Below are 57,671 nucleotides of genomic sequence, written 5' to 3'. Positions count from 1 at the left end.
GGCGACCGCGGGGGCGCGGAACACGCTGGTGCTCACCGAGGGCCTGCTGCCGTACCTGCGTCCCGCCGACGTGGCGACCCTGCGCGACGCGCTGCGCCGGCCCGACGTTCGCTGGTGGGCCATAGATCACTGGTCGCCCGGCATGCTGCGCATGGTCAATCTGACCCTGGGCCGCAAACTCGCGTCCGCCCGTTGGCAATTCGCCGCGCCCCTGGACTTCTTCCGGGGCTGGACCGTGGACTCGGCGGCGTCGGTCTTCCGGGCGGCCGCGCTGGCCAAGCGGTCGCAGCCGGTGCTGCGCGGTTCGGCCTGGACGCCGGAGCACGCGATCGGGCCGCTGGAGAAGTCGCTGCTGTGGTGCGGCGCCGTGCGTTTCACCCACGCGGACGTGCGGGGGACCGAGTGAATCGAAGGGGCGGACAGATCCGATGAACTCACTCTCGAGCGAACCCGTCGCCATCGTCGGCATGTCGGGCCGCTTTCCCGGGGCCGCGGACATCGACGCGCTGTGGGAACTGCTGACCGCGCGGGGTACGGCCATCAGGCCGGTACCGGCGGAGCGCTGGGACGCGCAGGCCCCGCTGGACCGCGACCGGCGGATCCAGGCGGTCGGCGGGTTCCTCGAGGGTGTGGACCGGTTCGACGCGGCGTTCTTCGGCATCTCCCCGCGCGAGGCCGCCGACATCGACCCGCAGCAGCGGCTGATGCTCGAAATGGCTTGGCGGGCACTCGAAGACGGGCGCGTGCCCGCCGAATCGCTGCGCGGGACGCGCGGCGGGGTCTACATCGGCGCGTCCTGGCACGACTACGAGACGTTGCGCAAGGAACGTGGGCTGGGCGCGAGCCAGCACAGTGCGGTCGGCTCCGCGCTGGATGTCATCGCGGCGCGTGTGTCGTACTTCCTCGGACTGACCGGCCCGAGTCTGACCGTCGAGACCGGATGCTCCTCGGCGCTGGTCGGGCTCGACCTGGCGGTCCGGGCCATTCGCTCGGGAGACATCGACTCGGCCCTGGTCGGCGGCGTGAATCTGATTCTCGCGCCCGATGTTTCGATCGGACTGACGCATTTCGGCGGACTGTCCGAGCGCGGCCGATGCGCGGCGTTCGGGGCGGAGGCGGACGGCTTCGTGCGCGGTGAGGGCGTGGTCGCGATCTATCTCAAACCGCTGTCCGCCGCGGTGCGCGCCGGTGACCGGATCCGGGCCGTCATCGAGCGCACCGTGGTGAACAACGACGGCGGCGGCCCGAGCCTGGTGACGCCCAGCCTCGACGGTCAGCGCGATCTGCTGCGCCGGGCCTACCCGCCCGGCGAACTCGACCTCGGCGGCATCGCCTACCTCGAAGCGCACGGAACCGGCACGCGCCGTGGCGATCCCATCGAAGCGCAGGCCCTCGGCGAGATCCTGGGCGCACGCCGCGACCCCGCCGCCGGTCCCCTCCCGATCGGCTCTATCAAGACCAATATCGGCCACCTCGAAGCGGCCGCGGGCATAGCCGGCCTGGTGAAGGCCGTCCTCTGCCTGGAACACGGCCGCATCCCACCCACCCTGCACGCCGAGACCCCCAACCCCGACATCCCGTTCGACGCCCTGAACCTGCGAATCGCCCAGGAACACAGCGGCTTCGAGACCGGTCCGAACGCCTACGTCGGCGTGAACTCCTTCGGCTGGGGCGGCACCAACGCACACGTGGTGCTGCGCGGCGCGGAGACCACCGCCCGCTCCGCCGCGGTACCCGTGGTTGCGGCCCCGGATACGTCGCCCGCCGGTTTCGGGGCTCGCGCCGTGGACGATGTCGCACGGTCGGATGCCGGGGCCGGCACCGTCTCGGCCGTCCGGGGATTCGTGCCGGTGTCGGGTCACTCGGCGGAGGCACTGCGACAGCGCTGCCGGGATATCGCGGACCTGCTGGACTCCGCAGCGAACGGACTGCCCGCGATCGCGGCCGCGCTGGGTCGGCGCGCTCCGGCCCTGCCGCTGCGTGTGGGCGTGCTCGGGACCGAGCCGGGTGAGGTCGCCGCGGCGCTGCGCGAGTACGCCGACGACCCGGGGGCCGAGACCCCGCCGGTGGTGAGCGGGCGGGCGCGGGAGCTCGGGCGCACGGCGTTCGTCTTTCCCGGGCAGGGGAGTCAATGGCACGGGCTGAGTGCCGCGCTGTACGGGCGGGACGCGGCGTTCACCACGACGCTCGACGCGTGCGCGGCAGCGCTGCAGCCACACGTGGACTGGGATCCGGTCGCGGTGCTCTCCGGTGCCGCGGGACCGGGCTGGCTCGATCGGGTCGACCAGGTGCAGCCGGTGTTGTGGGCGCTGTCCCTGGGCATCGCGGCCATGTGGCGGCGGGCGGGGATCGAGCCCGACGTGGTGATCGGGCACTCTCAGGGTGAGATCGCGGCGGCCGCCGTGGCGGGCCTGCTCGATCTCGACGACGCCGCCCGGATCGTGGCCCGGCGCAGCGCGCTGCTGCGGTCGGTAGCGGGCAAAGGGCGCATGCTGGCCGTGGAGCTCGCGGCCGACGAGATCCCGGACGCGATAGCGGGTTTCGAGGATGACGTGGCGCTGGCGGTGCACAACGGGCCGACCTCGTGCGTGCTGTCCGGTGACGCCGACGCCATCGAGGCGCTGAGCGAGATACTCGGCGCGGACGGCATCTTCTGCCGGTTGGTGAACGTGGACTATGCCTCGCACAGCCCGCGGATGGGGGAGTTGCGCGCGCCGCTGCTTGCCGAACTCGCCGATGTCTCGCCTATGCCGGGTTCGGTCGAGATGATGTCGACGGTGCTGGTGCGACCGATGGCGGCGAGCGAACCGGGTGCCGAGTACTGGGTCGAGAACCTGTGCCGTCCGGTACTTTTCGCGGATTCGATGAACGCGTTGTTCGACGCCGGCGTGACCCATGTGATCGAGATCAGCCCGCATCCGGTGCTGCTCCCCGCCGTGGAGCAGCTCGCCGCCGCGCGCGCGGTGCCGCCCGTCGTACTGCCGTCGTGCTACCGCGACCGCGATCCGGGCGCGGAGATGGCACGCAGCCTCGCCCGGGCCTTCGTCGCCGGTCTGCGCCCCGGTGCGGACGAGGTGTCCGGCGCGAATGTCGAGCTGCCGCCGTATCCGCTGACGCCGCAGTCGCATTGGCTCCCCGAGGGCGCCGCGGCGCCCGTGGCGACCGCCGATCCATTGCGAGTTCCGGTGTTGCCCAGCTCCATCGACTCCACGGCATGGCAGGCGACGGCGCCGATCGACCCGAACGCCCAGGCGTGGCTGACCGATCACCGCGTCGGTGACGCGGTGGTGGTACCCGGGGCGATGATGGCCGCCCTCGCCCTCGCGACGGTGGGCACCCACCTCGGTGCGCGCCCGGCGGCGCTGTCGGGGCTGCGATTCATCGAGAAGCTGGTGCTGGGAGTCTCCCCGGCGCTTGCCGAAGTGACGATGCGCCAGGACTTCTCGGACGGCGTGAGCTTCGAGATCGCCTCGCTGTCGGCCGACACCGGGGGCTGGACCGTGCACGCTCGCGGTCGCGCAATGCACACCCTCGACCACCCGGCCGCGCCCCGGCCCTACCCGGAGGCCGATCTCCCGCACGCACAGATCATCGAGCCCGCCGACTTCTACGCGGCCTGCGCCCGGCGCGGGCTCGCCTACGGCCCCGACTTCCGAGGCGTGCGCGCACTTCGACACTGGCGGAACGGCTCCGAACGTGCGGCCCTGGCGGAGATCGCCCTCAGCGACCGTGCCCGCGCGCAGGCACATCCGGGCGAACTCCACCCCACCCTGCTGGACTGCGCGATGCAGATCGCACTGCCGCTGTTCGACGGCGAGCACACCGTGCTGCCCGCCGGCATCGCCGAACTGATCCTGGACGCCGACCCGGCCGGATTCGTGGACACCGCCTGGGCATACGCGATCCGCCGCTCGGCCACGACCGCCGACATCCACCTCTACAACACGGGCCGCGCCCCCCTGGCCCGCCTGCTCGGCCTCGAACTCGTCGCGATCGACCCCGGCCCCGCCGCCACCCGCCGCTATGACCGCGAGTTCGTCCTGAACCTGCGCCCGTCCCCGCGCGTCCCGAACGCGAGCGGCAAGACGGAGTCGTTCGCGATCATCGGCCCGGTGCCCCACACCACCGAACTGGTTGCGGCCCTGCGCCGTCACGGCGCGCAGGCAACCGCCCTCGACTCCGCCACTGCTCTCGACTCTGCGACGACCCTGGACTCTGCGACGACTTCCGGCTCCGCGCCAGTGCTCGGCTCCGCGATGGTGCCGGACTCTGCCACGGCCCTCGACGCTGCTGAGGCGTCCGGCTCCACGACGGTCCCGGATTCGCCCGCCCTCGGAGCCGTCGGGACTTCTGGTTCGGCGACAGTTGTCGGTTCGGCCACGGCGGCGGACTCCACCGTGGAGTTTGACCCCGTCGAAGCGGTTGGTCGTACAGAAGCCCCCGGTTCTTCCGGGTTCGCGGATGTCGCCGCCGTCATCGAAGCGGCCGGCACCGTGGTGTACCTCGCACCCGCCGAGCAGCAGGGCCTGCACCCGCAGCGCGGGGGACTGGCCGAACTCGCCGACCTCGTACGGACGTGCGCCCGAACGACTTCCACCCCGCCGCGCCTGGTCGTGGTGACCAGCCAGGCGCAGGCCGTCGACGCCACCGAGCGTCCCGACCCCGGCGGCGCGCTGTACTGGGGTTTCACTCGCGTGCTGCGTCGCGAGCATCCCGAACTGTCGGCCGAGATCATCGATCTCGGCGCGCCCGGGGACAGCACCGCCCCGGAGCGGGACGGCCGGTTCGCGGACTGCGCCGACGAACTGCTCGCGCGCACCAGCGCAGACCAGGTGGTGCTGCGGGCGGGACAGCGCTACACGGGCCGACTCGAACGGGGTGAGCGCCCGGAGCCGTCCGTCCCGCCGCGACCGTGGCGTACCCCCGCCCAGCCTTTCCGGCTCGCCCGAACCCCCGGACGCTTCTGGGACGGGCTGCGCTACCGGCCGCTCGAGGTGCGCGGGCCCGGCGTGGGCGAGGTGCTGATCGAAACAGACGCGGCGGCACTGAATTTCATCGACGCGATGAAGGCCGCGGGCACCTACCCCGACGATTCGGCCGCACCCGACCTGCTCGGTCTCGAATGCGCGGGCGTGATCCGCGCGGTCGGTCCCGCCGTGGCCGGCCGCGCCGTGGGGGATCGGGTGGTGGGCTGCGGATTCGGCGCCATGGCATCGCATCTCACCGTGCGCGCCGATCACACACAGCCGATCCCGGCGGGCATGACCTTCGAAGTCGCCGCCGCGCTGCCCATGGTGACCACCACGGCCTGGTACGCACTGGCCGTCCTGGCTCGGCTCGCGCCGGGAGAGACGGTCCTGATCCATTCCGGGACAGGCGGATTGGGCCTGGCGGCCATCGGCGTCGCCCGGAGTCTCGGGGCCAGGATCATCGCGACCGCGGGCACCGCGGAGCGCCGGGAGTACCTGCGCCGCGAACAGCGCATCGAGCACGTCTTCGACTCGCGCGGCCTGACCTGGGCCGACGAGATCCGGAAAGTGACCGGCGGTCACGGGGTCGACGTGCTGCTCAACTCCCTTGGCGGCGTCGCCATCGACCTGGGCATGCGGGTGCTCGCCGAGGACGGGCGCTTCATCGAGGTGGGCAAGAAGGACATCTACGCCGATCGCCGAATCGGCCTGCACCACTTCGCGAAGGGCATAAGCTTCGCCGCGGTCGATCTCACGGGGTTGATGGCGCGCCGGCCCGACCGCTTCGCGGCCGTCTTCGCCGCGGCCTGGTCGCGAATCCGCGCCGGTGAACTCGCGCCGCTGCCGATCACCGCGCACCATTTCGCCGCCGTCGCCCCCGCGCTGCAGCGCATGACCCGGGGCGACCACATCGGCAAGCTGGTGCTCACCGATCCGGAAACGGTCACCGAAATCACCCCGGAGCCGCTGCCGGACGGTCGTTTCCGCGCACACGGCACCTACGTGATCACCGGCGGCCACGGCGCGCTGGGCCGCAGCCTGGCCGCACATCTACTCGACGCCGGCGCGGGTGCGGTGGCCCTGATCGGCCGCAGCGCGCCGGGCCCGGTGGGACACCCCGCGATGCACAGCTACCGGGCCGACGTCGCGGACGCGGAATCGCTCGCTGCCGCACTGGATTCGATTCGTGCCGAACTGCCTCCCGTGCGGGGGGTCTTCCACGCGGCGGGCATCCTGGACGACGCCACCATCCTCGGCCTGAACGCGGAACAGCTCGACCGCGTGCTCCGCCCCAAGATCGACGGAGCCCGCCACCTCGACGCGCTCACCGCCGCGGACCCCTTGGACCTGTTCGTCCTGTTCTCCTCGGCCGCGGCGCTGGTCGGCAACCCGGGGCAGGCCGCGTACGCCGCGGCCAACTCGTACCTCGACGCGCTGGCCCTGGCCCGGCGGCATGCGGGCCGGCCCGGACTGAGCGTGCAGTGGGGGCCCTTCGCGGACGTGGGCCTGGCTGCCGCACAGGAGAACCGGGGCGCGCGGCTGGCAGAGCAGGGGATGAGCAGCTTCGGCACGCAGGACGCCTGGGCCGCGCTCACCGCCTTCCTCTGCGAGGATCGCGCCGTGGTCGGCTACCTGTCCTTCGACCAGCGTCAATGGTTCGACGCCTACCCCGACGCCGCCGCCCAGGAGAGCTGGCAGGGACTGCGCGCGAGTGCCTCGGACGCTCGAACCGGCGGAACCGGTGGCGAATTCCACGCCGCCTGGGCCGCCGCGACCACCGATGATCGCCAGATCCTGGTGCGGGACAAGATTGTCGAGGTGGCCGCGCGCGTATTGCGCATGCCCCCCGCCGAACTCGACACGAGCACGCCGTTCAAGGCGCTCGGACTCGACTCGCTCATGAGCCTGGAAATGCGCAATCGCCTGGAATCGGCGTTCGCGCTGCGGCTTTCACCCACGCTGCTGTGGACCTACGGAACCACCGAGACCCTGGCGGGCGCGATCGGCGAGCGACTCGTCCGCACGCCCGCCGGGGTCGAGGCGGCGACTGCCTGACGGCACCGGATATCAGGAGAACTGTCATGGACAACCCGAGCCCGCGCGCGGACGAAGGCACGGCGCTGCGCCGTGCCACCCGGACCATCAAGCAATTACGCGCCCAGCTGGCGCAGCAGGACGCGAGCGGGCCGATCGCGGTCGTCGGCGCCGGGCTGCGGCTCGGCGACGGAGTGGGCGATCTCGACGCCTACTGGAGCGCGCTTGTCGAGGGGCGAAACCTCATCTCGGACATGCCGTTCCATCGGCGCTGGCCCTTCGAGGACGAGTGGGACATGCTGCCCTCGCGCGGCAGCTTCATCGGCGACGCGCTCGACTTCGATCCGGAGTTCTTCGGCATCAGCCCGCGTGCGGCGCAGGCCATCGACCCGCAGCACCGGCTGCTGCTGGAGGTGTCCTGGGAGGCGCTGGCGCACGCGGGCATCGATCCCGCCGTGGCGCGGGCGGAGATCGTGTCGGTGTTCGTGGGGATCACCGGCCGCCACGACTACGCCGACTGGGCCCGGCAGCAGACCGACGCGCACTGGGCACTGGGCAACGGCCACAGCTTCGCCGCCGGGCGCATCGCCTACACCTTCGGATTCACCGGTCCCGCCGTGGCATTCGACAGCGCCTGCTCCTCGTCGCTGGTGGCGATTCACCACGCGGTCGGATCGCTGCGGCGCGGCGAATCCGATATCGCGCTGGCGGGCGGGGTCAATCTCGTGCTGTCCCCGGGCTCGACCCGGGCGATCAACCACACCGGATCCCTTGCGCCCGATGGGCTCTGCAAGACCTTCGACGCGCGGGCCAACGGCTACGTGCGCGGTGAGGGCTGCGCGATGATCGTGCTGAAACGGCTCGCCGACGCCGAACGCGACGGTGACCGGGTGCTGGGCGTGATTCACGGCACCGCGATCAATCAGGACGGCCGCTCCTCCGGCTTCACCGCACCGAACGCCGACGCGCAGCGCCGGGTGATCGAGGCCGCGCTGGCCGATGCCCGCCGCACCGCGGCCGACATCGGACTGCTCGAAGCGCACGGCACCGGGACCGCGCTCGGCGATCCGATCGAGGTGAACGCGATCGTCGCCGCCCTGGGTGCTCGAAACGGCGGCAGGACACTGCACGTGGGTTCGGCCAAGGCCAATCTCGGCCACCTCGAGCCGGCCTCGGGCGTGGTCGGCCTGCTCAAGGCGCTGCTGTGCCTGCGGGAGCGCACGGTCCCGCCGGTGGCGAACTTCCACACCCTGAATCCGCGAATCGAGCTGGAAGGCACGGCCGTCCGGATCTCCGGGAACAGTGCGGCCTGGTCTCTCGACGAGTCGGGCGCCCTGGCCGGGGTGAGCTCCTTCGGCATCATCGGCACCAACGCGCATGCGATAGTGGGCCCGCCCCCCTCCCACACCCCCGCCGTCACCGAGGTGCCACGCCCCGCCTGGAATCGGGTCACCTGCGTCCCTTCGTTCCTCGGCACCGCTCCGCGCGCCACCCCCGCCCTGCGCTGACGCGCCCCGACTCGAAAGGCGCTGCCGCAGTGTCGACTCCACCGGATTTCTCGTCAAGTGCCGAGCTTGCCTCTGCCGCACCGGCCACCGCTTCGAGTGCCGAGTTCGTGCCCGACCCCACGGGCTCCGCTCCACGTGCGGAGGGTGCGCCGGCCCCCGTGGATCCGACCGCGAGCTCGGGACGGGTGCCTGCCCCGCGCACCGCGCGTTCGATACCCGTCGGCCCGAAGCTGTTCCCGCTGTTCATGAGTTCCTACCCGCCCTTCCTGTTTTCCGGTGTGCGCGTGCGCGAGGTGGCCCCCGACTGGACCGCCATCCGCGTCACCCACCGCGTCCGCCCCTGGAACTGCAACGTGAACCGTTCCGCCTTCGGCGGCACCCTCTTCGCCATGACCGACCCCTTCTACGCCGTGATGGCGGGCCGTCAGCTCGGCCCCGGCTACCGAATCTGGAACACCACCGGCTCCATCGACTTCCTGGCGCCCGGCCACGGCACCCTCACCGCGACCATGGTCTTCCCCGCGCGGGAACTCGATGCCATCCGCGCGGTCACCGCCACCGGCGAGAAGTCGGTCACGACCCACACCACCGAAATCCTCTCCGCGACCGGCACTCTCGTGGCCCGCGCTACCCAGTCCCTGTATATCCGCCGCAGCACGCGCTGAGCTGCGGCCTACGCTGTCGAGGTGAAGTTCACCACCGATGTCGAGCGTGGCGCCCGGCTCCTGGCCCGCGCGGGTGAGCACGGTCCGGGAGCGGTCGCCGGCACCGGTTTCGAGGCCTACGCGCGAATCCTGCACCCGGTCGAGGCGACCCGCCTGGACGCCGCCGTCATCGACGAGTGGGGACTGCCCGCGGTTGTGGCGCAGGAGACCTGGCCGTGGGCCGAGGTCGCCGCACGCAACGGCAGGGTCATGCATCCACTGGTGCAGTGGCGCAACCTGACCGACGGCGAATCCGAGGCGGCGATGTCGTTCGCCGACGGTTGGTCGGTGGGCCAGACCGTGGAGGGATGGTTCGACCCGAACCTCCTGGCCGCGCTCACCGTCCATCTCCGCGCGGCCACCGGGACGCCCGGGACGTTGACCGCGGGGGTCTGGAACGGCTTCGGCGACCTGCACGAATCCTCGGCCTTCCTTGTCGCGTCAACCGACGGCGATCCCGGACGCCTCGATCACGAACGCTCGCGCGTGGCCGCCGAACTGACCGCCTCGGTCACGCCGGAAGTCGCACGGGCGGTAACGAAGGGTCCCTTCCTGCGCTGGCCCGGCCGCGACCTCCTGCTGTTCGAAACCAGCCTCACCGAACTCGCCACCCCCGCCTGGGTCCACACGGCGGGCCTGGGCTGGACAGCGGACTTCCCCGGCGTCCTACCCCAACTGCTCTGGCCCGCCGACCACGCCTGGTCCGTCGCGAGCGAGATCGACTTCGACTCCACGATCGTCGCAGGCCCACGCCCCCTGATCGATGCGGTCTTGTCCGACAACCGTTTCGAGGCCTTCGAGGTAGCCGAGGATTCCGACCTGAGCTGGGACGGCGACACGATCAACCCCGCACCCCGGCACCGACTGGCTCGTTGTCCGGGGCCAGCCCGGTCAACACCCGGGAATGTACTCAGTTGAGCGTCTGGCCGATCACCAGCCCGGGCCCCAGGACACGGACTACCGCATCAGCGATAGGCGGGCAGGGATAGCCGCTTTCACCGTGTTTGAAGGCGACCGAGACGAACGTCTGGACCGGATGGACCGGGCCGTTGTCCGGAACCTGGAGCGTATTCGCCGCCAGCGGCCGGGACTGCGGGCGCGCCAGCGCGAAGCAGGTCAGCAGGATATTGGGGTTCTCGCCGCAGAAGTGGTTCAGCATTGCGGGATCACTGAAGTCGAGTTGATCGAAGACAATGGCGATGTCCTCGACCGCGTACGGGGCGTCGGCGAGTGCGGGTGTGATGTCCGTCCAATCGGTACCGGTGGCCAGCACCTTGCCCTTCTCCAAGGCCTGTCCCCACGGTGGCGGCTGGGTCGCTTCCCACTCGGTGCGATGGGCGGTATCGGTGGCCAGCTCGCCACCGACCGAGAGCGAACCGTCTCTGATCCGCCACCGGATGTCGCCGAGGATTCCGGTGTACGGCAATTCGGCGTTGGCGGAGAGGGTTCCGGCGACGAGGGTCCACGGCGGGCGTGCCACCTGAAATTGAAGCATGCTTGTCGCCAATTCGGCGAAGTCCGCCACGTCCGGAAGATACGCCTCGTAAGGGGCGAGAAATTGGTCGGTCCAGATACCCATTTACATACCATGTCAGGTGGGCCGCATACCGCGAGATCCCGCTGCCCGGCTTGGGCTGCAAGCCAGTCCCGTTTTCGCCCAAAAGCATTCACAGGAGTGCGGGGAGCACGGCTATCAGCGCCATCATGACGAACAGGACGAGGACGCCTACCACCAGTGAACTGAAGAAGTGCGCCAGAGTAGGGCGGGCCGTCTGATGGGCGAATGGCCGAGTGCGGCTATTCTTTTCCGTGGAGTCCGTCTTCAAGGCGATGGCCGTCGGCGTGACCAGCAGCGTGGCGAGGATGGCGACGATGATGAAGGCTTCCATCGTGATTTACCACCCCTCGCCGCCGGCGTGCGAGCTTAGCGCGCGCTCGGCCGGGCTGAGTAGCTGGTGAATTCCGGTCTTGCCGGGACCTCGAATTGCCGCTAGGGCAGGGAATTCGGCGTGCTGCGGGGGACCGGCCGAACCGGCGGAGCCCCATCCGTAGAACGGATGGGGCTCCGTGGGAAGCGTTGCTACGCCGGTGATTCGGCGTACCGGCGCATCAGATGACGAGGCACGAGCTGCCGCCGTTGATCCCGGTGCCGACCGTCAGCATGATGGTCTTCGAGTCGCCGTTCTGGGTCACCTGGATGGCGTGGGTGCCCGTGGTCGCCGGAGTCCAGTTCACCACATGGGTTTTCGGCTCCGAGGCGCCCTGGGTGGCGGCGAACAGGACCCCGTTGTCGTAGAAGTCCATGCCCGCGCCGGTGGCTCCGTTCGCGATCACCGAGTAGGTGCAGCCGGTGCCGAAGCCGTTGCTGAACCCGCCGCCGGCGATCACGACCCTCGCGCCGATCTCGGCCGACGCCTGCGGTGCGCCCAGCGCCACACCGGCGGCGGTCAAGGCGATCGCGGCCGACACGGATGTCCGGAGATTGCTCATCGAGTAGTACTCCTCAGATTGCAGCGGATGATCTCGGCAATGCTGCCAACGCGCAATCCCCGGCGGTATCGGACATTTGCCCCTTTTCGAGGGGCTGTCGCCGTCCGGCGTCGGACTGCTACGCGCCGTCGAGCGCCATGGATGTCACGGTGCGCGTGGCGCAGCCATCCGTCACGGGCTGTCCCGCCAGGCGTTCATCGATCCAGCGCAGCGTCGCGGCGGTCCCGGTGATCGCGAGAGCCACGTGCTCGCTCAACTGGTCTCGCACCTGGGTGATCCGCGCACCTGCCGCACACCACTGCGCCACCATGCGGTCGGCCTCGGCGATGGCGACGATCTCGTCGTGCACGGCGTTATAGACGAACATCGGCGGGGTCGCCGACTCCGGTTGGAACTCCCAGCTGTCGATCGAGGTCTGTATCTGGTCCATCACCTGGGAAAAAGGGATCGTCAGGTAGTCGTCCATGTTCAGCATCGCGTTCTGACCCACATTCGCCGTCACGCATTTGCTGTCACCCCGGGCCAGCAGCGCCTGCCCGGCAGGGGTCAAGTGGTTGCCGAAAGCCGTTGCCACCCGCGGATCGCTGCGCATCACACCCGGCAGCAGCGACGGCAGGAAGCCTGCGAACGGCCCGGCGTTCAAACCCTTCAGGTAACTGGCCAGTTGTGCCCTGCCCCCGCCCACGGCCACACCGACCAGCCGGACTTCGGGAGCGTAGGTCGGCTGGACCTGCGCGGCCCAGCCGGTGCCGAATCCCCCGCCGGAGTAGCCCAACGCGGCGACCGGCGTATCGACGCCGGACAGGGCGAGCGGCTCGAACCGCTCGGCCGCGCGCACGCCGTCGAGGATGGCGTAACCCGGTTGCCGCGCACTGAACAGCACGCCCTTCGGGCCCTCCCAATCGGGAACGGAGACGGCATGACCGGTCGACAGCACCTGCTCGATCGTCATGAGATCCAGACTGGAGTCGTACTGGTCCGGCGCCCCCTGTCGCAGCGCGACCGAGGGCGCGCACTGCGGCGCCGAGGCGTCGGTGGCGGCCTGATAACTGACCAGCCCCTTGATCTCCCCGCCCCGCGGCCGCAGCACGGTCGTCACGGTCGCCATGGGCAGCCCGTCGGCGTCGGTCGATCGATACAGCAGCTGCCACGCGTCGGCGTCCAGCGCCTGCGGCCCCATCGAGGCCACCTCGACCGGACGCGAATTCAACACGGTCCCCGGCGCTTTCGAGTCCCACCCCGTCGGCGGGGTGTAGAACGGGTCGCTCTGCAGGGTGACCGGCGAGTCGGCCCCGGCAACCGTCATCGGCGTACCAGCCACACACAACGCGGCCGAAACCCCGATCAAAACCGCGCGCAGCCGCCCCCGCCCCCCGTCCGAACGCGTTGCGCCACAGCCCGATACGACCCGATCCATCATCCGGAATTACCTCCCCTGCCGGGACCGCCGCCCGCGAATCCCCTGAAGCCAGCAGGCTACCCCGCCCCAATCGGTCATTTGTCCGATTTGGCGAAGAAGATCAATCCGCCCACCCCGGAAACGGGCGAAGCCCCACCCGCCGGAGCGGATGGGGCTTCCCGAGATCGTGTGCTACACAGACGATTTAGACGTCGTAGTAGAGCTCGAACTCGTACGGGTGCGGGCGCAGGTTGACCGGGGCGATCTCCTGGTTCCGCTTGATGTCGATCCAGGTCTCGATCAGGTCCTCGGTGAACACGCCACCCTCGGTGAGGTACTCGTGATCTTCCTCGAGCTTGTCGATGACCGACGCCAGCGAGGTGGGGGCCTGCGGGATGTTCTTGGCCTCCTCGGGGGGAAGCTCGTACAGGTCCTTGTCGACCGGAGCGAGGGGCTCGATCTTCTTCTTGATGCCGTCCAGGCCGGCCATCAGCATGGCGGCGAAGGCCAGGTACGGGTTGCCCGAGGAGTCCGGCGCGCGGAACTCGATGCGCTTGGCCTTCGGGTTCGAGCCGGTGATCGGGATACGCACGGCAGCCGAGCGGTTGCGCTGCGAGTACACCAGGTTGATGGGGGCCTCGTAGCCCGGCACCAGACGGTGGTACGAGTTCACGGTCGGGTTGGTGAACGCCAGCAGCGACGGCGCGTGGTGCAGGATGCCGCCGATGTAGTGACGCGCGATGTCCGACAGACCCGCGTAGCCGGCCTCGTCGTGGAACAGCGGCTTGCCGTCCTTCCACAGCGACATGTGGGCGTGCATGCCCGAGCCGTTGTCACCGAAGAGGGGCTTCGGCATGAAGGTGACGGACTTGCCCTGCTGCCACGCGGTGTTCTTCACGATGTACTTGAACAGCTGCAGGTCATCGGCAGCGCCCAGCAGCGAGTTGAACTTGTAGTTGATCTCGGCCTGACCGGCGGTGCCGACCTCGTGGTGGCCGCGCTCCAGCTCGAAGCCCGCGTTCTGCAGGTTGGTCGAGATGTCGTCGCGCAGATCGACGTAGTGGTCGTACGGGGCGACCGGGAAGTAACCACCCTTGTTGCGGACCTTGTAACCACGGTTACGGGTGCCGTCGAGGTTGAATTCCTTGCCGGTGTTCCAGGAACCGGAAACCGAATCGATCTCGTAGAACGAGCCGTTCATGCCCGAGTCGTAGCGAATCGAGTCGAAGATGTAGAACTCGGCCTCGGCACCGATGTAGCAGGTGTCGGCGATGCCGGTCGACTTCAAGTACTCCTCGGCCTTACGCGCGATGTTGCGCGGGTCGCGGGAGTAGGCCTCGCGGGTGAACGGGTCGTGGACGAAGAAGTTCAGGTTGACAGTCTTCGCGGCACGGAACGGATCCAGCCGGGCGGTGCTGAAGTCGGGGAGCAGCAGCATGTCCGACTCGTCGATCGACTGGAAGCCGCGCACGGACGAGCCGTCGAACGCGAGACCCTCTTCAGCCAGATCGGCCGTGAAGGCCTTCGCCGGGATCGAGAAGTGCTGCTGCACACCGGGGAGGTCGGTGAAACGAATATCGACGTACTCGACCTCCTCCTCCTTGATGTACTTGATGACCTCGTCGGCCGTGCTGAACGCCACTTAGTACTCCTTACGGATCGGTTCCCAGCCAGTTGGACTGCATGGGTTCGTCGCGACCAGACGGTATGGACGCGGTGTTTCCCCGCAATCAAGGCTGTGTTTCGCCAGTGTTACACGTACAGCTGGGCGGGTGTTCGGCGGTCTCCCACGGTGTGGAATTCGCCTCGACCGACCGCCGAGTGGCGTTCGACCAGCACCGATATCCTGCCACCGACCTCGGTCGAAGTGCAGGTAAGGGCCCCAAAAGATAGGGGTCTTATCGTGTCGCGCCCGGTCGCCGTGAGAATCCTCACCGCGCGCGGGCGCTCCGGTTACTTTCCGGTCACGCCGATGTACCCCTGTGTTTCGTAGCCTCGCATCGATCGCCGCGTCCCGCATCTCGGGCGACGCGTCCGTGACGCGTCTCTCTCAGTGGGATACCGCACGCCCGCACGGGTACCGGGGGTGCACGAGCGCCTTCGCGGGCCGAATAAGGTGGGGGCATGTCACGCATCACCGGCTCCTGGCTGTCCGGCCCGAACGGCGAACCCCGCGACGAGGCCCCCGGTGATTACCAGGGCAAGGATCTCGGTCTGCCCAAGTCCGGCGTCGGCGCGCTCGCCCCGATGGTCCGGCGCGTGCCCGCGTTCGTGCTCGACTGGTTCATCGCCCTGGGTCTGACCGCCATCATCGTGCGGCCCAACTCCGACGCGCTGATGGCCAAGTTCATCAGCAACTACCCGGATCAGGAGCTCCCCTCGCGCTTCACGCTCATCGCGGGCGAGCTGGTGAACTACAACATCTTCGTCTGGTTCGGCATCGGCCTGATCGGGGTCACACTATTCGGGTTCACGCCCGGCCAGTACTTCCTACGCATCCGCGTATCCCGCGTCGACGCCGACGCGCCGGTGGGTTTCATCCGCGCGCTCGTGCGTCAGCTCATCCTGATCTTCGTGATTCCGGCCCTGTTCACCGATGCCAACGGCCGCGGCATGCACGACCGCGCCACCGGCACCGGTCTGGTCTACAGTCGCTGAACCAGGCTGAGCCGCAGCTGAATTCCTTCGATGTTTTCCCTGACACCTGCGTGACCTGCGGGTCCATTCGGCGCTCGCGGATTAGAATTGCCGTGTTTGCGCCATAACTCCCGGTCCGGGTCTAAAAGTGGTGTTCAGGGGGACCTCTGTACGTAGCCAAGCGTTCACCGTGTGTTGTTTTGGGTCGGTATGGTGCAGGGCATCTGCCGTGGAGTGCTGCTCGAGCGCGCGCCACGGCAGATAGCTGTTGATGTGCTGATGGAGGATTCGATGGGCTCGACGAGCCATGAGGCTGCCGGCCGCCGTGCCGCGCGCGGATTCAGCCGGCGTTCGTTCCTGGCGACCGCCGGACTACTCGGTGTCGCGACCGCCGCCGCCGCGTGGGGCACCGGCGTACAGGCCGCCCCGGACAACGACGTGGCGCACACGGTCTTCGGCATCGATCCGCTGATCCGCACCGAGCGGCTCTACTCCGCCGCGCGCGGCCGCGACGTGGACATCGTCGCCATCCTGCCGCCCGGCGTCCCGCACGAGGGTCTGCCCATGTCGTTGCTGCTGCACGGGCTGCACGGCAACGCCCGCAACGCCGCCGTCGGCGGGCTCTCCGAGGTGCTCGCGGTCGCGGTCGCCGCCCGGCTCGTCCCGGCCTTCGGTTTCCTCGCCGTGGACGGCGGCGACAGCTACTGGCATCAGCGCAACGTCAACGACGACCCGATGCGCATGCTCACCGACGAGGTCCCGACCTGGCTGAGCGAGCGTCGCCTGGGCGGTCCGGTGGGCGAGCCGTTCGCCTGCACCGGCATCTCCATGGGTGGATTCGGCTCGCTGCTGTACGGTCGCCGGCGCAACGAGCGGGGTCGTCCGGCCAACGCGATCGCCGCGATCTCGCCGGGTCTGATCACCTCCTGGGACGAGATGAGCAAGCGCAACGCCTTCAGTAGCCACGAGGAGTGGACGGCGCTGGACCCGCTGCGCAACATCGATAAACAGGGTCCGGCTCCGACCGGCGTCTGGGTGGGCGACCGCGACAAGTTCGTCGAGGGGTGCCGGCAGTTCATCGGCGCCGCGCCGCTCGAGATCGGCCGCGTCAGCCCCGGCGGGCACACCGAGGAGTACTGGCGGACGATCACGCCCGAGGTGGTCGCGTTCCTCGGCAGGCATGTGCGCTGACCCGTACTGAGCGACCGTTAGGTTCGGTTCATCCGGAATTCCGGACCTTCCGGGCGTAGTCTGTCCGAGTATCAGGCCCAGCGTGCAGTGCCACCGACGGTAGCCCCGGAGGGATCGCATGAGTACCTTCTCGCCAGGTTTTCAGGGACGCCCACGACCGCAGGACGACCGCCTGCCGCCCGGCCAGTATCTGACCGAAGACTTCCCGGTCCTGTCGGCGGGCCCGACCCCGGCCGTCGATCTGGACCGCTGGCAGTTCTCCATCACCAGCGAGACCGGCCGCCAATACAGTTGGAGCTGGCCGCAATTCATGTCGCTGGCCCAGCAGCGCCCGCACGTCGACATCCACTGCGTCACCCGCTGGTCCAAGCTCGACACGGCCTGGCAGGGCGTGAGCCTGGACACGCTGCTCGAAAACGTCGTCACCGACGCCGAATTCGCGCACATCACCAGCTACGGCGGCTACACCACCAACCTGCCGCTCGAGGATCTGACCGGCGGCAAGGCGTGGATCGTGCACACCTTCGACGGCGCGGATCTGGACCCCGAGCACGGCGGCCCGGCCCGGCTGCTGGTCCCGCATCTGTACTTCTGGAAATCCGCGAAGTGGGTCAAGTCCATTCGGCTGCTCGACTACGACGAGCCCGGCTTCTGGGAAACCGCCGGCTATCACAGCTACGGCGACCCCTGGCGCGAACAGCGCTATCAGGACGACTGATGCGCTGGCAGCCCGCCGAACTCATCGCCGACCGCCTCGAAACCGATACCGCGCGCACCCTGACCCTGCGGGTTCCGGGCTGGCCCGGGCATCTTCCGGGCCAGCACCTCGATATTCGGCTCACCGCGCCCGACGGGTACCGGGCCGAGCGCAGCTACTCGCTCGCCGCACCGGCCCGCGGCGACGAGATCGAGGTGACCATTCAGCGCGTGCCCAACGGCGAGGTGTCCGGCTATCTCGTGGACATCTTCCCGATCGGCGCCCTGATCGAGGTCCGGGGACCGGTCGGCGGCTGGTTCGTCTGGGATCCCGAGGCCGGGGGACCGGCGACGCTCGTCGCGGGCGGCTCGGGCATCGTCCCGCTCGCGGCCATGCTGCGCGCCCGTCGAAACTCGCCGAACCCCAGTGCTTTTCGGCTGCTGTACTCCCTGCGCACCCCCGACGACCTGTACTACCGGGACGAGCTGACCCCGCTGCGGGAGCGCGCGCCCTTCTCCTCGGCCGACCAGGATGTCGACGCCCCGGACGAGATCGAGGTGTTCCTGGCCTACACCCGCCTCGCCCCGCCCGGCGACCAGCGCGCCCCGGGGCGGCTGTCCGCCGCGGAGATCGCCCGCCACGCCCTGCCGCCCGGCCCGGGCACCACCTGTTACGTCTGCGGTCCGACGCCGTTCGTCGAATTCGCCGCCATCGCACTGGTTTCCGCCGGGCACGATCCGGCCGCGATCAGAACCGAACGCTTCGGACCGACGGGGAGCTGACCATGTCCGCTGACGCGACCTCCGCACCCGGCCACCTGGACGGCAATGTCCTGGCCGGTCTGCTCGCCGAGATCTTCACCGTCGACCCCGTCGCCCACGGCTGCCGCTGCGGGTGCTGCGGTGCGGTCGAGCCCCTGGCCCGCGCCCTGGTCTACCTGAACTGTCCCGGGACGGTGGCCCGCTGTTCCCACTGCTCGGCGGTGGTCCTGCGCCTGACCGTCACCCCCGCGGGCCGTTGGCTCGACCTCGGCGAGGGCGCGTCGCTGTGCCTGCCCGTCCCGGAAGGGTAGGCGCGCCGGCACATCGAGTTCGGGCAGGCTGTTTCCGTGTTCCGACCGGCCCGATTCTGCTCAGAGGCAATGGATCCGAGGCCCGCTGCGCACCCCGATACCCGGGCCGAACTTGTCCTCAGCCCAGCGGCACCCCCTGCGGTCGAGGGGTCGGCGCGGCCGGCGGCAATTCGCCGCCGCTGCTCGACCCCACCGGGACTCGCGACGACGAACTTGCGCGCCCGGGCGGAAGGTCAACCCACCGTGCGCCCGAGGAAGTCGCGGATCAGCGCCGCGATCTCGGGACCGTGTGACTCCAGGGCGAAGTGGCCCGCGTCGAGCAGGTGCAGTTCGGCGTCGGGGAGATCGCGCAGGTAGGCGCGGGCGCCCTCGGCGCCGAAGATCTCGTCGTTCGCGCCCCAGGTGATCAGGGTCGGCGGGCGGTGCTCGGCGAAGTACTTCTGGAAGGCGGGGTAGCCGTCGAGGTTGAACTGGTAGTCCCAGAACAGTTGGAGCTGAATCTCCTTGTTGCCGGGGCGATCCAGATATGCCTGATCCAGGGTCCAGGTGTCGGGGCTGACCAGCGCCAGGCGATCGGCCGGAACCCCGTGCGTGTACTGCCATTCGGTGGCGGGGAGTTCGAGCAGGTCGCGGACCGCGGGCTCGTGGGTGGCGCGGTCCCGCGCGTGTGCGAAGAGCACATCCCAGAAGGGGGTGAAGCCTTCGAGATAGGCGTTGCCGCTCTGGGAGATGAGCGCGGTGACCCGCTCGGGATGGCGGGCGGCGATGCGCAGCCCGATCGGTGCGCCGTAATCCTGGATGTACAGCGCGAACCGGTCGATGCCGAGGGTGTCCAGCAGTTCCTCGGTGATCGCGGTCAGCGCCTCGAAGCTGTACTCGAACTCGGTCGTCGATGGCATGTCGGACTGCCCGAAACCCAGGTGATCGGGCGCGATGAGGTGGTACGAGTCGCCCAGATCGCGCAGCAGGTTGCGGAACATGGCCGAGCTGCTGGGGAATCCGTGCAGCAGCACGACGGTGGGGTTCGCCGGGTCGCCGGCCTCGCGGTAGAAGATCTTCCGGCCCTGAATCTCGACGGTGTGGTGCTGCACGGTGGTCATGGCGTCGTCCTATGCTTTCGCGCCGATCGGATATCCTAACCGGCTATCAATAGATAGAAGGTTAGTCGGCGCGAAGCCATTCCCGATCTCCGGAACTTTTTTCCGAGAATCGAACCGGGCCAAGCGAATCGGTGTTGACCTCTGGTTTTGCCGCGGACACGGCGAAGCCCGCACCCTGATCGGGCGCGGGCCGGGGTGATCGAGGGGTCGGCCGGACGGCTACCGGGGTGCCTTTTCGGCTACCGGACCCGGGCGGTCGACTCCGTTTCGGAGTGGACGCACGACCCGCGTTCGATCATCGCGGGGCACCGCTCCCGGACAAGCAGAAGGCCCGCGTCCGAATACGGACGCGGGCCTCGTGGACGTGTGTGTCAGCGGCGGCGAATCGAGCGCTGCACGCCCTTCATCTTCGCCCCGCCCGGCAGCGGACCCTTCGGCAGCGCCGGGCCGCCGCGGGTGGCCAGCGCGGACAGCCTGCCCTCGATGACATCCATCCGCTTGGTGTCGATGTTGCGCGGCAGCTTGGTCAGGTAGCGCTGCAGCTCCTTGAGCGGCACCTGATCGCCCTCGGTGCCGATGACCACGTCGTAGATCGGGGTGTCGCCGACCAGCCGCGCGACCTTCTTCTTCTCCTGCGCCAGCAGCGACTTCACGCGCGAGGGCGAGCCCTCGGCGACCAGCACCACGCCGGGTAGGCCGACCACGCGGTGCACCGCGTCCAGCTGGGTGGTGGCCGCGACGCCCGGGGTGACCCGCCACTTACCCTGCAGGTTGTCCAAGACCCACGCGGCCGCGCCCGCTTGGCCCTCGGCCTTGGCGTACACGTTCTTCTGCACCCGCCGCCCGAACAGGATGAACGCCGCGAGCGCGCCGAGCAGGATGCCGATCGGCAGCAGGAACCAGCCCAGGTCGAAGACCAGGCCGATCACCAGGAACAGCACTGTCACGCCGACCAGCGCGCCGATCATGAGCGGCAGCAGCGCCTTGTCTTCCTTGCGCTGCATTTGGAACGCCTGCCACAGCTGCTGGCGACGCTCCTTCGACGCCTGCTTGCGCGCCGCCTTAGCCGCGGCCTTCGCTTCCTTCGACGGAGCTGTGCCGCCCTTACCTGCTGCCATGCCCCCAGGATAGTGGCCCGGTATGCGCTGGTTCGCGACGGGATCCAGCGCGCCCCGCCCCATTCATCCGATTCCCGCTCCACCCGCCCGAAAGCCCCACCCGATCCAGCACTCCGTTCGGCGCACGCGGCGGCTTTCCTGCCCCGCAGCCGGCAGCCGCACCCACCGAACGACCGTGCCAATTTCTCCCGCCACCGCTGTGCGTCGGGAGTTCGCGCGGCCCTGCGGTGGAGGCTCGTCACCCACAGAGCGGTTGGTCGAGACCGATGTCCGCTCATGCTCGCGACTCGGCCCCGCCCGGCAGTCGGGAATGTCTGACGCTCACGGCGTGTCCCGGTGGGCTCGCCGGTCCCGTAACGGCCGGTGCACGCGGCCTGATTTCTCCACTGCGAGAGTCGGATTCGAGGCGGAGGGCATTCCGATCACACAGCACACAACTTGCGAATCACCGGCTGGATTCGGTTCGTTCACGCTCGTGGACGTGGAGACCTCGGGTTTGCACCGAGCCCGGGACCGGGTGCTGTCGGTGGCGGCGCTGACCCTCGCCGACGACGGCGAGATCGTGGAGGAGTTCCACACCCTGCTCGATCCGGGCTGTGATCCGGGCCCGGTCCGGATTCACGGTCTGACGCGCGAGAAGCTCCGGGGCGCGCCCCGATTCGAGGCCGTGCGCACCCGGCTGGCCGAGCTGCTGCACGGCCGCGTCATGGTCGCGCACAACGCCTCCTTCGACCACGGCTTCCTCGCGGAGGAGTTCACTCGCGCGGGCGCGGTGCTCCCGGTCGACCGGCAGTTGTGCACCCTCGCCTTCGCCCGCCGCGTCGCCCCGCCGACGGAGAACTTCAAACTCGGCACCCTCGCGGCCCACTACGGCGTGCGCCAGCGGAAAGCACACGACGCCCTCGACGACACGCGCGTTCTGGCCGGGGTCCTGCACGGCCTGATGGCCGACGCCGGCCGCCTGGGCGTAGCCGTGCCCCTGCTCCGCACCCGCGCCGGGACTCCCGACCGCCCGAGCCGCTTCCCGATCGAGCGGTCCGCCCGCAAGATCCCGTGCTCGTTCATCTACCCGGGCCGTTTCGAATCCCACCTGATCCAGGGCATGAAAATCGCGTTCACCGGCGACACCACCCTCGCCCGCGCGGAGTTGCTCGCCCGAGCCGAAGCCGCAGGCCTGGACGTGACCACCACGGTCAGCCGCCGTACCAGCCTCCTGGTGACGAACGACCCGACCTCCCCGACGGGCAAAGCCCGGGCCGCCCGGGAACACGGCACCCCCACGGCCACCGAGTCCAGGTTCCTCGCCCTCCTGCCCCACATCACCCCGGGCTCCCCGAAGGGCGCTCCCGGCACCCCGGCCTCGCTTCCGCCTCGAGCCCCCGCGTCCGCGCCGGCGGTGCCGGAGTCCGCGCAGGCGCGCATCGCCGGCCAAACCTCGGTGAATTCCGCGGCCGAAGTGCCCGGCGCAGCAGCGCAATTCACGTCGGCATCGAGGGCGGCTCCGACTCCGGCCTCGCCACTCGGCCCGGGAGATGCTCCGGCTGCCGGAGCGGCTGCAGGATCTGAGCCGGCCGCGGCCTGGGATGCGGCTTCGGATTCGTCGCAGGTTCCGCCGCCGAATGTATTGCCGCCCGGCACGAAAGTCCCAGACCCAGCGTCGATGTCGGAGCAAGCGGTAGATGCCGCGCGGCCTCTGACGCCTGATTCGACGCCGCCCGGGCCGAAAACCCCGGTCTCAGCGTCGATGTCGGCGGAGCCCTCTGATGCGGCCGCGGGCTCGGCTCCCACGCCCGCGGGCGTGCTGGCGGGGCAGAGGTTCCTCATCCTGGGTGGAACCCATACCCGGCGGGCGGAGTTGTGCGCCCGCGTGGTCGAATGCGGTGGTTCGGTCGCGGTGGATATCTCCGCGAGCGTCACCGATGTGCTCGTGCTGCCCGGGGCGGAGTCCGATCCGCGATACGGGCGGGTCCGGGCGTTGGGGCTGCCCGTCTACGGGCCGGAGATGCTGGGTGCGAGGCGAATGGACGAGACGCGGGAACCCGCTGTGCCACAGTTGAATATGGGCGCACAGCTGACGCGGGGGCAGGTGATGGACCTGCCCGCCGCCCGGTACGGGACGACGTGGACGGTGCGTGCGTCCTGGAAGCAGGACGGTCGCTGGGAAGTGGACCTGGTCGCCTTCCTGCTGGATCAAGGCGAGAAGGTCACGGAGGACGCGGATTTCGTCTTCTACAACCAGCCGGAGACCGCGGGTGCGGTGCTGAGCGTCGACGCCCCCGGCGAGCAGTCGATCACCCTGACCCCCGACGATCTGCCCGACCACTGTCGGCGCGTGGTCTTCGCCGTCGCCCTCGACGATCCCGAGGTCCGGTTCGGGTCGGTGGGCGCTATCGAGATCGAGGTGACGGCGGGCCTGGAATCGGGTGTGCTGGCCCGCGCCACCCTCGACGCCGCCACCGAGGAGCGCACCCTGCTGCTGGCCGAGGTCTATCAGCGCGCGGACACCTGGCGATTGCGCGCGGTGGGTCAGGGCTATCCCGCGGGATTGGGTGAATTGGCTTCGGGATTCGGTGTCGTGGTCGACGGGTAAGGTGCCTCGGCGGGGGTGGTTCCACTACTCCTCGATATTCGAATCGACTGTGGAAGAAGAAGAGTGAAGAAGTTTCTGACCTGGTTCGGCGTTATCGCCATCGTTTTCGCCGCGGTGCTGCTCGGCACGAAGTCGGCCCAGGCCGACGAGGTCTACTACAAGAACTGCGCCGCCGCCCGTGCCGCGGGCGCCGCGCCGATCCTGCGCGATGAGCCGGGCTACCGTCCCGCCCTCGACCGCGACAACGACGGCGTCGCCTGCGAGCGCTAGTCACCCCGCCGAATTCGTGAATTCCCGCGCTATCCGGTGTTTTTCGCGCGAATGGCATCGGCCAGCGGCGCGGGCATGGATTCGTGGCGACTGTAGGCGCGCGTGAACGTCGCCGCGCCGTGGGCCAGCGAACGCAGGTCCACGGCGTAGCGGCGCAATTCCAGCTCCGGCACCTCGCCCCGGATGGCGGTGCGCCCCGATCCCACCGGCTCGGTCCCCAGCACCCGCCCGCGCCGACTCGACAGATCGCCCAGCACCTGCCCGACGTAGTCGTCCGAAACCACCACGCGCACTTCGGCTACCGGTTCGAGCAGATTGATCCGCGCCGCGGCCGCCGCCTCGCGCAACGCCAATCCACCGGCCAGCTGGAAAGCGGCATCGGAGGAATCCACCGAATGCGCTTTCCCCTCGAACAGCGTCACCCGCACATCGACCAGCGGATACCCGGCGCTGACTCCGCGCGCGGCCTGCGCACGCACACCCTTCTCCACCGACGGAATGAATTGCCGCGGAACGACTCCGCCCACCACCTTGTCCACGAATTCGATTCCGGACCCGGTGGGCAGCGGCTCGACCTCGATCTCGCAGATCGCGTACTGCCCGTGCCCGCCGGACTGTTTCACGTGCCGCCCGCGCCCCACGGCGGTGGTGGCGAACGTCTCGCGCAGCGCCACCCGATGATCGGTGACATCGACCTGCACCCCGAACCGCGCGCGCAGCCGCTCCAGCGCCACATCCCGATGCGCCTCGCCCAGACACCACAGCACGAGCTGACGCGTGTCGGGATTCTGCTCCAGCCGCACGGTCGGATCCTCGGCGACGAGCCGCGCCAGCCCGAGTGACAGCTTGTCCTCGTCGGCCTTGCTGTGCGCGCGGATGGCGATCGGCAGCAGCGGATCCGGCATCGACCACGGCTCGATGAGCAGCGGAGAATCCTTGGCGGACAGCGTATCCCCGGTCTCGGCCCGGGAGAGCTTGGTGACGCACACGATGTCGCCCGCGATCGCGTGCCCGAGCGGTCGCTGCTGTTTCCCGAACGGCGCCGACACCGCCCCGATCCGTTCGTCCGAATCGTGGTCGAGGGTCCCCGCCCCGCCCCCGCGATGCCCGCACACGTGCACGGTGTCGTCGGCCCGCAGCGTCCCGGCGAACACCCGAACCACCGACATGCGCCCCACGTACGGGTCCGAGGCCGTGCGGATGATCTCGGCGGCCAGCGGCGCGCCGGGATCGCACACCAGCGGCGCGGAGCGCCCGTTCACCCCGATCGCCGACACCGGATGCTCTGCGGGCGTGGGGAATCCCCGCGTGACCAGGTCGAGGATCTCGACCGTTCCCAGCCCCTGCCGGGCGCCCTCGGGCGGCGGCGCGGCGATCAGTACCGGATGAAAACTGCCCCGCGCGACCGCCCGCTCGAGATCGGTCACCAGCGTCTCGAGATCGATCTCCTCGCCGCCGATGTACCGGTCCATGAGGGTCTCGTCCTCGCTCCCGGCGATGATCCCCTCGATGAGCCTGTCCCGCGCCTGCGCCATGAGCGCCAGCTGCTCCCGCGAAGCCGGTGTCTCGGTGTGCGATCCGGCCGAGTAGTCGTAGACGTGCTGGGTGAGCAGATCGATCAGGCCGATCACCGGCCGATGCCCGTCCGCGCCCTTGTCCCCGTACACGGGAAGATGCAGCGGCAGTATGCTTTCCGATTGTCCGCCGCCGAGAATGTCGCGGCAGGTCTCGGTCATCTCCTCGAAATCGGCTCGCGCGGTGTCCAAGTGGGTGAGCACTATGGCGCGCGGCATGCCCACGCTCGCGCATTCCTCCCACAGCGCCAGTGTCGGTCCGCTCACGCCCTCCACCCCGGCGGCGGCCGAGAGCACGAAAAGGGCCGCGTCCGCTCCGCGCAGACCGGCCCTGAGTTCGCCCACGAAATCCGCGTAGCCGGGGGTGTCCAGGAGATTGATCTTTCTCCCGTTCCACGCCATGGGGACCACCGACAATTGGACGGAGCGATGTTGTCGCTGCTCGATGTCGTCGTAGTCCGAGACCGAGGTGCCGTCTTCGACCCGCCCGGCCCGCACCACCGCCCCCGTGGCCACCGCCAGGGCTTCGACCAGCGTGGTCTTACCCGAGCCACTGTGCCCGACGAGTGCGACATTGCGTATCTCGTCCGGTCGTTGCGCCGTCACCGTTTTTCCATTGGCGCCTGCCGACGCCGTTGTTCGCTCGACCATATGGCTCGCTCCGGGGTCGAAGTGCGGTACTTCGAGCTTCCCACCGCCGGCGCGGTCCCGTCCACGAATCGGACGATTCCCCCCAGCCGCCGCCACACGGCAGCATGTCGGACCACCTCGAAGGCCGACCGACAAGGAACCCTTGTTGCCTGCTCGACAACAGAATTCGTGCCGGTCGGGTAACTCGTGAGGGATGGGCGAACTGCCCGATCAACTCACCGCCGCTCGCACAGGGAACGGCGGTGCGCCCGAGTCCGGCCCGGATTCGCGCGGAGGCGGCTATGAGCCGTAGCGCGCGAGCACGCTGGTGGCTTCCTGCGAAGCGGTCCCTTCCTCGGCGAGATGCGCCATCTCCGGCGCGATCTCGCGCCCGTGATGGCGCATGGCCTGCGCGTACAGTCGCCCGGCGCGGTACGAGGAGCGCACCAGCGGCCCGGCCATCACGCCGGCGAATCCCATGGCGTTGGCCGCGTCGGAGTGCTCGACGAACTCCTCCGGCTTGACCCACCGGTCCACCGGATGATGCCGCGGCGAGGGCCGCAGGTACTGGGTGATGGTCAGGATGTCGCAGCCGGCCTCGTGCAGATCGCGCATGGCCTGGGTGACCTCTTCGGGGGTCTCGCCCATGCCGAGAATCAGATTCGACTTGGTGACCAGTCCGGCCTCGCGGGCCGCGGTCAGCACCGCGAGCGAGCGCTCGTACCGGAAGGCCGGGCGGATGCGCTTGAAGATGCGCGGCACCGTCTCGAGGTTGTGCGCGAGCACCTCGGGCCGGGTGGCGAACACCTCGGCGAGCTGGTCCGGATCGGCGTTGAAGTCGGGAATGAGCAGTTCGACGCCGGTGCTCGGGTTGAGCTGCTTGATCGCGCGCACGGTTTCCGCGTACAGCCACGCCCCGCCGTCGTCGAGATCGTCGCGCGCGACGCCGGTGATGGTGGAGTAGCGCAGTCCCATGGCCTGCACGCTCTCGGCCACCCGGCGCGGTTCGTCGCGGTCCAGGGCGGCGGGCTTACCGGTGTCGATCTGGCAGAAGTCGCAGCGCCGCGTGCACTGCTCGCCGCCGATCAGGAAGGTGGCCTCGCGGTCCTCCCAGCATTCGAAGATGTTGGGGCAGCCCGCTTCCTCGCAGACCGTGTGCAGCCCTTCGCGTTTGACCAGACCCTTGAGCTCGGTGTACTCCGGGCCCATGGTGGCCTTGGTGCGAATCCACTTCGGTTTGCGCTCGATCGGGGTCTCGGCGTTGCGCGCTTCGATGCGGAGCAGCTTGCGCCCGCCCGCGGTGGGGGAGGTCGCGGCGGCGGATCCCGGACGCGGCGCAGACGGTTCCGGCGCGGACGGGGTGTTCGATGTCGGGGTGTCGACGGAGGTCACCCCTGTCACCCTACGCTCGCGATCATTTCGCTTCGGCAGCCCCCGGGGCGGCCGGGCGGTCCACGGTGTGCTCGGTAACGGGCAAATCGCCGTCCAGCGCCCGGGCGATGGCGTCGGCGACCAGCGGTCGCACCTCGGCCACGGTGACCTCGCGGCCCAGTTCCCGGCTCAGGGTGGTGACCCCGGCGTCGCGAATCCCGCACGGCACGATGGCCTGGAATCCGTCCAGCGACGAATTGCAGTTCAGCGAGATCCCGTGCAGGGTGACCCCGCGCTGCACCCGCACGCCGATGGCGGCGACCTTGCGCTCGGGCAGGAAGTCCGAGGCGGGCAGCCAGACGCCCGAACGTCCTTCCACCCGACCGGTTTTCAGCCCGAGCCCCGCGCACACGGTGATCAACGCCTCTTCGAGCCTGCGGACGTACTTGACCACGTCCACCGGTTCGGCGAGCCGAATGATGGGGTAGCCCACCAATTGCCCGGGCCCGTGCCAGGTGATCTTCCCGCCGCGATCCACCTCGATGACCGGGCTGCCGTCCATGGGCAGGTCGGCGGCCTCGGTGCGCCGCCCGGCGGTGAAGACGAAGGGATGCTCGAGCAGTAGCAGCCGATCCTGACCGCGGCCCTCGGCGCGCTCGCCGGCGATGGCGCGCTGTATGTCCCAGGCTCGCGTGTACTCGATCAGGCCCAGATCCTCGACCAGCAGGGGTGTGCTGTCGAAGCGGGCCGAGGCGCCGCGTACGGGCGCGGTGGCCGTCGTGCTGTCGCTCACGAGAGCGACGTTACGCCATCGTCGAGCAGCAATTGCATCAGCGTCAGGTCCATCCACCGGCCGAACTTGTGGCCCACCTCGGGCAGCCGGCCGACGATCTCGAACCCGAACTTCTCGTGCAGCGCGACCGAGGTCAGATTGGAGGCTTCGATGACCGCGATCATCGCGTGCACCCCGCCCTGCTCGGCGCGGACCAGCAGTTCGGTCATCAGCGCCTTGGCGACGCCGCGCCGGTGGAATCGATCGGCCACGTAGACCGAGTTCTCCACCGAGTACCGGTATCCCGATTTCGGCCGGAACTGGCCGTAGCTGGCATATCCGGCGATCGAGCCGTCGATCTCGGCGACCAGAATCGGGCATCGGGCCGCCGTGCGGGCCGCGAACCAGGCTTCCCGCTCCGCCAGATCGGCGAGTTCGGTGTCCCAGATGGCGGTGGTCTCGGCGATCGCGGTGTTGTGGATGGCCAGGATCTGCGGCAGATCGCTCACGCGGGCGTCGCGCACCAGCAGTTCGGCGGGCGCGAGCACGTTCGGTTCGGGGCTCACCGTGCCAACGGTAGCGACGCGTCCGCTGTGAGCTGCGCCTCGGTGCCGGTCATTTGTCCATGCACGCCATGAGACCGCCCGGATCGATGACGTGCAGGGTGCAGCGAACGGGATCTTCGACCTGGTCCACCATGTTTCCGGCGACCACGAGTCCCAGTGCGACGATGAATTCGGCAATGATTGTCTTGATCATGGTGTGACCCCAGCGTTCCTTCGCTGGCCCGCATCCGGTACGAGCCAGACAGGGGGTTAATCGGCAATCGGGATTGCCGATTTGCTCTGCTGCCCCACCGTTGTCAGTGGTCAGGGCCGATCACTACAAGATCAAGCATGACATATCGGGGCCGCGCCGGACACCCTTTCGGGAATTGCGTTCGCGCGATGATTTATTCAGTCCCGATCGCCGACGGCGGCCTGCAATGCGGCGCCGATGGTCGGATGCCGGAACTGATAACCCGCGGCTTCGAGCACGGTGGGAATTGCCCTGGGACCATGCAGGATTCCCTCGTCGGCGAATTCGCCGACGGCCAGGCGCAACGCGAACGCGGGCACCGGCAGGGGAGTGGGACGATGCAGCGCGCGCCCCACCGCCCGGGTGAATTCGGCATTGGTGACCGGGGCGGGACCCACCATATTCACCGGGCCGGATACCGATTCATCGCCGAGTGCGAAAACGATCGCGCCGATTTCGTCGTCGAGCGAAATCCACGGAATGTATTGCCGCCCATTGCCGAGACGGCCGCCGAGCCCCAAAAAGTAGAGCGGATAGAGCATTCCGAGCATGCCGCCGTGCCGAGCCAGGACCACCGCGCTGCGCAGCAGCACCACCCGGGTTCCGGCATTCGCGGCCGGTGCGGTGGCGGCTTCCCAGTCGCGGCACAGGCCCGCCAGGAATCCGGTTCCCGCGGGCGAGGTCTCGGTCATCACCCGGTCGCCCGAACCGCCGCCGTAGTAGTGCACTCCGCTGGCGTTGATCAGCGTGGGCACCCCCGCGGCGGCGACCGCGGCCGAGAGTACGTCGGTGGGCACGACGCGGCTGTCGCGCAGCTCCTGTTTGTAGCCGCCGTTCCAGCGTCGTGCCCCGATGCCGGCGCCGCAGAGGTTCACCGCGGCGTCGGCCCCGCGTAGCGCCTTGATATCGAGCTCGCCGCGGGCCGGGTCCCAGCGAAATTCATCGCGGGCATCGGCGGGACGGCGCACGAGGCGAACCACCTCGTGCCCGTCGCGGCGCAGTGCCGCGACGAGCGCCGTCCCGATCAATCCGGAGGACCCGGCGACCACGACCTTCATGCCGATAGCGCCTTACAGTCCGAGGTCGCCCTCGAAGGCCGCCTCTTCCAGCCGGTGCCGGATGGTGGTGAGGAAGCGGCCCGCGTCGGCGCCGTCGATCAGCCGGTGATCGTAGGTCAGGGGCAGGTAGGCCATCGAGCGGATGCCGATGAACTCGCTGCCGCTGTCGGTGATCACCATGGGGCGCTTGACGATTGCGCCCGTGCCGAGCATGGCCGCCTGCTGCGGCATCAGGATCGGCGTATCGAACAGCGCGCCCTGGGACCCGATGTTCGTGATGGTGAAGGTGCCGCCGGACAGCTCGTCGGGCTTGAGCCCGCCGTTGCGCGCACGGTTGGCGATATCCGCGATCGCCCGCGCCAGCCCCGCGAGGGACAGGTCGTTGGCGTTGTGGATGACCGGGGAGAGCAGACCCTGCTCGGTGTCGACCGCGATGCCGAGGTTGACCTTCGAGTGGTAGGTGATCTCTTTGGTCTCGTCGTTGTAGGACGCGTTGACGTTCGGGTGCACCCCGAGCGCCTCGATCGCCGCCTTGGCGAAGAACGGCAGGAAGGTGATGTTCACGCCTTCGCGCGCCTTGAACGCGTCCTTCGCCTTGGCCCGGAGTGCGGCGACCTTCGTGAGGTCTGCCTCGTGCACCTGGGTGAGCTGCGCCGTGGTCCGCAGGGATTCGAGCGTCTTGGTCGCGGTGATCTGCCGGATGCGGTTGGCCTTCTGCACGGTGCCCGGCAGGTGGGCCAGGTTCCGATCGGCGGACGCGGCGGCGGGTGCTGCTGCGGCCGGGGCCGGAGCGGCCGGTGCGGCGGCAGCCGGAGCCGGGGCCTTCTTGGCTTCCGCGGCCGCGAGCACATCCTGCTTGCGGATGCGGCCGCCGACGCCGGAGCCCTTGAGGGTGGCCAGGTCGACGCCGTTCTCGGTGGCGAGCTTGCGCACCAGCGGGGTCACGTACGGACCGCCGTTGGAGGAGGGCTCGTCGGCCGGGGTGGCGGCGGCGGGGACCGGTGCGGGCTTGGCGGCCGGTGCGGGCGCGGGAGCCGGTGCGGGCGCGGGAGCCGGTGCGGCGGCTGCGGGAGCAGGCGCGGGCTTGGGCTCCGGGGCGGGCTCGGGCTTGGGTTCCGGCTTCGGCGCGGGAGCCGGGGCCGACGCGGGAGCCGGTGCGCCGCTTCCGATTACGCCGAGCTGACCGCCGACGGCGATGACATCGTCCTCCTGCGCCGAGATCTCGAGCAGCGTGCCCGCGACCGGCGAGGGAATCTCGGTGTCGACCTTGTCGGTGGAGACCTCGAGCAGCGGCTCGTCGATCGCCACGGTGTCGCCGACCTGCTTGAGCCAGCGGGTGACGGTGCCCTCGGTGACCGATTCGCCGAGTTCCGGCATCTTCACGGGGGTGCCGGATCCGGCGTCGGCGGCGGCCGTGGCGGGCTCGGCGGCGGGCTCCGGTGCGGCGGCCTCGGGCTGCGGGGCGGGTGCGGGGGCTTCCGGCTCGGGGGCCGGTGCAGGAGCCTGCGCCGGGGCAGCGGCCGGAGCCGGAGCCTCTCCGGCTTCACCGATCAGGCCGAGTTCGCCGCCGACCTCGACCACGTCGTCTTCCTGGGCGGAGATCTTGACCAGCACGCCCGCGGTGGGAGACGGGATTTCGGTGTCGACCTTGTCGGTGGAGACTTCGAGCAACGGCTCGTCGACCTCGACCGTGTCCCCTTCCTGCTTCAGCCACCTGGTCACAGTGCCCTCGGTGACGCTCTCACCAAGAGCTGGCATCTGGACGGAGAAGGCCATGTCCGTTGACTCCTCTGACTGCTCGTCGGGTTAAACAGTTATCGCCGGCGGGCCGTCCGGACGCGGGTCGCGGCGGAAGCCCGTACGGCAGCCGACCATTCGGCTGCCCCGGAGATCATTAGGTTGTTGTTCCGGTTCCCCATCCTTGCACTCGTTCGGGTGCGGCGTGTCACAGGGCGGCCGTTCAGCGGACCTGTCAGTGTCCGAAAACCGGCTGTGAGCACCGATGGGGTGGGTTGATCGAAGGGGTCACACCCCGCGCCCGAACCGTGTTTCGGTTCGCTCGGGGTTTGCCCTGGGGGTGCACCCGGCGGCCGGGAAATTCGCGTGCCGAGTCCTCGAATTGAGGTCCCACATGGGGTAAATGTCCGAATCATCGGGGCCGCGTGCGGCGGCCCCGATGATCGTCAGCTACTCCGCGGCGATGCTTTCCAGGGTCGCGATGAGGGTGCGAACCGGTACGCCCGTACCACCCTTTCCGATGTACCCGAACGGCCCGCCGGTGTTGTACGCCGGACCCGCGACATCGAGATGCGCCCACTGCACGCCCTCGGGCACGAACTCCTTGAGGAACAGCGCGGCCGAGAGCATGCCGCCCCAGCGATGCGGCGCCACATTGGCGAGATCGGCCACGCGGGAGTTGAGGTCGCCGCGCAGCTCCGCGGGAAGGGGCATGGCCCAGCCGTTTTCGCCGACGCCCCGGGAGATCTCGGCGACCCGGTCGCGGAAGTCGTCGGTGCCCATGACGCCCGGGGTGCGGGTGCCCAGGGCCACCATCTGCGCGCCGGTCAGCGTCGCGACGTCGATGATGTAGTCCGGCTCGTCCTCGCTCGCGCGCACGATGGCGTCGGCCAGGATCAAGCGGCCCTCGGCGTCGGTGTTGATGACCTCGACGGTGGTCCCGCCGTACTGCACCAGCACGTCCCCCGGTCGCTGTGCGGTAGCCGAGGGCATGTTCTCGGCCATCGGCACGGTCGCGGTGACGGTCAGCGGCAGGCTCAGGCGCGCCGCGAGCAGCACGGTCGCGATGACCGCCGCCGCGCCGCCCATGTCGGAGGTCATGTTCTCCATGCCCTGGGCGGGCTTGATGGAGATGCCGCCGGTGTCGAAGGTGATGCCCTTGCCGATCAGCGCGACCTTCGGGTCACCGCCGGCGTAGGTGATGCGCACCAGGCGCGGCGGGCGCGAGGAGCCCTTGCCGACGCCGATGATGCCGCCGTAGCCCTTGTCCGCGAGTTCCTTCTCGTCCAGGACCTCGACCTGCAAGCCGGCGGCCTTGGCCAATTCTGCTGCGCGGTTGGCGAATTCGGCGGGGAACAGATCACTCGGCGGGGTGTTCACGAAATCGCGCGCGGTGGCCACGGCTTCGGCCACCGACCGGGCGCGGAACAGCGCCTCCTCGCCGAAACCGGCGTCCGGGACCAGGAATTCGACGCGCTGGACCGGCTGGTCGCCGGCCTTGGGCGCGGACTTGCCGGATTTGAAGGCCGAGAACTGGTAGGCGCCCAGGTAGATGCCCTCGGCCGCGGCGCCGATGTCGATCCCGGACAGCGTGGTGATGGCGGTGCCGACGCCGGTCAGCGCCCGCCCGGCCGCACCCGCGGACTTGCGGATCTGTTCGGCGTCGACCTTGTCGGCCGCGCCGAGCCCGACCGCGAGCACACTGTCCACCGTGAGGCCGGCGGGGGCCGGAACGCGGGTGAGCTCCTCCGCCTTGCCCTTCGCGCCGACCGCCCGCAGCGCGGTCAGCAGCGCCGCCCGCGTGTCCGCATCCAGCACGTCACCGAACGCGTCCGCCGGGGCGATCGCGGGTCCGTCATCGGAGGAGGTGAGTCCGATGACGAGCACATCGGCTTGGCCGATGCTCTCGGTACGTGCCAGTTCCGGTCCGAGCGAACGATCTGCAACAGCTGTCATGGGAGCCAGGCTAGCGCGCGGGCCCGGCGCCCACCTGTCCGGCGCGCCTCGCTCCCGCGCCGGTAAACCGCTTGCGCGTCGCGCGCGCGTACGTCACGGTTGGCTCGAATGAACGAGAAAGAGATAACGCGACTGTCCAAGCGGATGTCGAACTGGCTGCGCCACAATCCCGAGGCCATCGGCCTGACACCGGATTCGGCGGGCTGGGTGCCGGTGGCGGCGCTGCTGAAACAGGCCGCCGCGCACGGTAAAGGGCTCTCCCGCGACCAACTCGGCGCGGTGGTGGACCAGAACAACAAGAAGCGCTTCGAGTTCGACGAATCCGGTCTGAGAATTCGTGCCCGGCAGGGACATTCGATACCGGTCGAGTTGGGGTACGAGCCCGCCGAGCCGCCCCCGGTGCTCTATCACGGTACCGGTGAGCGCAGTGTCGGGCTGATCCTGGCGCAGGGGCTGCGGCCGATGAACCGGCACGATGTGCATCTGTCCCTGGATCTGGACACCGCGCGCCAGGTCGGCGGCAGGCACGGCAAACCCGCGATCCTGTGCGTGGACACCGTGGCCATGCGGCGCGACGGCCACGAATTCTTCGTGACCGGAAACGGTGTCTGGCTGGTGGACTCGGTGCCGCCGCACTACCTCACGCTCCGGTGAGGGCCGGCGCCCCGCCGCCCGTGGGCAGACGGAGGGCGGAGCGCCGGCCGGAATCCCGGGGCTTCGGCAGGTTTCGGCCCCGAGGTCAGGTATCAACGGTTGTGCGTGGCGATGATTCCCGCTACCAGAACACCCCCTCGCACCAATGACCCGCTAACCGGATTCCAATGACGGCCCGGTCGGGTGCCCGCGTGGTCGGAAAACACCACGTCAACAGGGATCGACACCCGATTGACGGTGTTCCCGGTTCCCGTGCGGGTTCGGGCAAATACCCTGGAAAAGACACCGCCGTCGGGCATTCCACGCGGTCTCCGCCGCCACGCCCGCCCCGGATCGCACAGGAGGACTCCAGTGGCGAAGGCGAAATTCCAGCGCACCAAGCCCCATGTCAACGTCGGGACCATCGGCCATATCGATCATGGCAAGACCACCCTGACCGCCGCCATCACCCAGGTCCTCCACCATCAGAATCCGGCGCTGAATCCCTTCACACCCTTCGACGCCATCGACAAGGCCCCGGAGGAACGCCAGCGCGGCATCACCATCTCCATCGCGCACGTCGAATATCAGACCGACGCACGGCATTACGCGCACGTCGACTGTCCGGGCCACGCGGACTACGTGAAGAACATGATCACCGGCGCGGCCCAGATGGACGGCGCGATCCTGGTGGTCGCTGCCACCGACGGCCCGATGCCCCAGACCAAGGAGCACGTCATTCTGGCCCGCCAGGTCGGCGTTCCGAAAATGGTTGTGGCGCTGAACAAGTGCGACATGGTCGAGGACGACGAGATCCTGGAGCTGGTCGAGCTGGAGGTCGCGGAGCTGCTGAGCGAGTACAACTTCGACGGCGACAACACCCCGGTCGTGCGCGTCTCGGCCTACCAGGCGCTGATGGAGCCCTCCGGCCCCTGGGGCGCGGCCATCGTGAATCTGCTCGAAGCCGTGGACGACTGGATCGAGACGCCCGAGCGCGAAGTGGACAAGTCCTTCCTCATGCCCATCGAGGACGTCTTCACCATCACCGGCCGCGGCACCGTGGTCACCGGTCGCATCGAACGCGGCATTCTCAAGGTCAACGCCGAGGTGGAGATCGTCGGAATCCGGGCCAAGACAACGCGAACCACGGTCACCGGCATCGAGATGTTCCGCAAACTCCTGGACGAGGGGCAGGCGGGGGAGAACGTGGGTCTGCTGCTGCGCGGCATCCGCCGCGAGGACGTCGAGCGCGGCCAATGTGTCATCAAACCCGGTTCGGTCACCCCGCACACCGAATTCGAGGGCTCGGCCTACATCCTGTCCAAGGAGGAGGGCGGGCGGCACACCCCGTTCTTCGACAACTACCGCCCGCAATTCTATTTCCGCACAACCGATGTCACGGGCGTGGTGACCCTGCCCACGGATGTGGAGATGGTACTGCCCGGCGACAACGTCACCATGTCGGTGGTGCTGATCCAGCCGATCGCCATGGAGGTCGGGCTCAAGTTCGCCATCCGCGAGGGCGGGCGCACCGTGGGCGCGGGGCAGATCACCAAGATCCTCAAGTAGCGGACTCGCCGACGACCGCACCCGAAACGCGCGGGGTGTGCGGAGCCACCCGCATCGAATCCGTGTCGTACGCCCCCGGAGACGGCTCGGCTGTCTAGGCTGAGCCGACCGTCGCGACGGTCGCGGGTGATGAAGGGTGTCGAGTTGGTGGAGTTGCGTGGCGATGTGGTGCCCGGTGACCGGGCGCAACCTGCGGCGATCGCCGCGAGCCGCGAGCCGGCCGCCTGGGACTGGCAGGGCAAATCCACCCGCGCGCTGCGCTTCGACCGGACCCAGCGCGTGTGGGAGACCAGCGTGGTCCCGGGCCGTGTCCGCCCCTACGTGGTCGCCATGTTCAATCTCAAGGGCGGGGTGGGCAAGACCACCACGACCGCGGCCCTGGCCGAGATCCTGTCCGCCGAGTTCGGCAAGCGCGTCCTGCTGATCGATCTGGACCCGCAGCGCAATCTGACCACGATGATGATGGGCGAAGCGGCGGCGGCGGAACTGGATTCGAGCGACCGCACACTGGCCGCGATCTTCACCGACGCCTGTAACCGGGCGCGTCCGCGCGGCGCCGCCGCGCTCATTCAGCGCGGCGTCTCACCGCTGGAGGTGGTCGCCTCGGTGGACCTGCTGGCCTCGTCGCCGAAGCTGATCGGGTTGCAGGGGTACATGGCCCGGCTCGCGGGCATGGATCCGACCCGGGTGCTGGCCGAATCACTGCGCGGGGTGCTGACCGACTACGACTTCGTACTCGTGGACTGCCCGCCGAATCTCGGCGTCATCACCCAGAACGGCCTGCGCATCGCCGACGGCTACGTGATCCCCACGATCCCGGATTTCATGTCCACGTACGGCATTCCGCCGGTGCAGGCCCATATCCGGCAGCTGGCCGGGCAGTGGTCGGCGCCCATCGAGGAATTGGGTGTGGTGATCACCAAGTACCGCGCGTCCTCCGCGGTGCACCGCCGGGTGCTCGATCAGCTGCGCGAGAACCGCACGCTGCCACGGTTGTTCCCGACCCGCATTCCCGAATCGAATCAGATCGCGGCGGCCGCGGAGTTCGCCGATTTCGGGAGCCTGCGCCAGAAGTACGGCGCGGGCGGGCAATTCCTGGCATTGCGCGAATTGACCGCGGATTTCCAGGCCACCACGCGAATCAAACTCGCGTGGGGTAGATAGCCGGAGGCGTTGCGGCTCAGCGCCGGAACGCCTCCCGCAGCTTGTAGAAAGCCGTGGTCAGATCCGAACGGACCTGACCACGGCGTCCCCGGGCCTCCAGTCTGCGATCACCGGAGACCCGGCCCTGATACTTCTGCAGCGCACCGCGCACGCCGCGCATCCGGCGTGCCATGTTGTTCTCGAAAGTCATACCCCGGACATTCCCGCGGTGCAGGCGGGCAAACGACTCTCGTGCGGATTCGCCGCCCGGGGAACGATGTTCGCCGCGACGATTACGCCGTCGGCACGGCGATGAGCGGGTACACCCCGTTCTCGTCGTGTACTTCCTTGCCGGTGACCGGCGGATTGAACACGCACATCATGCGCATCCGGGTGCGGGTGCGCAGCCGGTGCGGTTCGTGGCCGTCGAGCAGGTACATCGAACCGGGCCCGAGTTCGTAGTCGATTCCGGTCGCCAGATCGGTGAGCGTGCCCTCGCCCTCGACGAGCCACACCGCCTCGACGTGATTGGCGTAGTGGAACTCGTGCACCGTCTCGGCTTCGATGGTGGTCTCGTGGAAGGAGAACCCCACCCCGTCCCCGCCGAGCACGATGCGCTTGCTGCGCCAGCCCGCGTCCGCGACATCGCGGTCGGTGCCGGTGATTTCGGCTGTACTGCGCACGATCATGTCAGTTCACCCGCTCGGTGCAGATCACATCCACGGCGGCGGCCAGGATGTCGAGCCCGTGATCGAGCTCGGCGCCGGTGATGGTCAGCGCCGGAAGCAGTTTGACCACTTCGTCCTCCGCGCCCGAGGTCTCCACCAGCAGCCCGCGATCGAAGGCCAGCTGGGTCACCTTGCCCGCCTGCGACGCGTCGTCGAAGACCAGGCCCTGCACCAAACCCTTACCGCGCGTGGACAAGCCCTGGTAACCCACCGTCAGCTCGCTCAGGCGGCGGTGCGTGTGCTCGCCCTTGATCAGCGTCGACTTCTGCAGCGCGTCGTCGGCCCAGTACTTCTCGAGCGCGGCGGCCGCGGTGATGAAGGCCGGGTTGTTGCCGCGGAAGGTGCCGTTGTGCTCACCCGGCGACCACTGATCGTGCTCGCGCTTCATGAGCACCAGCGCCATCGGCAGGCCGTAACCGCTGATCGACTTCGAGAGCGTGACGATGTCCGGGGTGATGCCGGCGGCCTCGAAGGAGAAGAACGGCCCGGTGCGCCCGCAGCCCATCTGCACGTCGTCGACGATGAGCAGAATGCCGCGCTTGGCGCACAAGTCGGCCAGTCGGCGCAGCCAGTGCATGCGGGCCACGTTCACCCCGCCCTCGCCCTGCACCGTCTCCACGATGACCGCGGCCGGGGTGTCCTGGCCCGAGGAGGAGTCGTCCAGGACCCGTTCCATCCACTCGATGCCGTCGGTGTCGCTGAGGTAGCCGTCGTAGGGCATGGCGGTGGTGTGCACCAGCGGGACGCCGGCGCCTGCGCGCTTGCCGGCGTTGCCGGTCACCGAGAGCGCGCCCAGGGTCATGCCGTGGAAGGCGTTGGTGAAGTTGATGATCTCGGTGCGCCCGGTCACCTTGCGGGCCAGCTTGAGCGCGGCCTCGACCGCGTTGGCGCCGGTCGGCCCGGGGAACTGCACCTTGTAGTCGAGTCCGCGCGGCTCGAGGATCACCCGCTGGAAGGTCTCGAGCAGGTTCCGCTTGGCGATGGTCGACATGTCGAGCCCGTGCGTGATGCCGTCGCGGGCGATGTAGTCGATCAGCGCCGCCTTGAGCTCCGGGTTGTTGTGCCCGTAGTTCAGCGAGCCCGCGCCGGCGAAGAAGTCCAGGTAGTCCCGGCCGCCCTCGTCGTGCAGCCAGGAGCCGCTCGCGGTGTCGAACACGGTGGGCCAGGACCGGCAGTAGCCGCGCACATTCGACTCGAGATCGTCGAAGATCGTCATCTCGGTGGTGGTCATCGGATTTCCTCCAGGGTCCTGGGCTGAGTGATGCGGTACAAGCGCTCGGCCTCGTGTTGGTCGGGAAAGTCGTTGCTGTCGAACAGCGGCTGGTGCACCAGTACGGAGTCGCGTCGCTTGGCGAGCGAGCCGAACATGGCGATGGAAGCCGGGTTGTCGTGGGAGATCGTGGTCTCCAGGGTGGACATGTTGTCCGCGGCGCAGATGTTCAGCAGCCGGTCGAGCATGGCTACGCCCAGCCCGCGACCGCGGTGTGCGGGATCGACGGCGACCTGCCAGACGAACAGCACATCGGGGTCGTGCGGGCGTCGGTAGCCGATCACGAATCCGGCTATTTCACCGTCGATTTCGGCCACGATCGATGTGGCGGCGAAGTCCCGGCACCACATCAGATAGGCGTAGCTCGAATTCGCGTCCAGCACCTGGGAATCAACGGCGATTTTCCAGATACTGCCCCCGTCGTCCACATGTGGGTTTCGAAGAACGTAGTGCGAACCACCTTCTGGTTCATCGAATAGAGCAGTGGTCTTTGGGTTTACTGGGAATTGACTGAATCGGGTCTGCATGACCGTTTCAGCTTTACGGACCAATTTGAAGATAGACCGGTCGGAATCATTACCGTCATGTTACGACCGCCTTACCGCTCGGAGTCTTTGCAGATGGGCAGCCGAATCGCGAATCGCGCACCGCCGCCGGGACGTTCGCCACACTCGACCTTGCCGCCGTGTGCGGCCAGGGTCTCGCTGACCAGCGCCAGGCCGATCCCGGTGCCGGTCGCGGTGCGCCGGCTCGCGCGCGCGGTGGCGAACCGCTCGAAGATGCGTTCGCGATCGCCGACGGGCACGCCCGGACCTGCGTCGTCGATCAGAATCACCGCCGTGTCGCCGATGCGCCGCACGGTCACCGCGGTGATGCCGCCACCGTGCCGCACGGCGTTGTCGAGCAGGTTGGCGAAGGCGCGCTCGAGTTCGAGTTTGCGCCCCCGCACGGTCATATCCTGGTGCACGGTAAGCAATTCGGGTGCATGTCTGCGCCCGGCGAGGGTATGGCTGAGGAGTTCACCCACCCGCAGCGTCTCGGCGTCGGCGGCGTGCACCCCGGCCTCCACCCGTGCGAGCGCCAGCATGTCGTCCAGCACCCGGCGCAGGTGCTCGACCTCGTCGCTGATCAGCCCCAGGGCCAGCCGGGAGCGCTCGGGCAGATCCTGCTCGTACCGCTCGAGCACACCGACGCTGGTGACCAATGTCGTGAGAGGAGTGCGCAATTCATGCGCGACATCGCCGACGAGCCGCCGTTCGCGCTCGGCGCTGAGCCGCAGCGGCGCGAGCCTGCGCCGGCAGGCCCACACGCCGGCAGCGGCGCCGACGCCCAGCGAAAGGACAATGGCGAGAACGAAACCGGCAGCGATCACCGCTGCACGTCAAGTCGGTACCCCAGCCCGCGCACGGTCACGATGAGCTGCGGATCGGACGGATCGAGCTCGACCTTGGTGCGCAGCCGCCGGATGTGGACGTCCACGATGCGCTCGTCGCCGAAGAAGCCGCGATCCCAGACCCGTTCCAGCAGTGTGGATCTGCTCAATACCCGCCCGGGCGTCTCGGCGAGTTCGCACAGCAGCCGGTACTCGGTGAGCGTCAGATGCAACTCTTCCTCGCCGCGGCGCACGATCCCGCTCTCGGTGGCCAGCACCAGCGGCGCACCCGACTCCTCGTCGAGCACAACGGTTCCCAGCCCGGAGTCGGTCTCCTCCTCGGCGGCCGCCTGTTCGGCGAAGCGCGCGCGCCGCGCCACCGCGCGCATACGCGCGGTGATCTCCTTGACCTCGTACGGTTTGGTGACGAAGTCATCGGCGCCGGCCTCGAGCGCGGCCACCACATCGTGGGTGTCGTCACGGGCGCTGACCACGATGATCGGCACATCGTGGTCGCGGCGAATTTCCCGGATACAGGTGAATCCGTCCATTCCGCCGAGCATGAGATCGACGATCATGAAATCGGGAGCGCCATTGTCGGCCAAATAGCGCAGCGCGTCCTCGGCGGCGTCGGTGTCGGCGACGTCGTAGCCCTCGTCTTCCATTGCCAACCGCAGCGCGGCCCTAATTCGGTCGTCATCTTCGACGATCATCAAGTTCGCGCTCATAAATCACTCCCCACGGACACGAATAAACGTGCCCTGCCTCACACAGGTACCTATTCGATTTCACACAACAGTCCCGACTACCCCGGCTCGATCTCGGCCAAACGCTCGGCCGCCGCCGCCCGATCACGCTCGGACCGCGTGATCCCATGGTCACGGCCACGATTGGCCGGGTGTTCGCCGGCGGCGACAGTGAGGTAGATCTCCCGCGCGGTTCGCGAAACGTCGCGACGCGCCCGTCCGTGTGTCGTGTGCCCGACCTGCGTGTCCTCCCCGATAGCCTCACCGGTATGCGCGGGCGATCAGCGCCGACGCCATCGAACGGCGGTATGCCGCACGGTGGCGGGGCCGATCACGAGCGCATCGGCGAGCGCATCCATCCGGGGCGAACCGTGCTCCGGCGGTGTGCGGCCGCGCACGGCGGACCAACACGGGATGGGATGGTGACGAACACATGGAGATCGACTGGCCGAGCCCGGTGACGGCACAGGCTGTCGCGGAGTCGGGATGGACACCGGAACGCCGGATAGACATCGCCGAATGGCTCGAGGAATTGCGCGCCGAGGGCTACTACATGTCGCCCGCAGCGGCGGGGATCCTGGAGAGCTTCGGCAAACTGGCCCTGCGCCCGGCCGACACCACCGACGCCCTGTGGGGCGCGGACCCGTACTTCTTCGATCCGATCGAGGTCGGGTCGGGCATGTACGAACGCTACGCGGATCTACAGGAACAGGTCGGCCACCGCATGTCGCCCCTGGCCGCCAACGCCAGCGGCACCGGCTTCCTGCTCATTCTCGACGACGGCCGCGTGGTTTCCGACGACGCGCAGGGGCTGTGGCTGCTGGGCGAGACGTTCCCCGAGGCCATCGACCTCGCCCTGCGCAGGCACCGAACACCGGATGTGCTCACCGCGGCACAGTGACCGGCTGTGGCGTCGCGGCGACCGGCTCCGGTGATACCGCGCCGCCGCCGATGACTCGGTGACTGCCCGCCGGTGATTCAGACGCGTTGCGCGGCAGCGGATACGCGATGATTCGCCAGGTGCGCCAGGATCGACTGGTTGGCCTCCCACCCGTCGGGGAACTTCACCGCCACATCGAGATACACCGGCTCGGTCGACGGGTGGGCGTCCAGCAGTTCCGGAATTCCGGCACGCCCCACCACGATGCAGGCGTGCCGGTGCCGGGAGGTGAGCACGCACAGCCGCCCGGCCTCGAGATGGAACTCGGTGGCGTCGCGGCGCCCGGACAGCGGATGCAGCACCAGGGTGACGTCGTATTCGCGGCCCTGCAGGCGATTGGCGGTGTCGACGGTGATGGCGTGCGCGGGTGTGTCCGCTAGCGCCGCGCGCACGGCGGCGGCCTGATCACGATGGGCGGTGCCGATGGCGATGCGATCGGCGGTGAGCGGTTGCGGCTCGGAGTTGCTCTCCGAGCGCGTGATTCCGCCGCGCTGTAGCAGGCGGGCCGCGAGCGCGGCGAGGGTCTCGATGGCCTCGCTGTCGGTGCGCAGGGTGTGCCGCGCGGGCAGTTCGTACCAGGCCCAGCCCGAGCGCGCGGCCTCCTCGAGCGCCTCGTCCATCGGCCCGCCGCCGAAGCCGCGCGCGGTGAACTCCAGGCTGCGCTGGTCCGCGGTGGTCCCCGCGGCGAATTCTGTGAACGGGTAGAACGCCCGGGAGATGATCGGCGCGGCCGACGCGGGCAGTCGCCACGACACCGGCAGCCGGTGCACCGGCACCGTCGGATTGTGCGCCAGCAGCACGCTCACCGCGCTCAGCGTCGGATCCCACGACAGGCCCGCCCAGCGGTCCCGGTCGATGATGGCGAACGGGTCGAGCTGGCCGGGATCGCCCACGAACAGCGCGCGTTCACCCGGGCGGGCGATGCGCAGCAGCATGTCCGACCGCATCTGATACGCCTCGTCGACGATCGTCCACGCCCACGACCCCTCGGTCTTGGTCGCCCATTTCGCCGCCGTGCCCAGCAGCACCGCGCGATCCTCGAGATCCTCGATCGAACTGCCGACCAGCACGTTGGCGTGCGCCGAAACCCGTTCGCTGGGTGCGTAATCCTTGGCCGAGAAGCGCCCGATCAGCAGCGCCGAGTCGGCCCGGGCGAGCCGGTCGATGAGGTCGTCGACCTGTTCGTTGGTCTGGGCGACGATGCGCACCGGTTGCCCGGTGGCGGCCAGATGCCGGGCGGCGCGCACCACCAGGGTCGACTTGCCCGCGCCCGGCGGGGAGTCCACCACGACCGCGCGTTCGGTGCCGGCGGTGAGGTCGGCCAGGACCGCCTCGATGACCTGATCGGGGGTCTTCACGACCATTCTTCCTGTGCGTCGGCGGGATTCGGGGTCCACTCCGGCGGCGGGCCGCCGTGGGTCCAGGGTGTGTCCTCGGGCTTGGGGAGTTCGTGCGGGCGCTGGAATCCGCTGGGGGACAGGCCGGTGAAGGTGAGCCGATGGCCGGGCGACGGCACCGAACCGGGTTTGGCGGTGTGCCCGTTGCCCATTCCGCCGGACAGTTCCAGGGTCACGATCTCCCCGTCGATGCCCAGGACCCGGCCCTTCTGCCCGCGCGATTCCACCGCGTGCAGCTCGGTCCCGATCGCCATGGCGACGGGATCGGTGGTGTGCACCCGAATCTCCGGCCGCAGCAGCTTCTTTCCCGAGGCGTTCACGATGAGCCGGGTCGGGTCGCACTCCACGACCAGGCCGCGGAAGGCGTCACCGCTGAGCCGGTACTCGGCCATCACCAGCGGATCGTCGTACGCCCGTTGCACATCCAGCGCCTGCTGCGCCTGTTCGCGTGCGAGCAGTCGTCGGACCGCCGGGACCGGGCTGTCTCGGCGCGGCTGCGGATGACTCTCGGGGATGTTCCGGTGGAACCGGCTGAACTGACTGCGGTCCCCGTCCCAGCGCGCGGCCACGCTCGCGCCCGCGGGCATGGCGCGCAGCAGGTCGATCGCCCGCCACATCAGCCGCCAGGTCGGGGCCAGCTGCTGTTCGAGCGCGTGCCGGATGCGCTCGCCGGCCAGCACCCGCAGGTCGTCGTCGATCGCGGTGTCGTAGGCGGTGAGCAGCGGGGCGAGTTCCTCGTTGTCGAAACCCGGATCGGTGGCCGGGCCGGCGGGCGGCGACTCGATGGGATCCTCGGCGAGTGCGGCGGCCTGCGCCCCGGTCGACCCCGCGGGCGGATCGATCCAGCCGAGCTGCGCGGCCAGATTCCCGTCCTCCATGCCGGATTGCCCGGTGGCCCAGTGCCCGCCGAGCACCGAGGTCATGGCCAGTAGCGCGCTCGATCCCGGATGTTCGGCCCGATCCCCGAACCAGGTCAGCCAGCGGCCCAGCAGCGGCACGCTCTCCGGCACCGGGTTCGGCCCGTCGGCCCGGCGGAATCGCACCGACCGGCCCATGAGTTTGAGGAAGGTGGTGCCGCCCTGATTGGGCACCCACAGCTGCGGCGAATCCAGGCAACGTTCCCACGCGTCACCGGATTTCGGCGTCACCGTCTCGGTGTCGGCCAGGAACGAGGACAGGTAGGGCAGCACGATGTCGGCCAGCTCGGCGGTGAAATGAAACCGCAGCTGCCGGTCGCGCGGCTGCGGCACGATCAGCACCGTCGCGTCCTCGGGGCCGCTGCCCACCATGACCGCCAGCGGCGCGGCGGCCTCCCCGGCCATGCGCAGCGGAATGACCACCAGCGGCCGGCGCGCCACATGGCAGTGCCGGACCGTCGCGATCGGTTGTGCCCGGCCACTTCTGGTGGCCTCGATACGAGCGAGTGCGGTGAGCACACTCACGCTGTGCCCCTCCTCGCACCGGGACGCCGCACGGTGACGCGCTGCCCCCGCACCGGATCGCTCACGCGAACGCCTCCTGCCGCAGCAGCTGGGCGAAGCGCAATTGCGCGGCGATGTCGGCCTGCTCCGGGGCGGGGGTGACCGCGCCGTCGGCCAGGGCCAATGCCACTGCGATGGAGTCGATTCCGCCGACCTCGTCGCAGATGCTGCGGCCGAGCACATCGACCGAGCCGTGCGCGCGCGCCTCCTCACGGCAGAAGAAGGCCAGCTCGCAGCTGGACATGCATTCGGGCGCGTACCGCCCGTCCACCGCCGACACCGCCGCCAGCAGCTGATCGCCCGAGGCGAAGGTCAGCTCCGGCGGAAAGACCTCGACCAGTTCCTGGATGCGGGTCAGGCGCGAGAGCTGCCGGGTGATGACCGCCAACTGCTTGCGGATGTCGACCTTGGCCGCGGTGGGCTGATTGGAGAAGTCCTTGGGGCACACCAGGATCACCTCGTGCGACACCTGTTCGGGCCGGCCGCCGACCTGCGTCAGCAGCTGCCGCAGCGCGAGCACGTAGACCGCGGACTGGCGGGCCGCGGCGGCGACCTGCTCCGGTGCGGCCTGGCCGTCGATGACGGCGATGGATTTGATCTCCACGACGTGGAAGCGGCCGTCGATCTGCACCGCGATCACGTCGGGCTCCAAATACGCGGTCACCCCGGCGATATCGAGCGCGAGCATCGGATGGTCGAAAAGCGTGCCCGCGCCGGTGCGCACCACCTCGGCCAGCAATTGCCGAGTTCTCCGGTGCCGCACAGCGTTACCGGCGTTGTCTCCCACGGTGTTCAGATCATCGTAGGAGACCTCCGGCAGGGTGAGCCCGAACCGCTCGCGCAGCAGCGCCAGCAACTGCGCGCACCCGTTGGCCTTCACATACGCCTCGAAGGAATTCCCGCGCGTAATCGCGAACTGTGACTGGCCGAATCGCGCCGGATATCCCAGTTCGCGTGCCACCACCGTCTTGTCGACGGCCGCCGCGTCCATGAGCGCGCGCCGGGAACAGCCCGGATTGGTGGTGAGCGCGGCAATGGTGCGTGCGTTGTGCCGACAGGCGGGTGCGGCGCCACGCACTTCATCGAGCCGCGCCGTCAATTCCGTCATCCCGCAGAACTCCCGTATCTATTGTTCGTCGTGCCGAATCGTGTACCGAACAGCTGTGCAGCAGGATCTTCCACCTGGGCTACGACACGTTCGGCCGCTGCCCGCCGCGCGCGCTCGTCCGAATCCCGGTGCACGGCCAATTCATTGCGTGCCGCGTCGGCGATCACATCGAAGCCGGCGTCCATTCGCACCCCGCGTATTCCGGGAATGGTGGAGGCCAGTTGGCGGACCACGCGGCGGCCGCCGGAGCCGACCTCCTCGAGGCTGGAACCGTGCTCTGCCAGGCGAATCACCGCGGTCAGCAGATCGACCCGGGCGCTGAGGGGGCCGACCATGCGCTGTGCGAGCGGCCAGGTGCTCAGCGCCATGAGCCCGCGTGCGGGGGCGAGGAGATCGACCGTCAGGGCCGCGCACACGTAGTAGGGCCGTGCGAAAGGCGCTGTGCGAAAAGACCTGTCCTCGTCCCGCCGCAGACTCGTCAATCGGGCGGCGACGAGTTCACCGGAGAAGAATCCCTCGTGCACCGCCATGATGAGCCGCGGTGCGGCCGGCACCGACAGCAGCGTGAGCGCCTGATGCACGTGCTCGCGCACCGGCACGCCGGACGGCACGGCCTCGATCTCCTCGTCCGCTCCCGAACCCTCGCCGAGAACGGCTGTCTCCCATTCGGTTTCCACCCCGCGCAACTCGGCCCGCAGCTTTCGCGCCGCCGTGCGATCCCCACCCGCGATGGCCCGCCGCACCGAAGCTCGTAATTCGGAAATCCTGGCTTCCAGGGCATCAGGCGACACGGTCATACCGCACACGGTAGCCACCACTTCCAGTATGCACCAGTATTTTCCAGTAATTGCCCGAATTGCCGGAACTTCATCCCCGGGCCTGTGAGGCCGCGGCCCGAAGAAAACCCGAGCGGTGTCGGTACACCCACCGCAACTCCGCCGCACTCAGCGCGGTAATGGCCAGGACCCCGAACACCGACACCGGTGTGCGAAGCCCGTCGGGTGCGGCGCTCACGCCGCCCGTGAAGGTTTCGGCCACCACCCCGGCGATCACCATGAACGGGGCCGCGACCGCGGGCATCGCCGGATTCGTGTGGCCGGCGTTGAACACCGTCCCCGACACGCTCACCGGAATCAGCACGAAGAACGCGACCGCCGGAAGAATCATGAGAATCATGCCGATCGCGACCGTCAGCGACGACGCGTACCGATCGTCGAAGGTCGTCAGCACCCAGGCGATGATGCTCGCGATGAGCCCCAGCCCGATCGCCGTGCTCAGGGGCCCCAGTCGCTCCACGCCATCGCGCCCGCGCACCACGAACAGTCGCTCCACGCGATCCGCGTGCACACCGTCCGGCGCGGTGGCGACGAAGACCACCGACAGCGCCGCCACCAGCACCAGCCCGGTGAAGGTCAGCGCGTAGTACTTGGTGCCCACCACGTCGAACCAGTCACCGTTTCCGCCGTCCCCGTATCGCAGCGCCAGCCAGCCGAGCAGTACCGCGGTGATCCCCGCGCGCGCGGCGGCGAACGGCGTCCACGCCACCCCCGCGCGCCGCAACACCAGAACCGCACCCAGCACCGCGAGCACCCACACCCCGGCCACCTGCAACACCCACCACGCCAGCGCACCGACCGGCCGCGCGACATCCCACACCACGCTCATACCCGCACCCCGCCCGCCGCCACCGATTCGCTAGCCTTGCGAAACATCAAGCCCCCCTGTTGGTTACGGTGAGATAGCCCCCGACGCTACCGACTCTCCGGAACCGTGTCCTGCCAAAGCCTGAAGCAATCATCAAGCCCCCGTTGACATCCGGCAGGCGCTATCGAGGACGGACCCCCTCGGCGCGTTCGTCGCCGGTTCTTCGAGCGCCTGGAAATCCGATCGGCACCGCCCGGCGCGGGCTGTTAGGCTCGCGCCCTTCGGAGAGGATGCGGGTCATTGGCGGGGGCGGAGTTGATGTCGGCTGTTGTCGGCGCGGGCGGGGTTGCGGCGCTGCGGGAAGTGCCGGTGCCGGTACGGCGGCCGGGGTGGGTGCGGTTGCGGGTGCTGGCGGCGGCGATCTGCCGGACCGATGTGTACGCGGCGACCGGGCGGTTGCCGCTGGGCGGCCCGCGGGTGCTGGGGCACGAGATGGTCGGGGAGGTCGTCGAAGCCGATCCCGAGGGGGACTACCGTCCGGGTGCGCGGGTCGCGGTCGCTACTCCGCTGATCGCCTGTGCCGACTGCGAATCGGCCGCGCGGCGGTGCGGTGAGTCGCGCATGCTCGGGGTCGATCTCGACGGTGCCTTCGCCGAACAGACGGTGGTGCCGGAGGCGAATCTGTGGCCGGTGCCGGAGTCGCTGCCCCTGCGGCGGGCGGCCTGCGTCGAACCGATCGCCGCTACGACCGCGGTGTTGCGCGCCCCGATTCGACCGGACCAGCGCGGCGTCGTCCTGGGTGCGGGACGCATCGCCGAACTCAGCGGCCGGGTGTTGCGCGCGCACGGGTTCGGGTGCGTCGATGACGAGGTGGATGCCAAGGGCGACTACGACTTCGTGATCGAGTCCGCCGGAACCGGAGACGCACTGGCCCGGGCGGTCGCGCTGGCTCGCCCGGGCGGCGTCGTGGTGCTCAAGAGCCGGCCCGCCGCCCCGATCGCCCTGGACGTGGCGGCCGCAGTCCGCAAAGACCTTGTGCTGGCGGCGGTCTCGTACGGTCCGGCCGCCGAGGCTGTCCGACTGGCGGGGGAGTTGGCGATCGACGATCTCCTCGGCGAGACCTATCCGCTGCGCCGATTCGCCGACGCGCTGGCCGCCGCCGAGCGGGATCCGCTGGGACCCAAGGTGTTCCTCGACCCGGCGGGGGCTCGCTGATGTGCGGGGTGGTCGCGGTCGTCCGCGACAACGGCATCGACGCCCAGGCCTTGGAATCGGCGCTGCGGGCCCTCGCGCATCGCGGGCCCGACGGCAGCGGTCGCTGGATCGCGCCGGACCGCCGGGTGGCGCTCGGCCACACCCGGCTCGCGGTGCGCGATGTGGCCGGGGGAGCGCAGCCGATCCGGAGCGCTGATGATCGGTGCGTCGCGGTCGTGAACGGCGAGCTGTACCACTCCGCGGAGCTGCGATCGGAGTTGCGCTCTCGCGGATATGAATTCACCACGCGCGGTGACAGCGAGCTGGTTCTGCACGCCTGGCGGGAGTGGGGCCCGGCGATGCTGCCACGCCTGCACGGCGAATTCGCTCTCATCGTGTGGGATGCCCGGCGGCGGACGCTGTTCGCGGCCCGCGACCGCTTCGGCATCAAGCCGCTGGTGTGGGCCCGGCACGCGGACGCCGTGTTCCTGGCCTCCAGGATCGCGGGACTGTCGGCGCTGGGTCTGCCCACCGCCTGGAATCACGACTCCCTCTGGCAGAGCACCGGATTGCAGTATGCCCCGCCCGGCGAGACCCTCGTCGCGGGCGCGCACGTGCTCCCCGCAGGGCACTGGCTGACGGTGCGCGACGGTGAGATCGACATCCGCCAGTACTGGGACCTGGACTACCCGGTCGACCCCGCGCCGATCGCCGACCCCGCCACGGCCACCCGGGAATTCCGCTCCCACCTCACCACCGCCGTCACCGAACGCCTCGATGCCGATGTTCCCGTGGCCTTCCAACTCTCCGGCGGCCTGGACTCCAGCGCGGTGCTCGCCGCGGCGACCCGCCACCGCGGCCCGCAGGACGCGTTCACCCTTTCGTTCGCCGACGCCGCCGGTTACGACGAGCACCCGCTCGCCGCCGCCACGGCGAACCACCTCGGCGCGCGCCTGCACACGGTCGCCGTCACCGATCGCGAGCTGGCGGAATCCTTCCCCGCCGCCGTCCTGCACGCCGAGTCGACCTGCGTGAACACCCATGCGGCAGCGAAACTCCGGCTGCACGCCGCCGTCCGTGACGCCGGCTTCAAGGTCGCCTTCACCGGCGAGGGCGCGGACGAGATCCTCTTCGGCTACCCGCATCTGCGCGCCGACCTGCGCGGTTCGCTCGGCGGTCTGACCGCCACGAACACCGCCTCGGCCGGACTGATGCTGCCCGACGGCGACGGTCTGCCGCTCGACCACGTCCGGCGGGAACTCGGTTTCGTCCCCACCTGGCTCGCCGCCAAAGCCTCCTTCGGCCGACGGGTTCGAGACCTGCTGCACCCGGAATGGTCCGCGCGCTTCGCCGATCACGACATCGGCCGAACCGTCCTCGCGGACTTCGACATCCGGGCCCGCCTCACCGGTCGCGGCCCCGTCGAACAGTCCTCGTACCTGTGGACGAAGCTCGCGCTGGAGGGTTACATCCTGCGCGCTCTCGGCGACGGCCTCGAAATGGCCAACGGCGTCGAAGGCCGTCTCCCTTTCCTGGACACCGCGCTCGTCGAACACGCTCTCGCCCTGCCCACTTCGTTCAAGATCCGCGACGGCGTCGAGAAGTGGATCCTGCGCGAAGCCGTGCGCGACCTGCTCCCCGCCGACGTCGTGACCCGCGAGAAACACCCCTTCCTCGGCCCGCCGATCGGCCCGCACATGCGCGAGCTTGCCCGCGCGGTCCTCACCGATCCGAGCGTGCGTGCACTCGGCTTCTTCGACGCCGCCCGCATCGATGACCTGCTGAAGCGCTGGGAAGTAACGGATATCGCCTACCGCAAGCTGCTCGACCCCGTGATCCTGTTCCTCACCTCGGTCGGCATCCTGCACACCGGATTGGGGATGACCGCATGACCTGGTGGGCCGACCTCTACGACGACCTGCTGGCCGACCAGCTCCTCGAGCGCGAGGCGGGCACGGTCGAACCGACCCTCGACTTTCTACTCGACCGGCTGGATCTCCGCCCGGGCGACAGCGTCTACGACCAGTGCTGCGGCATCGGCAGTCTCACCATTCCGCTGGCCGCCCGCGGCCTGCGGGCGCTCGGCGTCGACCAGGCCGCCGGGTACATCGAGCGCGCCCGGTGGGACGCGGAGAACGCCGGTGTGACAGCCGAATTCGCCGCCGCCAACGCCTGCGATTTCGTCCCGCCCGAACCGGTAGACGCGGTCTTCAACTGGTGGACCAGCTTCGGCTACGGCACCGACGCCGACAACCAGCGCATGCTCGACCGCGCCTTCGAATCCCTGTGCCCCGGCGGCCGATTCGCCCTGGACACCATGAACCTCTCCGGCGTCCTGCGCGGTTTCCAGCGCGACAACGTCCTGCACCGCGAGACCCCGCGCGGCCGCGTGCTGCTGCTCCGCGAAACCACCATCGACCTCCCGTCCGGCCGAATGCTCAAGGACTGGACGTATTTCGTCGACGGCCACCTCGAAACCCGCCACCGCAGCTCGGTGCGCCTCTACCTGCCCGACGCCGTCGCCGCGATGCTCGCCACCGCCGGCTTCACCGACATCGACCTGCTCGGCGACCTCACCGGCGCCGCCCTCACCCTCGATAGCCCGCGTCTGATCGCACTCGCCAGGAGACCGTGATGACCCTGCCCCAGCGCACCCGCCCCGACAGCGACGCCGACCTGCGCCGAGCGCTGTACTCCGGCACCGTATTTCTGCTTCCGGCCACCGAAAGCTCGCTGCGACTGGTCGATTACGCCCGCACGAGTCTGGAATCCGAACTCGGTCCCGATCCGCGTACCGCTCACGAGCGCTACGACGACGCCGAGCTCTTCGACCGCATCGGCCGCGTGCGCAAACACGTCTACACCGAACCCGCCGCCCAGCGCCTGCTGCGCGACACCGCGGCGGCCGTCGGCTTCGCCCCCGACCGGACGGCCTTCGACCCGGCCCGCCTGCGCGCGATCCTGCATGGCGCCCAGCACAATCCGCGCGCCGCACCGGTGTACTACCCGCACCGCGACACCTGGTACGGCCACCCCGGCTCGGTAGTCACCATCTGGACGGCCCTGGACGACCTGACCCCGTCCGAGACCTTCGTCTTCTACCCCGAGCGCTTCGCCCGGCCCGTCCCGAACGATTCGGAGATCTTCGACTACGACGACTGGGTTTCCCGGGGCTGGAGCCTCAAGATCGGCTGGCAGGACCGCGACGCGTCCCTGAAGGCCCGCTACCCGCAGGTGACCGGTGCCCCCGACTTCGGCCCCGAGACCGGCTTCTCCTGCCGCGCCGGGGAGGTACTCCTGTTCTCCGGCAGCCACTTCCACCGAACCCTGCCCCAACAGGGCCTGTCCCGCTTCAGCCTGGACGCCCGCCTGGTCCACCTCGCCGACCATGCCGCCGGCCACTCCGCCCCCGACGTGGACAACCGCTCCCGCGGCTCGGCCGTCCCGGACTACATCCAGCCCGGTGAGCTGGACGCTGTTGCGGCGGTCGAATGAATACGCGCACCGTCGGCGTCCGGGCACGCCGTCACCCCCTCGGGGTCTCGACCTGGTTCGCGGTGAGCAGGTGATGACCTCTGACGACCCCTGCCTCGAATACCGCGTCGGGTCGATGGCCAATGCCCACAATCCCGATGGGCTGCCGGCCGTGAATTTCCTCGACCGTTTGGCCGAAGTCACGCGGCGCAACCCGGCGGCGGTAGCGATAGACGCCCACGAGGAGGTCTGGACGTACGCCGACCTCGTCGGCAACGCCGAACAACTGGCGGCCCGTCTCACCGAAGCCGGTGTCCGTGCGGGCGATGTGGTCGCCCTCCGAATCGGCCGCAGCGCATGGCATATCGCGGCGATGCTCGCCGCATGGAAGGTCCGCGCCGCGTTCCTCCCCATCGAGCCGGGCATACCCCGGACCCGCGAAGCGGCGATACTCACCGAATCTTGTGCACGGGTACTCGTGTCGTCCGAGGGGGACCGCCTCCGCGGCACCGGATCCAGCGTCGATCGGCGACCGTCCCGGTCACGCGATGCAGCCTCGTTGTCCGCTGAATCGGATGGTGAGCGGCTGCACGGGGAGGAGGCCGGCGGCCGGTGGTTCGCGGCGGCACACGGTGACTCGCAGCCGCCGGCGGAGGCTGAAGGCGGCGGGCAGCGGTTCGGGGCCGGTGGCCGGCGGTTCACCGGGGTAGGCGGTGACGAGTCACTGTGCGCCGAGGCGGGTGGCGCCGGGCTCGGGTCGGCTGCGGCGCGCGGGGTGAAACCGCAGGTCGAACCGCATATCCCGCTGCGGATCTCGCGTTCGACGGCCGACCTCCCGCCCTTGGCGGCCGCCGGCGACAACCTGGCCTACGTCATCTACACCTCCGGCTCGACCGGTCGCCCCAAAGGCGTCCGCGTCTCCCACACCGGTCTGGTCCCCATGCTCACCGCCCAAATCGACCTGTTCGCACTGGTTCCGGGCATGCGCGCACTGTTCACCCTCTCCACCGCGTTCGACGCGTCGATCTCCGACATCGGCACCGCCCTGCTCGCCGGAGCCACCCTGGTCATCCCGAGCGAACCCGCCACCTCGACGACTCTCGCGGAACTCGTGCGCGCCCACGGCATCACCCACGCCGACCTGCCCCCATCTCTGCTCGCGCACGCCGACCCCGACTCTGTCCCGAACACTCTGCGCACCATCGTGATCGGCGGCGAGGTCTGCGCCCCCGGAGTCGTCCGGGCTTGGGCCGCCCGGGTCCGCCTCATCAACGTCTACGGCCCGACCGAAGCCACCATCTGCACGAGCATGAGCCGGTGCGGCCCGGACTGGTCCCGCCCCCTCATCGGATCCCCGCTCCCGCATGTCGAATACGCCCTCCACGACGGCGAACTCCTCATCGGCGGCCCCGCCCTGGCCCTGGGCTACATCGACCGCCCCGAACTCGACCGCGAGCGCTTCATCACCCGCGCGGGCCGACGCTGGTACCGCACGGGCGATCTCGTCCGCCACCACCCGAACGGCGACTGGGAGTTCCTCGGCCGCAAGGACCGCCAGGTCAAGATCAACGGCCGGCTCGTGTGCCCGGAGGAGATAGAGGCCCGCCTCCGCGATGTTCCCGGCATCACCGAAGCGGCGGTGACGGTGACGGATTCGCCGACGACCCTCATCGCGCACGTCCGGGCCGACGACGACGCCCTGACTCCGGGGGTGATCCACGACCACCTCGCTCGATCGCTGCCCACGTGGATGCTGCCCCGCATCACCCTCGTCGAGGCACTGTCGCGAAACCGCACCGGCAAGGTCGATCACCACGCACTGGCCGCCGGCTTCCACACGATCGCACCTCCCGATCGCCCGGACGCCGGCGAACGCCCGCCCTCGAGCAGACCCGAATCTCAGCGGGCTCGAACGAGTCCGGACCCGCGACGTGTCCTGCTCAACCGCCGCACCGAGCTGATCTGCCGGGCCTTCGAAGCGGCACTGGGCCTTGCGGATGTCGCCCCGGACGACGATTTCCGCGAACTCGGCGGCGATTCCCTCGCGGCGCTGATCGTGGTCACCGAGGCCCGCCTGCGCGGCGTCGCGCTCCTGCCCGCCGCGGTACTGACCGATCGCACCCCCGCCCGCATCGCGGCCGCACCCCGTCTCGCACATCGCACGGTCGCCGACATGAATCAGGTTGTCACCCGGTCGGTTACCGGGTCGATGGGGTCGGCGCTCCGGCCTGCCCACACGCCGAAAGCACGCTCCGAAGCAGCGTCCGCCGTGCCCGCGGGGGACTGGCTGATCACCGGCGCCACCGGATTCCTCGGCCGCCATCTCGTCCCGGAACTGCTGCGCCGCACCACCGGAACGGTCCACTGCCTCGTCCGTGCGCGAGACCCCGAGCACGCGCGACATCGCCTGGGCCCACTCGCCGGGCATCCCCGAGTTGCGGTGCACGCGGGCGACGTCGCATCACCCGATCTCGGCCTGTCGCCCGACCTCTGGCGCTCCCTGAGCTCCGATATCGGCGGAATCATCCACGGCGCGGCCGCTTTGAGCCTGAGCCTGCCCTTCACCGACATGGCGGCCGTGAACATCCGCGGCGCCGCCGAAATCGCTCGCTTCGCAGGGGCGTCCGGGGCGAAGGTCTTCCACCTCTCGTCGCTGGCGGTTCTGGCCGCGACGGACCTGGACGCCGAAACCCTGGACGAGCGAACCCGCCTCACGCCGTCGACGCGGCTCTTCGGCTCCTACCCGCAGACGAAGTGGGCCGCCGAAACCATGCTGCGCGCCTCGGTCCCGCGGCTCTCCGTCATCCGTCCCGGCCTGCTCACCGGTGATTCCGCCACGGGGGAGGGGCCGGCCAACTGCCCGCTCACGACCTTCCTGCGCGCGGTGTCCACCCTCGGCTGCCTGCCCGAGGTGGACCGGGACCTGCTGCGGGTGAACATCACTCCCGTCGATCACGCAGCCACCGCCATCGCCGAACTCGCGACGAGCCCCTGCCCGCCGACCGTCCATGTGGCGAGCGAGACGGGCGCATCCCTGCGTGATCTACGCGACGCACTCGGCACGCGAGCGACGATCCGCACGGTCTCCCAGGCGGAGTTCGCCGCACGAACCCGGCGGCACCTCACCCGCGCCGACGCACTGGCCATGGTCACCGCCTCCTACCGCCTGACCGGCACCGACGAACACCGCGACGCCGACCTGTTCCTCAACACCGCTCGCCGCTTCCCCGGCGACCTGCTGCACGCCACCCTCGGCAGGACCATCGCGCCCCCGACCCCCGAATTACTGGCCCGCTACGTCGAATTCGCCCTGCGCTCCACCGGCACGGCACAGTGGTCCGCATGACACGGGGCATGGTGCTCGGCAAATTCATGCCACCGCACGCGGGACATCTCTACCTCTGCGAGTTCGCGAAGAACTGGGTGGACGACCTCACCATCGTCGTCGGCACCCTCGCCGCCGAACCCATCCCGGGCGAGCTGCGCCACCGCTGGATGCGCGAGCTGTTCCCCGCCGACACCGTCGTGCACCTGACCGACGAGAACCCGCAGGACCCCTCCGAACACCCGGACTTCTGGAGTATCTGGCAGACCAGCCTCGAGCGCATCCTGCCCGAACGGCCCGATCTGGTCTTCGCCTCCGAGCCCTACGGCGCGAAGCTCGCCGAGGTGCTCGGCGCGGAGTTCGTGCCCGTCGACCTGCCCCGCGCGACGATCCCGGTCAGCGGCACCGCCATTCGCACCGATCCGATCCGGCACTGGGAGTTCATCCCCCGCTGCGTCCGGCCGCATTTCGTGCGCCGGGTCAGCATCATCGGCCCCGAGTCCACCGGCAAGACCACCCTGGCTCGCACCCTCGCGGATACCTTCGGCACCGTGTGGGTCCCCGAATGGGCGCGCACCGTGCTGGAACACCGGAACGGCAGTCTCGACGACCTGAACTGGCCGAACCTCGTCCACGGTCAGATCGCGTCGGAGGAGGCCCTGGCCCGCAACGCCGATCGCGTGCTGTTCTGTGACACCGAACCCCTGTTGACCACGGTGTGGGCGGAATCGCTGCTCGGCGCCTGCCCGCCCGAGGTCACCGCCGCGGCCGCCGGCCGCACCTATGACCTGACCCTGCTCACCGAACCGGATGTGCCGTGGGTCGCCGACCAGGTTCGCTATCTCCCCGGGGAGAGCGAGGTCTTTCTGGACCGCTGCCGGACGGCGCTGACCCGCGCCGGCCGCACCGCCGTTCCCCTGCGCGGGGACTGGACCGCGCGCACCGAACAGGCCGTCGGCCACGTGCGCGCACTGCTACAGCAAACCAACTGCCCAGTGCCATAATCGATTTCCGCCGCGAACCCGCTTCGCGCCCGTCCGAACTCGGGTATCAATAGCGCCGTGACCACCCGGGAAGAGCAGCGGTTCGCCGAGCTCGAACAGCACGACGCGTACCCCGCCATCCGCAGCCTGGTCGCCGCCTACATCGGCGACACCATCGTCAATCCGGCCACCACGCAGCCCGAGTTCTGGAACGTCACCGCGCTACCCGCCACCGCGCGAGCGCAGGGTCGCCGACGTTTGCTCACGCTGAACGTCGGTGGCCTGGAAACGCTCTACGTCACCGAGTTCCGGGAAGCAGCCGGCATCGCGGTCGAACTCACCGTGAACCTCGACGTCCCCGCCGGCTGGACCGACGAACAGCTGAATCTGGAGTCAGAGGGGGTGCAGACCTCGCGTCCGGACTATCGCAGCGCCCGCGTCTGGTGCTGGCGGATCGACCTGGCCACCCTGCTCGACGACGACGTCGACTTCCAGACCCTGCTGGCGGGAAACGACTTCGAGGATCTCGCCGCCAGTCTGAACGCCGGACTCATGAGTAGGGGGCAGTCTCCCTATGCGCGCAACAACAATCCGGCGCTCGTCCGGGACCTGCTCGCGGAGCTCGACGCGATCCGCGCGGCGGAAGCCGGCGGGCATGCTCCGCAAAACCCCTGATGGGAGAGCCGATTTGACTTTGCACCGCGACCCCGCGTAACTTTCTTCAAGTCAGAGCGACACGGACACCGACCCGGAGCCGAGACGCTGAGCCGAGAGGCTGAGCGTGGTTCGAGGGAAAACGAGGTTGTACGAGGAGCGCCTGGCCAACCCTTTAGCTCACAAGATCAGCAGATTTGGTTCGCTGGAATCGCTGAGCTAAGCTTTGAAGGCAGCCGCGGAGACCGACCGGGACAAAGAGCCCGCGAAGTTCCGTGTGCGTGTGTTCTTTGAGAACTCAATAGTGTGTCGATGAATGTCAGTGCCAATAATT

At 69.3% G+C, this 57,671-nt stretch carries 49 protein-coding genes (1 of these 49 running past the window's edge); 23 read left to right on the top strand and 26 right to left on the bottom strand.

Annotation, left to right across the window (positions count from 1 at the left end; all coding sequences use genetic code 11):
- The 5 genes from ACFVBH_RS38325 to ACFVBH_RS38305 all read left to right on the top strand — a co-directional run.
- Positions 1-406, top strand: the final stretch of a protein-coding gene (locus tag ACFVBH_RS38325; protein WP_379012104.1) for a class I SAM-dependent methyltransferase. 437 nt of this gene lie to the left of the window's left edge; only the last 406 of its 843 coding nucleotides appear in the window; its start codon lies off the left edge, out of view; its stop codon occupies positions 404-406.
- Between the two features lie 22 nt (positions 407-428).
- A complete protein-coding gene (locus ACFVBH_RS38320) occupies positions 429-7,025 on the top strand; it encodes an SDR family NAD(P)-dependent oxidoreductase (RefSeq protein WP_379010837.1) in 6,597 nt (2,198 codons plus the stop codon).
- Between the two features lie 26 nt (positions 7,026-7,051).
- Positions 7,052-8,512, top strand: a complete 1,461-nt coding sequence (locus ACFVBH_RS38315) for a polyketide synthase (protein WP_379010827.1) — start codon at positions 7,052-7,054, stop codon at positions 8,510-8,512.
- Positions 8,513-8,670: 158 nt separating this feature from the next.
- On the top strand, positions 8,671-9,177 hold the full coding sequence (locus tag ACFVBH_RS38310; protein WP_379010822.1) for a DUF4442 domain-containing protein: 507 nt from the start codon (positions 8,671-8,673) through the stop codon (positions 9,175-9,177).
- A 21-nt stretch (positions 9,178-9,198) separates the two neighbouring features.
- Positions 9,199-10,134, top strand: a complete 936-nt coding sequence (locus tag ACFVBH_RS38305) for a hypothetical protein (RefSeq protein ID WP_379010817.1) — start codon at positions 9,199-9,201, stop codon at positions 10,132-10,134.
- Here ACFVBH_RS38305 and ACFVBH_RS38300 read toward each other — a convergent pair.
- The 5 genes from ACFVBH_RS38300 to glnA form a co-directional block, all read right to left on the bottom strand.
- Positions 10,127-10,795, bottom strand: coding sequence for a hypothetical protein (locus ACFVBH_RS38300; RefSeq protein ID WP_379010810.1), 669 nt, complete (start codon positions 10,793-10,795; stop codon positions 10,127-10,129). The two genes, ACFVBH_RS38305 and ACFVBH_RS38300, sit on opposite strands and share 8 nt — an antisense overlap.
- Before the next feature lie 88 nt (positions 10,796-10,883).
- Positions 10,884-11,105 carry a hypothetical protein gene (locus tag ACFVBH_RS38295; protein WP_379010804.1) on the bottom strand — a complete coding sequence of 74 codons (222 nt, stop codon included), beginning with the start codon at positions 11,103-11,105 and terminating at the stop codon, positions 10,884-10,886.
- A 220-nt stretch (positions 11,106-11,325) separates the two neighbouring features.
- The gene (locus ACFVBH_RS38290) at positions 11,326-11,706 is read right to left on the bottom strand and encodes a hypothetical protein (protein ID WP_354984993.1); all 381 of its coding nucleotides are present in this window, start codon (positions 11,704-11,706) and stop codon (positions 11,326-11,328) included.
- Between the two features lie 118 nt (positions 11,707-11,824).
- On the bottom strand, positions 11,825-13,012 hold the full coding sequence (locus ACFVBH_RS38285) for a lipase family protein (RefSeq protein WP_379010790.1): 1,188 nt from the start codon (positions 13,010-13,012) through the stop codon (positions 11,825-11,827).
- Positions 13,013-13,310: 298 nt separating this feature from the next.
- Entirely contained in the window at positions 13,311-14,747 is a 1,437-nt protein-coding gene (gene glnA / locus ACFVBH_RS38280) for a type I glutamate--ammonia ligase (RefSeq protein WP_354984995.1), read from the bottom strand.
- 482 nt (positions 14,748-15,229) lie between these two features.
- On the opposite strand from glnA, the gene ACFVBH_RS38275 reads away from it, so the two are divergent.
- The 5 genes from ACFVBH_RS38275 (at position 15,230) to ACFVBH_RS38255 (ending at position 18,702) form a co-directional block, all read left to right on the top strand.
- A complete protein-coding gene (locus tag ACFVBH_RS38275) occupies positions 15,230-15,763 on the top strand; it encodes an RDD family protein (protein ID WP_354984996.1) in 534 nt (177 codons plus the stop codon).
- Positions 15,764-15,934: 171 nt separating this feature from the next.
- Positions 15,935-16,933: an alpha/beta hydrolase-fold protein gene (locus ACFVBH_RS38270; RefSeq protein ID WP_354984997.1), complete on the top strand. Its 999-nt coding sequence runs from the start codon at positions 15,935-15,937 to the stop codon at positions 16,931-16,933.
- A 118-nt stretch (positions 16,934-17,051) separates the two neighbouring features.
- A complete protein-coding gene (locus ACFVBH_RS38265; protein WP_379010749.1) occupies positions 17,052-17,651 on the top strand; it encodes a sulfite oxidase-like oxidoreductase in 600 nt (199 codons plus the stop codon).
- On the top strand, positions 17,651-18,412 hold the full coding sequence (locus tag ACFVBH_RS38260; RefSeq protein ID WP_354984999.1) for a ferredoxin reductase: 762 nt from the start codon (positions 17,651-17,653) through the stop codon (positions 18,410-18,412). Before ACFVBH_RS38265 ends, ACFVBH_RS38260 begins: the two co-directional genes overlap by 1 nt.
- Before the next feature lie 2 nt (positions 18,413-18,414).
- Complete coding sequence (locus ACFVBH_RS38255) at positions 18,415-18,702, top strand: DUF6510 family protein (RefSeq protein ID WP_379010731.1); 288 nt, start codon at positions 18,415-18,417, stop codon at positions 18,700-18,702.
- 233 nt (positions 18,703-18,935) lie between these two features.
- Here the strand turns inward: ACFVBH_RS38255 and ACFVBH_RS38250 are convergent, their stop codons facing one another.
- Both ACFVBH_RS38250 and ACFVBH_RS38245 read right to left on the bottom strand, forming a co-directional pair.
- A complete protein-coding gene (locus ACFVBH_RS38250) occupies positions 18,936-19,802 on the bottom strand; it encodes an alpha/beta hydrolase (protein ID WP_354985001.1) in 867 nt (288 codons plus the stop codon).
- A gap of 371 nt (positions 19,803-20,173) precedes the next feature.
- On the bottom strand, positions 20,174-20,920 hold the full coding sequence (locus tag ACFVBH_RS38245; protein ID WP_354985002.1) for a DUF4191 domain-containing protein: 747 nt from the start codon (positions 20,918-20,920) through the stop codon (positions 20,174-20,176).
- A 22-nt stretch (positions 20,921-20,942) separates the two neighbouring features.
- On the opposite strand from ACFVBH_RS38245, the gene ACFVBH_RS38240 reads away from it, so the two are divergent.
- Together ACFVBH_RS38240 and ACFVBH_RS38235 are read left to right on the top strand one after the other, a co-directional pair.
- Positions 20,943-23,510: a TerD family protein gene (locus tag ACFVBH_RS38240; RefSeq protein ID WP_379010711.1), complete on the top strand. Its 2,568-nt coding sequence runs from the start codon at positions 20,943-20,945 to the stop codon at positions 23,508-23,510.
- A gap of 63 nt (positions 23,511-23,573) precedes the next feature.
- Complete coding sequence (locus ACFVBH_RS38235) at positions 23,574-23,780, top strand: excalibur calcium-binding domain-containing protein (RefSeq protein ID WP_354985004.1); 207 nt, start codon at positions 23,574-23,576, stop codon at positions 23,778-23,780.
- A 29-nt stretch (positions 23,781-23,809) separates the two neighbouring features.
- Here ACFVBH_RS38235 and ACFVBH_RS38230 read toward each other — a convergent pair whose 3' ends face one another.
- From ACFVBH_RS38230 to ACFVBH_RS38195, 8 genes are all read right to left on the bottom strand, one after another.
- Entirely contained in the window at positions 23,810-26,005 is a 2,196-nt protein-coding gene (locus ACFVBH_RS38230) for an elongation factor G-like protein EF-G2 (RefSeq protein WP_379010691.1), read from the bottom strand.
- A gap of 279 nt (positions 26,006-26,284) precedes the next feature.
- Entirely contained in the window at positions 26,285-27,376 is a 1,092-nt protein-coding gene (lipA, locus tag ACFVBH_RS38225; protein WP_379010683.1) for a lipoyl synthase, read from the bottom strand.
- A 22-nt stretch (positions 27,377-27,398) separates the two neighbouring features.
- Positions 27,399-28,148 carry a lipoyl(octanoyl) transferase LipB gene (lipB, locus tag ACFVBH_RS38220; RefSeq protein ID WP_379010675.1) on the bottom strand — a complete coding sequence of 250 codons (750 nt, stop codon included), beginning with the start codon at positions 28,146-28,148 and terminating at the stop codon, positions 27,399-27,401.
- Positions 28,145-28,657, bottom strand: coding sequence for a GNAT family N-acetyltransferase (locus ACFVBH_RS38215; RefSeq protein WP_379012100.1), 513 nt, complete (start codon positions 28,655-28,657; stop codon positions 28,145-28,147). The genes lipB and ACFVBH_RS38215 overlap by 4 nt, the downstream gene beginning before the upstream one ends.
- 85 nt (positions 28,658-28,742) lie before the next feature.
- The gene (locus tag ACFVBH_RS38210) at positions 28,743-28,886 is read right to left on the bottom strand and encodes a hypothetical protein (protein ID WP_354985008.1); all 144 of its coding nucleotides are present in this window, start codon (positions 28,884-28,886) and stop codon (positions 28,743-28,745) included.
- Positions 28,887-29,083: 197 nt separating this feature from the next.
- Complete coding sequence (locus ACFVBH_RS38205) at positions 29,084-29,983, bottom strand: TIGR01777 family oxidoreductase (protein WP_354985009.1); 900 nt, start codon at positions 29,981-29,983, stop codon at positions 29,084-29,086.
- A 12-nt stretch (positions 29,984-29,995) separates the two neighbouring features.
- Complete coding sequence (sucB, locus tag ACFVBH_RS38200) at positions 29,996-31,759, bottom strand: 2-oxoglutarate dehydrogenase, E2 component, dihydrolipoamide succinyltransferase (protein WP_379010659.1); 1,764 nt, start codon at positions 31,757-31,759, stop codon at positions 29,996-29,998.
- Between the two features lie 411 nt (positions 31,760-32,170).
- Positions 32,171-33,676, bottom strand: coding sequence for a leucyl aminopeptidase (locus tag ACFVBH_RS38195; RefSeq protein WP_379010653.1), 1,506 nt, complete (start codon positions 33,674-33,676; stop codon positions 32,171-32,173).
- A 108-nt stretch (positions 33,677-33,784) separates the two neighbouring features.
- Here ACFVBH_RS38195 and ACFVBH_RS38190 point away from each other — a divergent pair, with 108 nt between their 5' ends.
- The 3 genes from ACFVBH_RS38190 to ACFVBH_RS38180 all read left to right on the top strand — a co-directional run bounded on the left by ACFVBH_RS38190 (position 33,785) and on the right by ACFVBH_RS38180 (position 37,042).
- A complete protein-coding gene (locus ACFVBH_RS38190) occupies positions 33,785-34,330 on the top strand; it encodes an RNA 2'-phosphotransferase (RefSeq protein WP_379010642.1) in 546 nt (181 codons plus the stop codon).
- 351 nt (positions 34,331-34,681) lie between these two features.
- Positions 34,682-35,878: an elongation factor Tu gene (gene tuf / locus ACFVBH_RS38185; protein WP_354985013.1), complete on the top strand. Its 1,197-nt coding sequence runs from the start codon at positions 34,682-34,684 to the stop codon at positions 35,876-35,878.
- A gap of 330 nt (positions 35,879-36,208) precedes the next feature.
- Positions 36,209-37,042: an AAA family ATPase gene (locus ACFVBH_RS38180; protein ID WP_354985041.1), complete on the top strand. Its 834-nt coding sequence runs from the start codon at positions 36,209-36,211 to the stop codon at positions 37,040-37,042.
- 16 nt (positions 37,043-37,058) lie between these two features.
- Here the strand turns inward: ACFVBH_RS38180 and ACFVBH_RS38175 are convergent, their stop codons facing one another.
- The 6 genes from ACFVBH_RS38175 to ACFVBH_RS38150 form a co-directional block, all read right to left on the bottom strand.
- Positions 37,059-37,232 carry a CsbD family protein gene (locus ACFVBH_RS38175; RefSeq protein WP_379010632.1) on the bottom strand — a complete coding sequence of 58 codons (174 nt, stop codon included), beginning with the start codon at positions 37,230-37,232 and terminating at the stop codon, positions 37,059-37,061.
- A gap of 82 nt (positions 37,233-37,314) precedes the next feature.
- Complete coding sequence (locus ACFVBH_RS38170; protein WP_354985015.1) at positions 37,315-37,710, bottom strand: ectoine synthase; 396 nt, start codon at positions 37,708-37,710, stop codon at positions 37,315-37,317.
- Position 37,711: 1 nt separating this feature from the next.
- Complete coding sequence (ectB, locus tag ACFVBH_RS38165) at positions 37,712-38,980, bottom strand: diaminobutyrate--2-oxoglutarate transaminase (RefSeq protein WP_379010623.1); 1,269 nt, start codon at positions 38,978-38,980, stop codon at positions 37,712-37,714.
- Positions 38,977-39,546 (bottom strand): diaminobutyrate acetyltransferase, encoded by a 570-nt coding sequence (gene ectA, locus ACFVBH_RS38160; protein WP_379010615.1) that lies wholly within the window; start codon positions 39,544-39,546, stop codon positions 38,977-38,979. The genes ectB and ectA overlap by 4 nt, the downstream gene beginning before the upstream one ends.
- Before the next feature lie 71 nt (positions 39,547-39,617).
- Positions 39,618-40,391: a sensor histidine kinase gene (locus tag ACFVBH_RS38155; protein ID WP_379010604.1), complete on the bottom strand. Its 774-nt coding sequence runs from the start codon at positions 40,389-40,391 to the stop codon at positions 39,618-39,620.
- A complete protein-coding gene (locus tag ACFVBH_RS38150) occupies positions 40,388-41,119 on the bottom strand; it encodes a response regulator transcription factor (RefSeq protein ID WP_354985019.1) in 732 nt (243 codons plus the stop codon). The genes ACFVBH_RS38155 and ACFVBH_RS38150 overlap by 4 nt, the downstream gene beginning before the upstream one ends.
- A gap of 451 nt (positions 41,120-41,570) precedes the next feature.
- Here ACFVBH_RS38150 and ACFVBH_RS38145 point away from each other — a divergent pair, with 451 nt between their 5' ends.
- A complete protein-coding gene (locus ACFVBH_RS38145) occupies positions 41,571-42,038 on the top strand; it encodes an SUKH-3 domain-containing protein (protein ID WP_379010590.1) in 468 nt (155 codons plus the stop codon).
- Between the two features lie 77 nt (positions 42,039-42,115).
- On the opposite strand, the gene ACFVBH_RS38140 is transcribed toward ACFVBH_RS38145, so the two are convergent.
- The 5 genes from ACFVBH_RS38140 to ACFVBH_RS38120 form a co-directional block, all read right to left on the bottom strand.
- Entirely contained in the window at positions 42,116-43,435 is a 1,320-nt protein-coding gene (locus ACFVBH_RS38140; protein WP_354985021.1) for an AAA family ATPase, read from the bottom strand.
- Positions 43,432-44,916, bottom strand: coding sequence for a hypothetical protein (locus ACFVBH_RS38135; RefSeq protein WP_379010577.1), 1,485 nt, complete (start codon positions 44,914-44,916; stop codon positions 43,432-43,434). The genes ACFVBH_RS38140 and ACFVBH_RS38135 overlap by 4 nt, the downstream gene beginning before the upstream one ends.
- A 61-nt stretch (positions 44,917-44,977) precedes the next feature.
- Positions 44,978-46,063, bottom strand: coding sequence for a hypothetical protein (locus ACFVBH_RS38130; RefSeq protein ID WP_354985023.1), 1,086 nt, complete (start codon positions 46,061-46,063; stop codon positions 44,978-44,980).
- Positions 46,060-46,860, bottom strand: coding sequence for a hypothetical protein (locus ACFVBH_RS38125; RefSeq protein WP_379010563.1), 801 nt, complete (start codon positions 46,858-46,860; stop codon positions 46,060-46,062). Before ACFVBH_RS38125 ends, ACFVBH_RS38130 begins: the two co-directional genes overlap by 4 nt.
- A gap of 70 nt (positions 46,861-46,930) precedes the next feature.
- A complete protein-coding gene (locus tag ACFVBH_RS38120; protein ID WP_379010558.1) occupies positions 46,931-47,728 on the bottom strand; it encodes a hypothetical protein in 798 nt (265 codons plus the stop codon).
- Between the two features lie 297 nt (positions 47,729-48,025).
- Here ACFVBH_RS38120 and ACFVBH_RS38115 point away from each other — a divergent pair, with 297 nt between their 5' ends.
- The 7 genes from ACFVBH_RS38115 (at position 48,026) to ACFVBH_RS38085 (ending at position 57,358) form a co-directional block, all read left to right on the top strand.
- Positions 48,026-48,922: a zinc-binding dehydrogenase gene (locus tag ACFVBH_RS38115; protein WP_379010556.1), complete on the top strand. Its 897-nt coding sequence runs from the start codon at positions 48,026-48,028 to the stop codon at positions 48,920-48,922.
- 8 nt (positions 48,923-48,930) lie between these two features.
- A complete protein-coding gene (asnB, locus tag ACFVBH_RS38110) occupies positions 48,931-50,793 on the top strand; it encodes an asparagine synthase (glutamine-hydrolyzing) (RefSeq protein ID WP_379010548.1) in 1,863 nt (620 codons plus the stop codon).
- The gene (locus ACFVBH_RS38105; protein WP_379010508.1) at positions 50,790-51,536 is read left to right on the top strand and encodes a class I SAM-dependent methyltransferase; all 747 of its coding nucleotides are present in this window, start codon (positions 50,790-50,792) and stop codon (positions 51,534-51,536) included. Before asnB ends, ACFVBH_RS38105 begins: the two co-directional genes overlap by 4 nt.
- Positions 51,536-52,396 carry a phytanoyl-CoA dioxygenase family protein gene (locus ACFVBH_RS38100; protein ID WP_379010484.1) on the top strand — a complete coding sequence of 287 codons (861 nt, stop codon included), beginning with the start codon at positions 51,536-51,538 and terminating at the stop codon, positions 52,394-52,396. The genes ACFVBH_RS38105 and ACFVBH_RS38100 overlap by 1 nt, the downstream gene beginning before the upstream one ends.
- A gap of 73 nt (positions 52,397-52,469) precedes the next feature.
- Entirely contained in the window at positions 52,470-55,721 is a 3,252-nt protein-coding gene (locus tag ACFVBH_RS38095; RefSeq protein WP_379010479.1) for an AMP-binding protein, read from the top strand.
- The gene (locus tag ACFVBH_RS38090; protein ID WP_379010473.1) at positions 55,718-56,704 is read left to right on the top strand and encodes an AAA family ATPase; all 987 of its coding nucleotides are present in this window, start codon (positions 55,718-55,720) and stop codon (positions 56,702-56,704) included. Before ACFVBH_RS38095 ends, ACFVBH_RS38090 begins: the two co-directional genes overlap by 4 nt.
- Before the next feature lie 57 nt (positions 56,705-56,761).
- Entirely contained in the window at positions 56,762-57,358 is a 597-nt protein-coding gene (locus ACFVBH_RS38085; protein ID WP_379010468.1) for a hypothetical protein, read from the top strand.
- Positions 57,359-57,671: the final 313 nt, after the last annotated feature.

Origin of the sequence: Nocardia sp. NPDC057668, assembly GCF_042799795.1 — a bacterium.
In the GTDB taxonomy this organism is placed as follows: Bacteria; Actinomycetota; Actinomycetes; order Mycobacteriales; family Mycobacteriaceae; genus Nocardia.
This window is presented reverse-complemented; position numbering and strand designations above follow the sequence as displayed.

Coding starts and splice junctions, on each gene's coding strand:
- ACFVBH_RS38250 (WP_354985001.1), bottom strand. CDS start 19,802: ATGACCACCGTGCAGCACCACACCGTCGAGATTCAGGGCCGGAAGATC.
- ACFVBH_RS38240 (WP_379010711.1), top strand. CDS start 20,943: ATGCGCTGGTTCGCGACGGGATCCAGCGCGCCCCGCCCCATTCATCCG.
- ACFVBH_RS38120 (WP_379010558.1), bottom strand. CDS start 47,728: ATGAGCGTGGTGTGGGATGTCGCGCGGCCGGTCGGTGCGCTGGCGTGG.
- ACFVBH_RS38285 (WP_379010790.1), bottom strand. CDS start 13,012: ATGACGGTTGCCGGGGCCGACTCGCCGGTCACCCTGCAGAGCGACCCG.
- ACFVBH_RS38245 (WP_354985002.1), bottom strand. CDS start 20,920: ATGGCAGCAGGTAAGGGCGGCACAGCTCCGTCGAAGGAAGCGAAGGCC.
- ACFVBH_RS38290 (WP_354984993.1), bottom strand. CDS start 11,706: ATGAGCAATCTCCGGACATCCGTGTCGGCCGCGATCGCCTTGACCGCC.
- ACFVBH_RS38295 (WP_379010804.1), bottom strand. CDS start 11,105: ATGGAAGCCTTCATCATCGTCGCCATCCTCGCCACGCTGCTGGTCACG.
- ACFVBH_RS38175 (WP_379010632.1), bottom strand. CDS start 37,232: ATGACTTTCGAGAACAACATGGCACGCCGGATGCGCGGCGTGCGCGGT.
- ACFVBH_RS38115 (WP_379010556.1), top strand. CDS start 48,026: ATGTCGGCTGTTGTCGGCGCGGGCGGGGTTGCGGCGCTGCGGGAAGTG.
- ectA (WP_379010615.1), bottom strand. CDS start 39,546: ATGCAGACCCGATTCAGTCAATTCCCAGTAAACCCAAAGACCACTGCT.
- ACFVBH_RS38205 (WP_354985009.1), bottom strand. CDS start 29,983: ATGAAGGTCGTGGTCGCCGGGTCCTCCGGATTGATCGGGACGGCGCTC.
- ACFVBH_RS38145 (WP_379010590.1), top strand. CDS start 41,571: ATGGAGATCGACTGGCCGAGCCCGGTGACGGCACAGGCTGTCGCGGAG.
- ACFVBH_RS38230 (WP_379010691.1), bottom strand. CDS start 26,005: ATGGTCGAGCGAACAACGGCGTCGGCAGGCGCCAATGGAAAAACGGTG.
- ACFVBH_RS38260 (WP_354984999.1), top strand. CDS start 17,651: ATGCGCTGGCAGCCCGCCGAACTCATCGCCGACCGCCTCGAAACCGAT.
- ACFVBH_RS38170 (WP_354985015.1), bottom strand. CDS start 37,710: ATGATCGTGCGCAGTACAGCCGAAATCACCGGCACCGACCGCGATGTC.
- ACFVBH_RS38255 (WP_379010731.1), top strand. CDS start 18,415: ATGTCCGCTGACGCGACCTCCGCACCCGGCCACCTGGACGGCAATGTC.
- ACFVBH_RS38090 (WP_379010473.1), top strand. CDS start 55,718: ATGACACGGGGCATGGTGCTCGGCAAATTCATGCCACCGCACGCGGGA.
- ACFVBH_RS38105 (WP_379010508.1), top strand. CDS start 50,790: ATGACCTGGTGGGCCGACCTCTACGACGACCTGCTGGCCGACCAGCTC.
- ACFVBH_RS38300 (WP_379010810.1), bottom strand. CDS start 10,795: ATGGGTATCTGGACCGACCAATTTCTCGCCCCTTACGAGGCGTATCTT.
- ACFVBH_RS38150 (WP_354985019.1), bottom strand. CDS start 41,119: ATGAGCGCGAACTTGATGATCGTCGAAGATGACGACCGAATTAGGGCC.
- ACFVBH_RS38275 (WP_354984996.1), top strand. CDS start 15,230: ATGTCACGCATCACCGGCTCCTGGCTGTCCGGCCCGAACGGCGAACCC.
- ACFVBH_RS38190 (WP_379010642.1), top strand. CDS start 33,785: ATGAACGAGAAAGAGATAACGCGACTGTCCAAGCGGATGTCGAACTGG.
- ACFVBH_RS38180 (WP_354985041.1), top strand. CDS start 36,209: ATGTTCAATCTCAAGGGCGGGGTGGGCAAGACCACCACGACCGCGGCC.
- ectB (WP_379010623.1), bottom strand. CDS start 38,980: ATGACCACCACCGAGATGACGATCTTCGACGATCTCGAGTCGAATGTG.
- ACFVBH_RS38195 (WP_379010653.1), bottom strand. CDS start 33,676: ATGACAGCTGTTGCAGATCGTTCGCTCGGACCGGAACTGGCACGTACC.
- ACFVBH_RS38315 (WP_379010827.1), top strand. CDS start 7,052: ATGGACAACCCGAGCCCGCGCGCGGACGAAGGCACGGCGCTGCGCCGT.
- ACFVBH_RS38095 (WP_379010479.1), top strand. CDS start 52,470: ATGACCTCTGACGACCCCTGCCTCGAATACCGCGTCGGGTCGATGGCC.
- ACFVBH_RS38265 (WP_379010749.1), top strand. CDS start 17,052: ATGAGTACCTTCTCGCCAGGTTTTCAGGGACGCCCACGACCGCAGGAC.
- ACFVBH_RS38320 (WP_379010837.1), top strand. CDS start 429: ATGAACTCACTCTCGAGCGAACCCGTCGCCATCGTCGGCATGTCGGGC.
- ACFVBH_RS38210 (WP_354985008.1), bottom strand. CDS start 28,886: ATGATCAAGACAATCATTGCCGAATTCATCGTCGCACTGGGACTCGTG.
- ACFVBH_RS38130 (WP_354985023.1), bottom strand. CDS start 46,063: ATGACGGAATTGACGGCGCGGCTCGATGAAGTGCGTGGCGCCGCACCC.
- ACFVBH_RS38125 (WP_379010563.1), bottom strand. CDS start 46,860: ATGACCGTGTCGCCTGATGCCCTGGAAGCCAGGATTTCCGAATTACGA.
- ACFVBH_RS38100 (WP_379010484.1), top strand. CDS start 51,536: ATGACCCTGCCCCAGCGCACCCGCCCCGACAGCGACGCCGACCTGCGC.
- sucB (WP_379010659.1), bottom strand. CDS start 31,759: ATGGCCTTCTCCGTCCAGATGCCAGCTCTTGGTGAGAGCGTCACCGAG.